Annotated in this window: 51 protein-coding genes, 2 tRNA genes, 1 other RNA gene, 2 pseudogenes and 1 riboswitch; of the genes and pseudogenes, 34 read left to right on the top strand and 22 right to left on the bottom strand. The window is 58.1% G+C overall.

The window, feature by feature from the left end; all coding sequences use genetic code 11:
* Positions 1-140 (top strand): annotated as a pseudogene (locus Q0C28_RS16955) (IS5/IS1182 family transposase); the annotation flags it as partial.
* Positions 141-685: 545 nt separating this feature from the next.
* Here the strand turns inward: Q0C28_RS16955 and rpsU are convergent.
* Positions 686-892, bottom strand: a complete 207-nt coding sequence (gene rpsU / locus Q0C28_RS16960; RefSeq protein WP_005614280.1) for a 30S ribosomal protein S21 — start codon at positions 890-892, stop codon at positions 686-688.
* Between the two features lie 174 nt (positions 893-1,066).
* On the opposite strand from rpsU, the gene Q0C28_RS16965 reads away from it, so the two are divergent.
* Together Q0C28_RS16965 and Q0C28_RS16970 are read left to right on the top strand one after the other, a co-directional pair.
* Positions 1,067-1,768, top strand: a complete 702-nt coding sequence (locus Q0C28_RS16965; protein ID WP_293577601.1) for a COQ9 family protein — start codon at positions 1,067-1,069, stop codon at positions 1,766-1,768.
* Positions 1,769-1,880: 112 nt separating this feature from the next.
* Positions 1,881-2,873 carry an NAD(P)H-quinone oxidoreductase gene (locus Q0C28_RS16970; RefSeq protein WP_293577602.1) on the top strand — a complete coding sequence of 331 codons (993 nt, stop codon included), beginning with the start codon at positions 1,881-1,883 and terminating at the stop codon, positions 2,871-2,873.
* Between the two features lie 79 nt (positions 2,874-2,952).
* Here Q0C28_RS16970 and Q0C28_RS16975 read toward each other — a convergent pair whose 3' ends face one another.
* On the bottom strand, positions 2,953-3,810 hold the full coding sequence (locus Q0C28_RS16975; RefSeq protein WP_293577604.1) for a DUF2189 domain-containing protein: 858 nt from the start codon (positions 3,808-3,810) through the stop codon (positions 2,953-2,955).
* Positions 3,811-4,132: 322 nt separating this feature from the next.
* Positions 4,133-4,756, bottom strand: coding sequence for a ribonuclease T2 (locus tag Q0C28_RS16980; protein ID WP_293577657.1), 624 nt, complete (start codon positions 4,754-4,756; stop codon positions 4,133-4,135).
* Between the two features lie 202 nt (positions 4,757-4,958).
* Here Q0C28_RS16980 and Q0C28_RS16985 point away from each other — a divergent pair, with 202 nt between their 5' ends.
* Entirely contained in the window at positions 4,959-5,732 is a 774-nt protein-coding gene (locus tag Q0C28_RS16985; RefSeq protein ID WP_293577605.1) for a cell cycle transcriptional regulator TrcR, read from the top strand.
* Between the two features lie 239 nt (positions 5,733-5,971).
* Positions 5,972-6,048: transfer RNA gene (locus Q0C28_RS16990), tRNA-Met, on the top strand.
* 218 nt (positions 6,049-6,266) lie between these two features.
* Here Q0C28_RS16990 and recR read toward each other — a convergent pair.
* The 3 genes from recR to Q0C28_RS17005 all read right to left on the bottom strand — a co-directional run bounded on the left by recR (position 6,267) and on the right by Q0C28_RS17005 (position 9,321).
* Positions 6,267-6,866 carry a recombination mediator RecR gene (gene recR, locus Q0C28_RS16995; protein WP_293577607.1) on the bottom strand — a complete coding sequence of 200 codons (600 nt, stop codon included), beginning with the start codon at positions 6,864-6,866 and terminating at the stop codon, positions 6,267-6,269.
* A 169-nt stretch (positions 6,867-7,035) separates the two neighbouring features.
* Positions 7,036-7,380: a YbaB/EbfC family nucleoid-associated protein gene (locus Q0C28_RS17000; RefSeq protein ID WP_293577608.1), complete on the bottom strand. Its 345-nt coding sequence runs from the start codon at positions 7,378-7,380 to the stop codon at positions 7,036-7,038.
* A gap of 105 nt (positions 7,381-7,485) precedes the next feature.
* Positions 7,486-9,321, bottom strand: coding sequence for a DNA polymerase III subunit gamma/tau (locus tag Q0C28_RS17005; protein ID WP_293577610.1), 1,836 nt, complete (start codon positions 9,319-9,321; stop codon positions 7,486-7,488).
* Between the two features lie 307 nt (positions 9,322-9,628).
* Here Q0C28_RS17005 and Q0C28_RS17010 point away from each other — a divergent pair, with 307 nt between their 5' ends.
* On the top strand, positions 9,629-10,207 hold the full coding sequence (locus tag Q0C28_RS17010) for a protein-tyrosine phosphatase family protein (RefSeq protein ID WP_293577612.1): 579 nt from the start codon (positions 9,629-9,631) through the stop codon (positions 10,205-10,207).
* A 36-nt stretch (positions 10,208-10,243) separates the two neighbouring features.
* On the opposite strand, the gene Q0C28_RS17015 is transcribed toward Q0C28_RS17010, so the two are convergent.
* The 3 genes from Q0C28_RS17015 to Q0C28_RS17025 all read right to left on the bottom strand — a co-directional run bounded on the left by Q0C28_RS17015 (position 10,244) and on the right by Q0C28_RS17025 (position 13,183).
* Complete coding sequence (locus Q0C28_RS17015) at positions 10,244-10,669, bottom strand: hypothetical protein (protein WP_293577614.1); 426 nt, start codon at positions 10,667-10,669, stop codon at positions 10,244-10,246.
* A gap of 87 nt (positions 10,670-10,756) precedes the next feature.
* Positions 10,757-10,980, bottom strand: a riboswitch (cobalamin riboswitch).
* Between the two features lie 149 nt (positions 10,981-11,129).
* Positions 11,130-11,228, bottom strand: an RNA gene (ffs, locus tag Q0C28_RS17020) — signal recognition particle sRNA small type.
* A 92-nt stretch (positions 11,229-11,320) separates the two neighbouring features.
* Positions 11,321-13,183: a 5'-nucleotidase C-terminal domain-containing protein gene (locus Q0C28_RS17025; protein WP_293577615.1), complete on the bottom strand. Its 1,863-nt coding sequence runs from the start codon at positions 13,181-13,183 to the stop codon at positions 11,321-11,323.
* A gap of 314 nt (positions 13,184-13,497) precedes the next feature.
* Between Q0C28_RS17025 and nudC the strand changes: the two genes are divergently transcribed.
* Together nudC and Q0C28_RS17035 are read left to right on the top strand one after the other, a co-directional pair.
* On the top strand, positions 13,498-14,490 hold the full coding sequence (gene nudC / locus Q0C28_RS17030; protein WP_293577616.1) for an NAD(+) diphosphatase: 993 nt from the start codon (positions 13,498-13,500) through the stop codon (positions 14,488-14,490).
* A 56-nt stretch (positions 14,491-14,546) separates the two neighbouring features.
* Positions 14,547-15,014, top strand: a complete 468-nt coding sequence (locus Q0C28_RS17035) for an SRPBCC family protein (protein WP_293577618.1) — start codon at positions 14,547-14,549, stop codon at positions 15,012-15,014.
* A gap of 21 nt (positions 15,015-15,035) precedes the next feature.
* Here the strand turns inward: Q0C28_RS17035 and Q0C28_RS17040 are convergent, their stop codons facing one another.
* Positions 15,036-15,869 carry a prephenate dehydratase gene (locus Q0C28_RS17040; protein ID WP_293577620.1) on the bottom strand — a complete coding sequence of 278 codons (834 nt, stop codon included), beginning with the start codon at positions 15,867-15,869 and terminating at the stop codon, positions 15,036-15,038.
* 119 nt (positions 15,870-15,988) lie between these two features.
* On the opposite strand from Q0C28_RS17040, the gene Q0C28_RS17045 reads away from it, so the two are divergent.
* The 6 genes from Q0C28_RS17045 (at position 15,989) to fnrL (ending at position 23,683) form a co-directional block, all read left to right on the top strand.
* A complete protein-coding gene (locus Q0C28_RS17045) occupies positions 15,989-16,492 on the top strand; it encodes a cytochrome c family protein (protein WP_293577622.1) in 504 nt (167 codons plus the stop codon).
* Positions 16,493-16,763: 271 nt separating this feature from the next.
* On the top strand, positions 16,764-18,686 hold the full coding sequence (locus Q0C28_RS17050) for an extracellular solute-binding protein (protein ID WP_293577623.1): 1,923 nt from the start codon (positions 16,764-16,766) through the stop codon (positions 18,684-18,686).
* Between the two features lie 9 nt (positions 18,687-18,695).
* The gene (locus tag Q0C28_RS17055) at positions 18,696-19,781 is read left to right on the top strand and encodes a microcin C ABC transporter permease YejB (RefSeq protein WP_293577624.1); all 1,086 of its coding nucleotides are present in this window, start codon (positions 18,696-18,698) and stop codon (positions 19,779-19,781) included.
* 3 nt (positions 19,782-19,784) lie between these two features.
* Positions 19,785-20,891 carry an ABC transporter permease gene (locus tag Q0C28_RS17060; protein ID WP_293577625.1) on the top strand — a complete coding sequence of 369 codons (1,107 nt, stop codon included), beginning with the start codon at positions 19,785-19,787 and terminating at the stop codon, positions 20,889-20,891.
* Positions 20,892-20,958: 67 nt separating this feature from the next.
* Complete coding sequence (locus Q0C28_RS17065) at positions 20,959-22,545, top strand: ABC transporter ATP-binding protein (RefSeq protein ID WP_293577626.1); 1,587 nt, start codon at positions 20,959-20,961, stop codon at positions 22,543-22,545.
* A 397-nt stretch (positions 22,546-22,942) separates the two neighbouring features.
* Positions 22,943-23,683, top strand: a complete 741-nt coding sequence (fnrL, locus tag Q0C28_RS17070) for a transcriptional regulator FnrL (protein WP_293577627.1) — start codon at positions 22,943-22,945, stop codon at positions 23,681-23,683.
* A 137-nt stretch (positions 23,684-23,820) separates the two neighbouring features.
* On the opposite strand, the gene Q0C28_RS17075 is transcribed toward fnrL, so the two are convergent.
* Positions 23,821-24,660, bottom strand: coding sequence for a universal stress protein (locus Q0C28_RS17075; RefSeq protein ID WP_293577628.1), 840 nt, complete (start codon positions 24,658-24,660; stop codon positions 23,821-23,823).
* A gap of 204 nt (positions 24,661-24,864) precedes the next feature.
* Between Q0C28_RS17075 and ccoN the strand changes: the two genes are divergently transcribed.
* The 9 genes from ccoN to ccoS all read left to right on the top strand — a co-directional run bounded on the left by ccoN (position 24,865) and on the right by ccoS (position 34,340).
* Complete coding sequence (ccoN, locus tag Q0C28_RS17080; protein WP_293577629.1) at positions 24,865-26,475, top strand: cytochrome-c oxidase, cbb3-type subunit I; 1,611 nt, start codon at positions 24,865-24,867, stop codon at positions 26,473-26,475.
* Between the two features lie 13 nt (positions 26,476-26,488).
* A complete protein-coding gene (ccoO, locus tag Q0C28_RS17085; protein ID WP_293577630.1) occupies positions 26,489-27,217 on the top strand; it encodes a cytochrome-c oxidase, cbb3-type subunit II in 729 nt (242 codons plus the stop codon).
* A 12-nt stretch (positions 27,218-27,229) separates the two neighbouring features.
* Positions 27,230-27,427: a cbb3-type cytochrome c oxidase subunit 3 gene (locus tag Q0C28_RS17090; protein WP_293577631.1), complete on the top strand. Its 198-nt coding sequence runs from the start codon at positions 27,230-27,232 to the stop codon at positions 27,425-27,427.
* Positions 27,424-28,293 (top strand): cytochrome-c oxidase, cbb3-type subunit III, encoded by an 870-nt coding sequence (gene ccoP, locus Q0C28_RS17095; RefSeq protein ID WP_293577632.1) that lies wholly within the window; start codon positions 27,424-27,426, stop codon positions 28,291-28,293. The genes Q0C28_RS17090 and ccoP overlap by 4 nt, the downstream gene beginning before the upstream one ends.
* A gap of 514 nt (positions 28,294-28,807) precedes the next feature.
* Positions 28,808-29,677: a LysR family transcriptional regulator gene (locus Q0C28_RS17100; protein WP_293577633.1), complete on the top strand. Its 870-nt coding sequence runs from the start codon at positions 28,808-28,810 to the stop codon at positions 29,675-29,677.
* Between the two features lie 360 nt (positions 29,678-30,037).
* Entirely contained in the window at positions 30,038-31,477 is a 1,440-nt protein-coding gene (gene ccoG / locus Q0C28_RS17105; RefSeq protein ID WP_293577634.1) for a cytochrome c oxidase accessory protein CcoG, read from the top strand.
* Positions 31,474-31,944 (top strand): FixH family protein, encoded by a 471-nt coding sequence (locus tag Q0C28_RS17110; protein ID WP_293577635.1) that lies wholly within the window; start codon positions 31,474-31,476, stop codon positions 31,942-31,944. The genes ccoG and Q0C28_RS17110 overlap by 4 nt, the downstream gene beginning before the upstream one ends.
* 6 nt (positions 31,945-31,950) lie before the next feature.
* A complete protein-coding gene (locus Q0C28_RS17115; protein ID WP_293577636.1) occupies positions 31,951-34,131 on the top strand; it encodes a heavy metal translocating P-type ATPase in 2,181 nt (726 codons plus the stop codon).
* A gap of 50 nt (positions 34,132-34,181) precedes the next feature.
* On the top strand, positions 34,182-34,340 hold the full coding sequence (gene ccoS / locus Q0C28_RS17120; protein ID WP_293577637.1) for a cbb3-type cytochrome oxidase assembly protein CcoS: 159 nt from the start codon (positions 34,182-34,184) through the stop codon (positions 34,338-34,340).
* Between the two features lie 87 nt (positions 34,341-34,427).
* On the opposite strand, the gene Q0C28_RS17125 is transcribed toward ccoS, so the two are convergent.
* The 3 genes from Q0C28_RS17125 to Q0C28_RS17135 form a co-directional block, all read right to left on the bottom strand.
* Positions 34,428-36,011 (bottom strand): D-alanyl-D-alanine carboxypeptidase family protein, encoded by a 1,584-nt coding sequence (locus Q0C28_RS17125; protein ID WP_293577638.1) that lies wholly within the window; start codon positions 36,009-36,011, stop codon positions 34,428-34,430.
* Positions 36,012-36,318: 307 nt separating this feature from the next.
* Complete coding sequence (locus Q0C28_RS17130) at positions 36,319-36,645, bottom strand: hypothetical protein (protein WP_293577639.1); 327 nt, start codon at positions 36,643-36,645, stop codon at positions 36,319-36,321.
* A 52-nt stretch (positions 36,646-36,697) separates the two neighbouring features.
* On the bottom strand, positions 36,698-37,411 hold the full coding sequence (locus Q0C28_RS17135) for an HAD family hydrolase (RefSeq protein WP_293577640.1): 714 nt from the start codon (positions 37,409-37,411) through the stop codon (positions 36,698-36,700).
* Between the two features lie 88 nt (positions 37,412-37,499).
* Here Q0C28_RS17135 and clpS point away from each other — a divergent pair, with 88 nt between their 5' ends.
* The 5 genes from clpS to Q0C28_RS17160 all read left to right on the top strand — a co-directional run bounded on the left by clpS (position 37,500) and on the right by Q0C28_RS17160 (position 41,657).
* A complete protein-coding gene (gene clpS / locus Q0C28_RS17140) occupies positions 37,500-37,841 on the top strand; it encodes an ATP-dependent Clp protease adapter ClpS (protein ID WP_293577641.1) in 342 nt (113 codons plus the stop codon).
* A gap of 10 nt (positions 37,842-37,851) precedes the next feature.
* Positions 37,852-38,844 (top strand): class I SAM-dependent methyltransferase, encoded by a 993-nt coding sequence (locus tag Q0C28_RS17145; RefSeq protein WP_293577642.1) that lies wholly within the window; start codon positions 37,852-37,854, stop codon positions 38,842-38,844.
* A gap of 104 nt (positions 38,845-38,948) precedes the next feature.
* Positions 38,949-39,752 (top strand): SDR family oxidoreductase, encoded by an 804-nt coding sequence (locus Q0C28_RS17150; RefSeq protein ID WP_293577643.1) that lies wholly within the window; start codon positions 38,949-38,951, stop codon positions 39,750-39,752.
* Positions 39,753-39,816: 64 nt separating this feature from the next.
* The gene (gene hemF, locus Q0C28_RS17155; protein WP_293577658.1) at positions 39,817-40,710 is read left to right on the top strand and encodes an oxygen-dependent coproporphyrinogen oxidase; all 894 of its coding nucleotides are present in this window, start codon (positions 39,817-39,819) and stop codon (positions 40,708-40,710) included.
* Between the two features lie 74 nt (positions 40,711-40,784).
* Complete coding sequence (locus Q0C28_RS17160; RefSeq protein WP_293577644.1) at positions 40,785-41,657, top strand: GH25 family lysozyme; 873 nt, start codon at positions 40,785-40,787, stop codon at positions 41,655-41,657.
* Positions 41,658-41,674: 17 nt separating this feature from the next.
* Here the strand turns inward: Q0C28_RS17160 and hemC are convergent, their stop codons facing one another.
* The gene (gene hemC, locus Q0C28_RS17165; protein WP_293577645.1) at positions 41,675-42,637 is read right to left on the bottom strand and encodes a hydroxymethylbilane synthase; all 963 of its coding nucleotides are present in this window, start codon (positions 42,635-42,637) and stop codon (positions 41,675-41,677) included.
* 111 nt (positions 42,638-42,748) lie between these two features.
* Between hemC and hemE the strand changes: the two genes are divergently transcribed.
* Positions 42,749-43,783 (top strand): uroporphyrinogen decarboxylase, encoded by a 1,035-nt coding sequence (hemE, locus tag Q0C28_RS17170; RefSeq protein ID WP_293577646.1) that lies wholly within the window; start codon positions 42,749-42,751, stop codon positions 43,781-43,783.
* Between the two features lie 63 nt (positions 43,784-43,846).
* The gene (locus Q0C28_RS17175; protein ID WP_293577647.1) at positions 43,847-44,020 is read left to right on the top strand and encodes a hypothetical protein; all 174 of its coding nucleotides are present in this window, start codon (positions 43,847-43,849) and stop codon (positions 44,018-44,020) included.
* On the opposite strand, the gene Q0C28_RS17180 is transcribed toward Q0C28_RS17175, so the two are convergent.
* Both Q0C28_RS17180 and Q0C28_RS17185 read right to left on the bottom strand, forming a co-directional pair.
* On the bottom strand, positions 44,010-45,119 hold the full coding sequence (locus Q0C28_RS17180) for a CaiB/BaiF CoA-transferase family protein (protein WP_293577648.1): 1,110 nt from the start codon (positions 45,117-45,119) through the stop codon (positions 44,010-44,012). The genes Q0C28_RS17175 and Q0C28_RS17180 overlap by 11 nt on opposite strands.
* 113 nt (positions 45,120-45,232) lie before the next feature.
* Positions 45,233-45,427 (bottom strand): SlyX family protein, encoded by a 195-nt coding sequence (locus Q0C28_RS17185; protein ID WP_293577649.1) that lies wholly within the window; start codon positions 45,425-45,427, stop codon positions 45,233-45,235.
* Positions 45,428-45,640: 213 nt separating this feature from the next.
* On the opposite strand from Q0C28_RS17185, the gene hisS reads away from it, so the two are divergent.
* From hisS to hisG, 3 genes are read left to right on the top strand one after another with little or no spacing between them, the layout of a single operon-like run.
* Positions 45,641-47,128, top strand: coding sequence for a histidine--tRNA ligase (gene hisS / locus Q0C28_RS17190; protein WP_293577650.1), 1,488 nt, complete (start codon positions 45,641-45,643; stop codon positions 47,126-47,128).
* 4 nt (positions 47,129-47,132) lie between these two features.
* Complete coding sequence (locus tag Q0C28_RS17195) at positions 47,133-48,221, top strand: ATP phosphoribosyltransferase regulatory subunit (RefSeq protein WP_293577651.1); 1,089 nt, start codon at positions 47,133-47,135, stop codon at positions 48,219-48,221.
* A complete protein-coding gene (gene hisG / locus Q0C28_RS17200; protein WP_293577652.1) occupies positions 48,218-48,910 on the top strand; it encodes an ATP phosphoribosyltransferase in 693 nt (230 codons plus the stop codon). Before Q0C28_RS17195 ends, hisG begins: the two co-directional genes overlap by 4 nt.
* 85 nt (positions 48,911-48,995) lie before the next feature.
* Here the strand turns inward: hisG and Q0C28_RS17205 are convergent, their stop codons facing one another.
* Genes Q0C28_RS17205 through Q0C28_RS17215 form a run of 3 tightly spaced genes read right to left on the bottom strand, consistent with a single transcriptional unit; the run spans position 48,996 to position 51,251 of the window.
* Positions 48,996-49,445: a flavodoxin domain-containing protein gene (locus Q0C28_RS17205; RefSeq protein WP_293577653.1), complete on the bottom strand. Its 450-nt coding sequence runs from the start codon at positions 49,443-49,445 to the stop codon at positions 48,996-48,998.
* A 21-nt stretch (positions 49,446-49,466) separates the two neighbouring features.
* Complete coding sequence (locus Q0C28_RS17210; RefSeq protein WP_293577654.1) at positions 49,467-50,495, bottom strand: fatty acid desaturase; 1,029 nt, start codon at positions 50,493-50,495, stop codon at positions 49,467-49,469.
* A gap of 3 nt (positions 50,496-50,498) precedes the next feature.
* Positions 50,499-51,251, bottom strand: coding sequence for a class II aldolase and adducin N-terminal domain-containing protein (locus Q0C28_RS17215; protein ID WP_293577660.1), 753 nt, complete (start codon positions 51,249-51,251; stop codon positions 50,499-50,501).
* A 112-nt stretch (positions 51,252-51,363) separates the two neighbouring features.
* Between Q0C28_RS17215 and Q0C28_RS17220 the strand changes: the two genes are divergently transcribed.
* Positions 51,364-52,290, top strand: coding sequence for a LysR family transcriptional regulator (locus tag Q0C28_RS17220; protein WP_293577655.1), 927 nt, complete (start codon positions 51,364-51,366; stop codon positions 52,288-52,290).
* 46 nt (positions 52,291-52,336) lie between these two features.
* Here the strand turns inward: Q0C28_RS17220 and Q0C28_RS17225 are convergent.
* A tRNA-Pro gene (locus Q0C28_RS17225) sits at positions 52,337-52,413 on the bottom strand.
* Positions 52,414-52,457: 44 nt separating this feature from the next.
* Positions 52,458-52,695, bottom strand: a pseudogene (locus tag Q0C28_RS17230) (EamA/RhaT family transporter); the annotation flags it as partial.

Genomic DNA, 52,695 nt, shown 5'->3' on the forward strand with positions numbered 1-52,695 from the left:
TCGAGCGGTTCTTTGGCAGGCTGAAAGCCTCGTTCCGTCGCATCGCAACCCGATACGAAAAGACGTCACGCAATTTCCTGTCGATGATCAAACTGGCATCCGTCAGACTGTGGATCGAGTTTTATGAGTCGGCTGCCTAGACGCGCTTCGTCAGCGCCCAGATCTCTCTGTGGCGATGCCGCGTGCTGTTTGGTTTCTGCATTGCCTGTGACCTGAGTGGGTTCTTCGTGAAATACACGTGGCTGAACCTGGCATGCCGAATGATTTGGCGAGCAACTTTGCAAGGATTGCGGATCAGGCCGATGGGCCATTGATTAAATCAGTGGGTATACGAGCGAACCAAAAGTGAAAAAACCCGGAGTGGCGAATGTCTTGGTCAAAAGGGGGTAAGACAAGCGCCTGATGGGGGGGAGACGCTGCCGACTCCGGGTTAGGCCGTCGGGTGTTCCAAGTCCGACGGAGTGGGCAGCTTCTGGGGAAACGCGTCAGCCTGCCCACACTTCTGAGTTTAGCGCAAATCAAACCGAAGAGACATGAGGTTCAGATATAATTTTTGGTAAAATTCTGCGTTCCACCGGAATTTCGCCAGGTGCCTCGCCATTTTCGGTTACCCCAAAAACGACAAACCCCCGCGGCAGGGCCTCGGGGGTCATCTATTGCGTTCAGAAAAGCAATGCAGAAGGGCTTAGAGCAGACCTTCGCGCTGGGCTTTCTTCCGTGCCAGTTTGCGGGCACGACGAATCGCTTCAGCTTTCTCGCGCGCTTTTTTCTCGGACGGCTTCTCGAAATGTTGCTTGAGCTTCATTTCACGGAAGACGCCTTCACGCTGCAGCTTTTTCTTCAGGGCACGAAGCGCCTGATCGACGTTGTTGTCACGAACACTAACCTGCATGTGGTTTTCACCACCTTTCTAAGTTGAGTTGCAAGAGGTTGCATGAAGTGGCCGTATAGCAAGCCCGCACTAGATTGTCCAGCACCGGTAAGATAGGAGCATCTGCGGCCAATTGCGGTGCTGCGCAAGGGCGCGCCATCAGATATGACGCAACCATCGACAGGGGAGGATGTCATGACAGACTCGAACACGACGACAACAGGGAACGATCCTTTGGATCAGCTGTTGGAAGCGGCGTTGATGCATGTGCCTTTTGATGGTTGGAGCAGCACGACGTTTTCTGCCGCCGTGGCAGATTCTGGGGTGAACCCGGTTGTTGCCGATGCGTTGTGCCCCCGTGGCGCTGTGGATCTGGCTGTGGCCTATCACAAACGCGGTGATGCGCTGATGTTGCAGCGTCTGGCGCATGAGGACATGACTGGCCTACGGTTTCGCGACAAGATCACCCGCGCGGTTCAGCTCCGGCTTGAGGTGATCGACGACAAAGAAGCGGTGCGCCGCGGTGCGACCCTCTTTGCCCTGCCGCAATACGCCGGAGATGGTGCAAAGCTGGTCTGGGGCACCGTAGATGCCATTTGGCGCAGCCTCGGGGACGTGTCTGAAGATATCAACTGGTACACCAAACGCGGCACGCTGTCCGGCGTGTACTCCGCAACGGTGCTGTACTGGCTGGGTGATGACAGTCTGGAGCATCAGGCGACCTGGGATTTTCTGGACCGCAGGATCGAAAACGTTATGCAGTTCGAAAAGCTGAAATCGAAAGTGCATGCCAACCCTTTGCTGAAACCGTTGCTGGCGGGCCCAAACTGGCTGGCGCAGCAAGTGCGCGCGCCGAACGCACAGGACGATCTGCCCGGCTGGACCAAAAGCGGATAGGATCTGTCGCAGCACATCAAACCCAAAGTTGGCGCCCGGTATGGGCGCCTTTTTTGTTTGCGGCTCATGGGGTGCCTGTTAGGCATGTAGCAGCACGAGGAGGAGGCACACCATGGTTGAGATGATGCAAGCGGTTGAGATCGCAGAGCCGGGCGGACCTGAGGTGTTGCGCCTGTGCGAGCGGCCCATTCCGGTGCCCTCTTACGGTCAGGTGGTGCTGAAGGTGGCTTTTGCCGGGGTGAATCGCCCGGACGCCTTGCAGCGGGCTGGTTCCTATGCGCCCCCGCCGGGTGCCAGCGACTTGCCCGGTCTGGAGGCCGCGGGGGAGGTGGTTGCCATCGGCCAAGGTGTGCAGGGCATTGCCCTTGGAGATCAGCTCTGTGCCCTACTGCCAGGAGGTGGCTATGCGGAATATGTGGCGACACCGGCGGCACATTGTTTGCCCATTCCCAAAGGGTTGAGCCTGAAACAGGCAGCCTGTCTGCCCGAGACGTTTTTTACCGTGTGGTCGAATGTTTTTGGGCGGGGTGGACTGCAGGCTGGCGAGCGTTTTCTGGTGCATGGAGGCTCTTCCGGTATCGGGACGACGGCCATTCAGTTGGCTGCAGCGCTTGGGGCGCGGGTGTTCACCACCGCCGGATCAGCGGAGAAATGTGCCGCCTGCCTGTCGCTTGGTGCGGAACGGGCCATCAACTACCGCGAAGAAGATTTTGTCCCGGTGCTGAAAAACGAAGGGGGCGCTGATCTCATTCTGGATATGGTGGGGGGCGACTATATTCCACGGAACCTAAGGGCGCTGGCCGATGATGGGCGTTTGGTCCAGATCGCCTTTTTGTCCGGTCCAAAGGTAGAATTGAATTTTGCCCAGATCATGATGCGCCGGTTGACGGTGACGGGGTCGACGCTGCGGCCGCAGAGCGATGTTGCCAAAGCGGCGATTGCGCGGGATTTGCAGCAGACTGTCTGGCCGCTGATCGAAGCAGGCAAGGTCCGTCCGGTTATGGATCAGACCTTTGCCTTGTCAGAAGCCGCAGCGGCGCATGAGCGGATGGAACGATCCCGCCACATCGGCAAGATCGTGTTGCAGGTTGCGGGCGCGGCGTAGTCCGCGCCTAACCCAGCCCAGCCTAAGCCATCCGGGCCTAGTAAGGTCCAGCCTAGCCCGGCTCTAGCTGTGGTTCAGCTTAGCCTACGGCGCGGCGATAAAGATGCCAGGTGGCGTGCCCCAGGAGCGGGATGACAACAATCAGCCCCGCAAACATCGGCACAGCGCCGAGGAACAACAGCGTGCCAACCATCGCACCCCAGGTGAGGCAAACAACCGGGTTCTTACGCACGACTTTCAGTGAGGTTGCGACGGCGACAGGCAGCCCTGTGTGGCGATCAAGCAGCAGCGGAAAAGACACAAGGCTGACGGCCAGAGCCACAACTGCAAATGCTGCCCCCACGGTCGAGCCGACGACAATCATGATCCATCCGGGCGTGGTTGTCAGCGCCGCTGTGGCAAAGGCCATCAGGCTCGCCGGGGCTTCGGGGCCCAAGGTTCGATTGAAGATCCCGATGGCAAATACCATCCACAGGACAAACAGGCCCGCAAGATAGAGACCAAGCATCAGAACCGACAGGAATGCCGGAGACCGCAAGACTGCAAACGCATCCGCCCATCGTGGTTTGAAGCCCGCTTCTCTGCGCGCTGACATTTCATAGAGGCCGACCGCGGCAACTGGGCCGATCAGGGCAAAGCCCATCACCACCGGAAAGATCAGTGGAAACAAATCGGCCGAGAACCCAAAGACAACGAGGGCCAGTCCGATCAGCGGGTAGAGAAAGACAATTGCCATTGCATCACTGCGGCAGGCGATGAAATCCTGCCACCCGGCCGAAAGCGCAGCGGTGATATCAGACATATCCAGGACCAGCGCTTCGGGAGCGCTGCGCTCTGTGTCGCTGCCAAGCTGATCCACAGAGGCCGACAAATGCGCGCCCGTCAGTCCGAGTGCTTTGGTGAGCCAACTAATTGGGTTTCCAATGGTGCGTTCCATATTCCCTCCTTCTGGCAAAACGAGTTCGCCCGCCCGAGGGATCGCAATCATGGACACCACAGGCGGTGCGTTCTGTATCTTAGCACAGTTTTGCGGCCCCAGATTTCACAGGTCTGTCACAGGCCTGTCAGGACTGCGTTAGGGGCCCGCCAAGAGGCTGCCGGGGCGCTGGTGCAGCGCTATTCGGTCAGCGAGGTTCTTGGGTTGGATAGGCGGCGATTGTGGCAGGGGTAGCGCCGCTTCCGGCGGGAGTATTTGGGGAAAGATGACAAGCGGGTCCCGCAAGAGGCCTTTGTCGCTTCGGAATTGTGCTGTCAGCGCGTTAGCGGATTGGCGGAAAGACGGCCTGATCTAGCTTGCAGTCGCGAACCACATCGCGGCCACAGGGCACCGGTTGCAGGGCCTTTGACAGGCAGATACGTGCTTCCTGAATATATCCGCTGCGGCAGGTGACGGTGAGCATATCAGGCTCCAGGTCCTGATTGTCCTGCAGGAAAGCCTGCTCAATCAATCGCGCGGGTAATGTCACTTCTTGCGTCAGGCGCCGCAGGGCAACCGGCCGGACGAGTTGGGAATAGGCCTGGCGAGACAGGGCAAAGTAATCCGTTGCAGACAGGCCAGAACAGGTCCCGTGTTTTTTCCATTGGTGCCAGGCGAGCCCCGGCGTGCCCATGATGTCTGCCATTTCGCGGGTCTGGCGCCTGCTGGGCGGTGCTTTGGCGCTTTGGCAGTAGCTGGGCCAGCCCTGATGGTATTGCGGCCAAAGCCCATGCAAGATCCAGCCGTGATCGCGATTGGCGTCACATTGCTCCGAGCCTTTGGCATCCCCCTCGAGGGCGCACCAACTGGGCGACCAGCTGAGCGCCAGGACGTAGTAGTCAAACTGGCCTGCCTGGTTTTTTGTGCCCTGGTCCGCAGCCTGTGTGATTGCAGGGGTCAGCAGCATATGGCCGAGCAACGCCAAAGTGAGCCAAAGGTGTGACCGGAGCCGGTGGATGCCGTGCATTCGCCTCTTTCCTTATAGAATGAACCTGACTATATAGAAACGAAGTTCCCCGACAACGGAAACCGCCCCAGACTGGGGAAGCCTCTGACAGGCGACGGGAAAGATGTATCCGGGGTCCAGTGATTTTTAAGGAGATGAGCACATGGCAAAACCGTTGATGGCCAAGGCAACCGCCGTGTGGCTGGTGGACAATACCACGATCAGCTTCAAGCAGATTGCCGATTTTGTTGGCATGCACGAGCTGGAGATCCAGGGCATTGCGGATGGCGATGTGGCTGCTGGCGTGAAGGGCTTTGACCCGGTTGCAAACAACCAGCTGACGCAAGACGAGGTGGATGCAGCCGAGAAGAACCCGCTGCACAAGCTGAAACTGAAGTTCAATCCTGCCGCTGCTGGTGAGGAAAAACGCCGTGGGCCGCGCTACACGCCGCTGTCCAAGCGTCAGGACCGTCCGGCCTCCATCTATTGGTTGGTGAAATTCCACCCGGAACTGTCGGATGGTCAGATTTCCAAATTGGTTGGCACCACCAAACCCACCATTCAGGCGATCCGTGAGCGGACCCATTGGAATATCGCCAACATTCAGCCCATCGATCCGGTCGCATTGGGACTGTGTAAACAGTCCGAGCTGGACGCAGCGGTGCAGAAGGCAGCGGCGAAGAAAGCGGCTGAAGGCGGCGTCATGAGTGACGATGAACGTCGCAAGCTGGTGTCCACTGAGCAGTCCCTTGAAATGGATGCTGAGCCTCGGATGCCGACCGCTATCGAAGGTCTGGAAACCTTCACTCTGGGTGGCGGCGACACGTCTGAACGGACTGAAGACGAAGCGGTGCCGGATGCAGATAGCTTCTTCAATCTACCTGCTGGTGGCGGTGACGACGAAGATGACGAAGATGGGACCGATCCCCGCTTCTGATTGACGGCATCATCAATCGTGCAAAGAAAACCACAGTCTGTCTGGCAGGCTGTGGTTTTTTTCTTTTCATTCCTCAGGTTACCGTAGCGCCAGACTGTGATGTCACCGCTGGAAAACGTTATGTGGCAGCGCGATTAGGGCGCGATTGCAGAAAACTTGCCTGATCACGCCGCTTGCAGCGATTTTATGACATTTCTGCCTTGACGCTGACCGCTGGCTGGCTTAATTCCGCGTCCATCGGCGCGGTAGCTCAGTTGGTTAGAGCGAACGACTCATAATCGTTAGGTCGGGAGTTCGAGTCTCCCCCACGCCACCAAATCCTCCCTTTAGATATGACAGCCCATCTGCTGATGGTCTTGTACGATTTGCATCGCATTAGTGCTGTATCCCTCGCGCGCTGTATCCAGTCCAAGTTATGTTCGGATTTGATGTGCGGTTGGGCAGATCGCTGTTGAGTAGATCCGTGTGGCGCAGATCTCTGGGGCGCAGATCCCTGGGTCGCAGATTCCTGGGTCGCAGATTCCTGGGGCTATGTCAGATCTCTTTGCGCGCGCGCAACGCGGCACTGATGGTACCCTCGTCGAGGTAGTCCAGTTCGCCGCCGATGGGCACGCCTTGTGCCAATGAGGTCAGGCGCACCTGGCCTGTCAGTTGATCTGCGATGTAGTGAGCGGTCGTCTGGCCGTCGATTGTGGCGTTGAGCGCCAGAATGACCTCATTGACGCTTTCTGCGGCCACACGGTCCACCAAACGGGGAATGCGCAGATCCTCGGGCCCAACCGCATCCAGAGCAGACAGGGTGCCGCCGAGCACGTGGTAGCGACCTTTGAAAACGGCCGCCCGTTCCATCGCCCAGAGATCAGAGACATCCTCGACCACACAAAGTTCGCCATTGGCGCGGTCTTCGTCATTGCAGATGGGGCAGATATCATCGGTTCCGACGTTGCCGCAGTTCAGGCACTCGCGCGCTGTGGCGGCGACATCAGACATCGATTCCGCAAGGGGCGTCAGCAACAGGGCACGTTTGCGGATCAGATGCAGCACCGCACGACGAGCAGAGCGCGGTCCGAGACCGGGCAGTTTCGCCATAAGTGCAATCAGGTTCTCGATTTCGCTGGTAGAGGTGTCGCGCATCGCCATGGCCCTTTCGTCTGTGCCATATAGGCCAGCCCATGCGGCAAAGTTCAAGGGCGGCGAGACCCTGTGTTCAGGTTTTGTTTTGTAACCGCCAGCGCGGGCGCCGGTGGGGTCCACGGGGGCAATGATGACGAAAGCAGCCGTTGCCCCCCGGATCAAGCCGCGTTTAGAACGGCAGCTTGATATCTTTGGGCAGGCCCATGCTTTCGGTCAGTTTGCCCATTTCTTCCTGGGCTTTGTCCGCAGCTTTCGCCTGAGCATCCTTGATCGCAGCGAGGATCAGGTCTTCGACCACTTCCTTGTCGTCGCCATTGAAGATCGACGGATCAATATCCAGTGCCTTCAGGTCGCCCTTGGCCGAGGCAGTGGCTTTCACCAGGCCTGCGCCTGCTTCGCCGGTGACCAGAACGTTGTGCAGCTCGTCCTGCATCTGTGTCATTTTGGTCTGCAGTTCCTGAGCCGATTTCATCATCTTGGCCATATCGCCAAGTCCGCCGAGGCCTTTGAGCATCTGTTTTCTCCGTGGGTTCCATCTGCAGGCAGAAATACGGTCGCCTGAGAGACGAAACAAGGGGGAAGCCGAGCGAACCGCCCGTTGGCGCTGCTTTAGGGACGCCTATTCTTCCTCAAAAGGATCCCATTCGTCTTCAACCTCGGGCAGGGCATCGGCCTGCACTTCTGCAGCGAGATCCTCAGCGGTGCGGATATTGGTGATTTTGGCTTTTGGGAAGCTCTCCAAAACGGCCTGTACAATGGGATGTTTGCTGGCTTCGGCGCGCAGGGCATTTTCTGCGGCGTTCTCGCGTTCGGTGATGGTTTCCCCGCCGCCGTCATTTGAAAGCGAGACGACCCAACGGGCATGGGTCCAGGTCTGCAACTGCTGGCCCAAACGCGCGGCGAGGTCTTTGGGTGCGTCATCCGTGGGCTGGATGGTGATCCGACCGGGTTGGTAGGACACCAGACGCAGGTAGGTTTTCACGTACTCCAGCAGCAGGCCATCGCGTTTCACGCGAATCAATTCAACGACATGTTCAAAACTGGGATAGCGGGCGAGGGCGAGATCTGCCTGTGGGGCGAGCGCGGTTGCCTGTCCGTTGCCTGCCGACATCGTCGGTCCGCCCTGGGGGCCACTTGGCGTGCTGCCCTGCGATCCGGGTTGCTGGGGGACGTATCCGCCTGCGCCTTGGGGGGCGCCAGATGGTCCGCCAGAGCTTCCCATTGGTGCGTTCATATGCCCGCTGGATGGCGGGGGCGGCGGCGTATCCTGCAGGGTGCGCATCAGCTGTTCAGGTGTTGGCAGATCGGCCACATGGGTTAGACGGATCACCGCCATTTCGGCCGCCATCATCGCATTGGGGGCTGCCGCGACCTCTTCCAGTGCTTTCAGTAGCATTTGCCACATGCGGGTCAACACGCGCATCGGCAAGGCGTCTGCCATCTGGCTGCCACGGGCGCGCTCATCTGGGCTGACGGTGGGATCTTCCGCTGCGTCTGGAGTGATCTTAACCACCGACACCCAATGGGTGATTTCGGCCAGATCGCGCAGGACGGCCAGCGGATCGGCGCCTTCTGCGTATTGCCCGCTGAGTTCGGTCAGCGCCGAAGCCGCGTCGCCTCGCAGAATCATGTCCATCAGATCCAGCACCCGGCCGCGGTCTGCCAGGCCAAGCATGGCGCGCACCTGATCCGCAGTGGTTTCTCCGGCGCCATGTGAAATGGCCTGATCCAAGAGAGAGGTGGCGTCACGGGCCGATCCCTCAGCCGCCCGCGTGATCAGCGCCAGCGCGTCCTGCGCGATCTCTGCGCCTTCGGATGTTGCGATGCGCTGCAGCAGATCGATCATCACCTCAGGTTCAATGCGCCGCAGGTCAAACCGTTGGCAACGGGACAGAACCGTAACAGGAACCTTGCGAATTTCAGTTGTCGCAAAGATAAATTTCACATGTGCGGGCGGCTCTTCCAGCGTTTTCAAAAGCGCATTGAAGGCGCTGGTCGACAGCATGTGGACTTCGTCGATGATGTAAATCTTGTAGCGCGCAGAGGCCGCTCGGTACTGGACGGAATCGATGATCTCACGAATATCCCCGACACCTGTGCGAGATGCGGCGTCCATTTCCATTACATCGACATGGCGGCCTTCCATGATGGCGGTGCAATGTTCGCATTTGCCACAAGGATCGGTGGTGGGGCCGCTGGTCCCGTCCTCGCCGATGCAGTTCATGCCTTTTGCAATGATCCGGGCGGTGGTGGTTTTCCCGGTCCCGCGAATCCCGGTCATGATGAAGGCCTGCGCGATCCGATCCGCGGCAAATGCGTTTTTCAGTGTGCGCACCATGGCGTCCTGGCCGACCAGATCGCTGAAGGTTTCGGGGCGGTATTTCCGCGCCAGCACCTGATATTGCCCGGAGCTGTCCTGGTTTTCGTGGCTGGTGTCGCCTGTTTGGTCGTTCATAGTGCCCCGTGCCGGAATCGATGTCGCCAGTGTTGAGACAACAAACTAGGCAAGGTCACCAGTATCGTCCACTGTTGATCCTGTCTCTCGCGGATCGCAGAGCGATTCTTCTGCGGGCAAGATGGCTGCGCAATGCGGATGAGCATCTCTGCAGAGCAGGCGTGCGGATGCGTGGATAGCCATGGGGTCGGTTCAGCGAAGGTCTGCTTTGGAAGGTTTGCTTTGGAAGGTCTGCTTTGACTGGGCGCTCGGTGACATCGACACCTGCGGTCAAGGGGCGCCGGTCCAAACTAACCCAAGAAGGGCGATGATGAAGAAGGGCGATGATACAGTGCAGAACGATACCGAAGGCTCGTTTGTGACGGCATCGGGCGCAGCGACGCAAACGCACGCGCTGGTGATCCATGCTTTGTCGGCAGCCGACGGTATCCTTGCGCTTTGCCCCCTGCCTGGGGCGGGTGGGGATTATGCGGGGGACATGGCTCATATCCACGATTGGCAACCAGGGTTTGTCATCTCCATGACCACGACGGCCGAGCATGAACGTTTTGGGGCGGCATCCTTAGGGGCAGACCTGCAGGGTATGGGGTGCCGTTGGGTCCATTTGCCTGTGCCGGACTACAGCCCGCCACCGCCAGATGTTTTGATGCGCTGGCCGGAAGTCAGCCACATCGCGCGCAAGACATTGGTGGGGGGCGGCCGGGTTTTGGTGCATTGCCGGGGCGGCTGTGGTCGCTCTGGCATGGTCGTATTGCGATTGATGATCGAATTGGGTGAGCGCCCGGCCAGCGCTTTGGAGCGGCTCAGAAGCCTCAGACCCTGCGCCGTTGAAACCGACGAGCAAATGGCCTGGGCCTACGGGCCGCGGCGCATACCGGACCCATAGGCCTTTATATCGCCGCGGTTATTACTGCAGCTGACGTCAGGCCAGTTGCAGGGCGCGCTCGGTCTGCCGTGCCGATGGCTTTGGTGGGAGCGGCACCGCCTGCGCAAGGCTGCAGGGGAGGGACATGGTATCGGTGGACACCATTGGCGCTGCCTCTGGATCAAACAGTGCGTCCGCGAACCGGTTCAACTCGGTTTGATCATCCGTTTGCGCGACGCCGCCAAACACGCGGATCCGATCATGACTGGCCACAAAAATGGCTGGGCACGAGGCCGGGCATTTGGCGTCACGGGTGTCCAGCTGGCAGGTCCCGGTGATTTCAAAATCATCTTGCGTGCTGCTGCGGGCCTGCATCATGGCGCTGCTCAGCCGTGCGATCATCCGTTCGGCAGCCGGGCAGGGACGGCCCAAATGCATGCAAGTGCTCAGCGAATAGCTGTGTGTTGTGTCTGTCCAGTTCATTGCGCCCTCCGCGCGAAGGCAGGGCAATGTGACGGATCCTATGAACCTGACGAGGTTCTGCAGACCTGCCAAGACACCCCGCCCGGTTGTGGTTTATAACGAGATGGCAGGTCTCCTGACTTGCGGGTCAACGCTCTCCCGGGCCTTCCCGACGGTTGCCTTGCGGCTGTCGTCAGTGGCGTAATCCGGGGGGCTCACCGCTTACAGTTGCGGGGGCAGTCGCGGACTTGACACCCATTGGGCATCGCACCGTGTTCCCTTTTCATCCTGGCCACCAAAGCGACACAAGAACCATCACCTCAATGGCTAGCGGGCTGCGCCCCGAGTCGTCAAGGCAAGGTTCTACATTTGGTAGAGTTTCTGACCAATGCCTGCATATCTGCCTGACCATTGCTGCACAGAGGGCGTCATCCACGCGCAGGCTCGGCTGTGATTAGGGAGCAAGGGATAGAGGAGAGAAAGGTGAGAGGTTGGACATCGACCCAAGCGGGGCTCGTTGTGGCTGCTTCCTTCCGGACCTGACCAGGTTGGCGAGGCGCCTGCCCGCGCCAACCTCTCACCCGCTACATATGTGCCTGTGACGCAGATGGCAAGAGCGTGAATGCCGCAACCCAGCGCAGTTCTGGAAGCAATCGTTCAGCGCTGCATGGCTCAGAGCGTAAGTTGGAGGCGCAGAAACCCATCATGCGACAGTCCAATGGGTCTGACCGTATCGGTCTGCAGGTCAGGGAGATGTTTCCGCGCGTCTGGGCCCGTCAGAAATTCGACCGTTGTCCCGCCCAAATCGCTGAAGCGCCACGGATAGGCGCCATGTGTCAGGGGATCTGGCGGGCGCTTGCCTCCGACATAGTCACAGATCGCATCGCGGGTACGCACGGTTGGCAGAGGCAATGGCGTGGCAGTTTCGAGGGCAGAAAAATTTCCACCGCCGTTGATGCGGAAACTGCTGGAAACAACAGCGAAATACTGCGAATCCGTTACCGCAACTCCATTCCATGTCAGATTACGGATCCGCGATGCGGCCGCGTCAGACAGGCCTCCGCCGCTGTCGAACCTGTTTGGGGCGGAGACGTCAATCTCGTACTCGACTCCAAAAATCACATCGAAGTTGTGGCCTGCGCGGTCTGGATCAATCAGCATCTGCCCGGCTTGGCCCGGCGTGATGTGATTGAACACGCCCGCCGACATCTCCAGCCAGTCGCGCAGTTCGCGGCCAGTGACAATCACAGCGCGCAGTTCATTGGGAAAGGGCTGGATATCGGCGACATGGCGCAGGTGCATCGCCCCGGCCGGGACGTCGCTGTATCGGGTTGGACCTGCGCGACCGCCAAATTTGCCAGGGGCACTCGCGGACAAGAGGGGGATATTGGCGGCAGCGGTCTCCCGGAGCAACGGTCGTATCGCGGCCGCTTGCGCATATGCGGTCAAAGCCAGGGCTTTGTCTTCGTGGATAAGCGAGAAGAAAGAGTGGAGCCTGTGTTCGGTGCGACCGACGGGCTGGGCCATTTGTTCTCTGGTCTCTTGGTGCAGCGACGCAAGAGCCTCGACCATGCGTTTGTCTTCGTCGACTTGCGGCACCAATTCGCCATCATCTGTCCGCACTGCGATGGGTTGCAGGCTGGCATGACCCGACACAAGCGACCAACGTCCGCGACTGAGTTCCAGATCCAGATCAATCAGGCCAAGGTGGGAGCCATAGGCACCGGGCATAACGACCGGGATGTCGAACTGATGGTCGCTATCCGGCAATGTCAGATGCGTGTGGCCTGCGACGATGGCATCCAGGCCATCCAGGTCCGCCAGTGGCGAAAGCGCGTTTTCCAGGATCTGCGAGTTGTCATGGTCTGCAAGCCCAGTGTGGGCGAGACAAATCACCAGATCGCAGTTTTCGTTCTCTTTCAGGTGCTGTGATATCACGGCAGCGCTGTCGACCATCTGGTCGAATTCCAGAGCGCCAGTGAGCTGATAGGCTCCCCATTTCATTGTATGGGGCGGGAGCACGGATAGCAGCCCAATCCGCAGCGATGGGGCTGCGGGGCTGGCAGAAACGGAACGTTCCAGCACGGCATATGGCGCAAACGGCAGGTCCATATCGGGGTTGAGCGCACGGATGTTGGAGCAGATCACAGGGCAGGTGATCTGGGCCGCGGTCAGGCGCAATGCTTCCAACCCGAAATCGAATTCATGATTGCCTAGTCCAACAGCATCATAGCCCAGCAATGAAAACGCTTTTGGGACGGCGGCTGAACTCGGTTCACCGACGCGGATTTTCTGCTCGGCGATTGGCGTGCCGAATAGGCTGTCGCCATTGTCCACGAGGAGGGTCGCGCCATCGATTGCGTCAGCTTCTCGTCGCGCGGCGTCGACCAGCATCGAAACCCGAGACAGTCCAACGCCAGGGTTTGGGCGGTCGGAATAATAGTCATAACTCAACAGGTTGGCGTGCAGATCTGTTGTCGCCAAAACGCGCAGCTTGCCAAAGATCTTTTCCGCGGACGGCTCCGTCCCTGTCATGTTGCGCAACTTGAAGATCTCACTGTCGATCCCGTTTTGAGTTCGTTGAGAATTTATTAACAGCAGTCTTGTGCGGTTTGAAACACCGAAAAGCGCAGCAGTGGCCGCGTGAAATGCGGGCAATTCGATTTAAACCTACGCTTTATACTTGAGATAAGTGGGATTTGATTGTTTCAAGCCTACAGTCGAGAAAAGTAATTTATCGCGACTGTGGCCAGCAGGGTACATTATCGCATCCTATGGTGGAAATTAGTTCGTGAATTCAAGCCGCTGCGCAGTGCTGCGGAGCAGGTTGACACAAATCGGGGGCAGCAATGCAACGAGCAGAAGAGGTTACCTTTGCAGCGGGCGGCGTAGACCGTGCGGCATATCTGCGAGATGACGCAGAAAAGATTGCGGACCTCTGGCAGGCGCAGGAGACGCGGGTCGTTGTGCTGTGGCGAGGGAAATTGCTGTGCCAGATCGTTTCGGGCGACGACGACACGGAAGAGCCGGTTTGCCTATCCCTGATCACCCCACAGGAGCAGTTGGCCCAAGATCACGCCGGTTCGGCCATTTTTCTGGGGAAAGGCGCAGATCAGGCGGCCGTGTTTGCGGTGGATGTCAGCGCTTGGGAGCCTGAAGATCTGGATGCGACAACGCTGGGTGGCTTTTTGGATCCCAGCCTGCAGCGTCATCCGGAGCTGCCAGCGGATACGGCTTTTGCAGAACTGCGGCGTATCATGACGGTGCTCACGCGGGAGGAGGCGGAATTTGCGGCCACGGCGCGCGCCTTGTGTGGCTGGCACCACAGTCATCGCTTTTGTGCCAACTGCGGTGAAAAAAGCGAAATCGTCCAAGCGGGATGGCAGCGGCGTTGCCCGTCATGCAACACTGGCCATTTCCCACGGACCGATCCGGTGGTCATCATGCTGATCACATTTGGCGATTCTGTGTTGGTTGGGCGTTCGCCGGGCTGGCCGGAGGGCATGTATTCGCTGCTTGCAGGGTTTGTTGAACCTGGCGAAACGCTTGAGGCTGCGGTGCGGCGCGAAACCTTCGAAGAAACCGGCGTGCGCGTTGGGGATGTCAGCTACTTGTCCAGCCAACCCTGGCCCTTTCCGATGTCGTTGATGTTTGGCTGTGCGGGGGTGGCCCTGAGCCGTGATATCAATATCGATCCAAACGAAATTGAAGATGCGCTGTGGGTGTCTCGGCAGGATATGATGACAGTCTTCGCGGGTGAGCATGACAGGATCAAACAGCCCCGAGAGGGCGCAATTGCGCATTTTTTGCTGCAGAACTGGCTTGCAGATACGCTTGATTAGACTGACTATTGCTGTGGGTGCACACCCTTTGATGTCACTGTAAAGGTCTGGCCATAATGCAGTTTTCGGGGAAAGAGGACATAAACGCACCGATTGCAGATGTGTTTCGCACCCTCTGTGATTTCGAATTGCTGGAGCGGCTGGCCTTGCGTCGTGGTGTTGATCTGCAGCGCATGGGCGATGTTCGTCATCCCGAATCGGGCTTGGCCTGGGAGGTTGGGTTTTCCTATCGCGGCAAACAGCGCAAACTCCACATGTCCATTGCGGAGCACCAACCCGTGACAAATCTCCTGGTGAAGGTGATTGGCAGCGGGATGGATGGCGATATGGCGGTCGAGTTGCTGGCGCTTGCACCGCAGAGAACACGGATGCAGGTGGTGTTGGATGTGCGCGCGAAAACACTGACAGGACGCTTGATGCTGCAATCGTTCAAGCTGGCCAAAGTGAAGCTGAACGAAGGGTTTGATCGTCGCCTTGGCGAGTTCGCACGTTTTGCCGAAGAGCGTTTCACTGATAACGCGTAGCCGGTGGACGGACCGTTTCTGTCAGAAACGATCAGAATTTGCCGGATAGACCCCAAGAATTTCGATATTGGTGGTGAAATACGCCAGTTCATCCAGGGCCAGCTGGACATTGGGATCATCCGGGTGGCCGTCGATGTCGGCGTAGAATTGCGTCGCCGTGAACGAGCTGCCGATCATGTAGCTTTCCAGCTTGGTCATGTTGACGCCGTTGGTGGCGAATCCACCCATCGCTTTGTACAGCGCTGCCGGGATGTTGCGGACCTGAAAGACAAAGCTGGTGATCATGCCGTTTTCGCCGCGTCTGCTGTTGTCTGGCGTGCGCGACATGGTCAAAAAACGCGTGGTGTTGTCACCTTCATCTTCGATATGGCGGGCCAGCACATTGAGCCCATAGATCTCGCCAGCCAATTCACTGGCCAAGGCAGCATGGGTTTTGTCGCCTTGATCTGCGACGTCGCGGGCCGCGCGGGCATTGTCTGGGCTGACGCGCCCACGGATCCCGTGTGTGTTGAGAAACCCTGCGCATTGCGGCAGCAAGACCAAATGTGAATGCGCTTCTTTGATATCGGCAAGCGTAGCGCCGGGAACGCCCAGCAAATTGATGTGAACGCGCACAAAAGCTTCGTCAATGATATGCAGGCCACTGTGCGGCAACAGTCGGTGAATATCAGCCACCCGACCATAGGTGGAGTTTTCAACCGGAAGCATTGCCAGCTCGGCGTCGCCGTTGCGAACGGCGTCAATTGCGTCTTCAAAGCTGCGGCAGGGCAACACATCCATACCCGGGCGTTCCTTGCGGCAGGCTTCGTGGCTGTAAGAGCCCAGCTCGCCCTGAATAGCAATTGTCTGCGTCATCGGTGCTACATCCGTGCAAATCTTCAAAAAACGGTCGTTTCGTCGCGCTGTCTATACCTTGCCACTTGAGAGGGGAAGCCTTAGACAGCTTTTCAGACAGCTGAAATGGACTCGCGATCATGTTTGACACGATGACCCTTACCAAAGCGACCGCAGGTCTTTGCGGCGCGCTCCTCGTGTTCCTCCTTGGCAAATGGGCCGCTGAGGGACTCTATCACACAGAAGCCCATGGTCAGGCTTCTTATGTGATCGAAGTGGAAGAGGCAGGTGCGGAAGAAGTTGCCGAAGTTGTAGACTTTGGTGAACTGATGGCCGCCGCAGACATTGGCAAAGGCGCCAAGGTCTTCAAGAAATGCTCTGCTTGCCACAAACTCGAAGCCGGTGCGAACGGCACTGGTCCTTATCTCTATGGCGTTGTGGGCCGTGATTTTGCTGCGGCAGATGGCTTTGGCTACTCCGGCGCGCTGGCAGGCACCGCAGGTGTGTGGACCGCCGAAGAACTGGACGGTTTCCTTGCCAAGCCTTCCAGCTACCTGCCGGGCACAACCATGAGTTTCTCCGGTCTGAAGAAACAGAAAGACCGTGTGAACCTCATCGCTTATCTCGACAGCCTGGACGATTGATCCGCGCTGATCGCCTGAGATTGCGATACTAGAGAATACATTAGCCGCGCCTCTCATGGGCGCGGCTTTTTCAATTTTAACAGGCAGTTGTTGGTTGCTGTATATCCTCGGCTGCATGTGAAACGCCCGATCCTGCCGGGCGCGTCGGCGGTGCCCCGCCTTGACACACGGGAAATTCAGCCAATCTGAACTTGAAAGTCTCAGGTCCAGCCGCTTAGCTTTGACACAAGAGTATTCGGCAGCAAATGCCGGACAAAGGAGGTTTAGGCAGATGAAAACCCGCCCTGCAGCCCGATCCGTCGCCAAGGCGCGTGCAAGTGATCCAAATCGTATTGTTCAGGCTCTCGCCGCCAGTTTGATCCCTTTGCTCGTGACGGTTTGGACCGCCACAGTTGTGTTGGCCGAGGAACGGATCATCAAGAGCCATGGGTTCACCGAGTTTGGTGAGCTGAAATATCCGGAGGGGTTTGCGCATTTCGATTATGTCAATCCGAACGCGCCCAAGGGTGGGGAGTTGTCGCTGTCCGCTGTTGGCACGTTTGACAGTATGAACCCCTACACCCGCAAAGGGCGGGGCGGGGCGTTGTCTTCGAACCATTATGAAACGCTGCTGATCGAATCCTATGATGAACCAGGCAGCTACTATGGGCTGTTGGCTGAAAGCCTGGAGTATCCCGAATCACAGGATTGGGTGATCTTCAACATCCGAGAAGAGGCGCGTTTCTCCGATGGTACGCCTCTCATGGCAGAGGATGTCGTCTTTTCACATAACTTGTTGCTGGAGCAAGGGCTGCAGTCCTACGCCGAAGCGGTCAAAAAACGCATTCCCAAGGCTGAAGTTGTCGGCCCGCGGCGTGTGAAATTCTATTTCTCTCCGGACTTTCCGCGTCGGGCCATGATCACGCAGGTTGGGGGCACGTCTGTATTTTCCAAAGCCTGGTTCGAAGCGGATCCAGAAAACCGCCGTTTGGACGAGCCTCGCCTTGATCCGGGGATCGGATCTGGCCCCTATGTCCTCGAAGAGTTGGATGTGAATCAGAGCATCACCTATCGGCGCAATCCCCACTATTGGGGCAATGATGTGAATGTGAACATCGGTCGTCACAACTTTGACAGCATCCGGATTGAATACTTCGGCGATGCCGTCGCCGCGATGGAGGGTTTCAAGGCCGGCGTCTACACGATGCGCCCGGAAAACAGCTCCAAAAGCTGGGCAACAGCCTATGAGTTTGACGCGGTTGCTGACGGCAACGTCATCAAAGACGAACTGCCAAATGGCAATGTCCCCTCCGCCAACGGATTTGTGATGAATTTGCTGCGTCCCAAATTCCAGGATCCGCGTGTTCGCGAGGCGCTGCAATTGGCGTATAATTTCGAATGGACCAACGAGAGCCTGCAATACGGTCTGTTCCGTCACCGCAGTTCGTTCTGGCAGGACACGCCATTGCAAGCACGGGGTGTACCCGAGGGGCTGGAGCGTGAGGTTCTTGAGCAGTTGGGTGATTTGATTGATCCATCGCTTCTGACCGACGAACCCGTGATGGCACATGAGTCGAAGGCAGGGCGTCCTGCGGATCGGCGTAATTTGCGCCGCGCGATGAAGTTGCTGGATGATGCAGGTTGGACCGTCGGTGACGATGGCTTGCGCCGTGACGCCAATGGCGAGTTGTTGAAGGTGGAATTCCTGCTCGACTCCCCGACGATCGAACGGATCGTGCAGCCTTATGTGGCCAACCTGCGCCAGATGGGGGTTGATGCTGTCGCCAACCGCGTGGATTTCGCGCAATACACCAGTCGGCGCCGCGAAAAAGACTTCGACATGATCACCTTTGCCTATCCGATGTCGTTGCTGCCCTCTACCGGGTTGTATCAGCTGTTTGGATCGGACACGCATGAGTTCTCCGTTTTCAACCCCGCAGGATTGGCGGATCCGGCAGTGGATGGTCTGATCGCGGGCATCGTCGGAGCGACCACCGAGGAAACGCTTCATTCCAATGCGCGCGCCCTTGACCGGGTGCTCCGCGCCAAACGGTTCATGGTGCCAACCCGGTATCTGGATGTGAATTGGGTGGCTTACTGGAATTTCTATGAGCATCCAGAAAACCTGCCGCCCTTTGATCTGGGATTGCAGGATCTGTGGTGGGTCAACGCAGAGAAGGAAGCTGCATTGAAGTCCTCTGGTGCTTTGCGGTAAGCAGTTGATATGGCTGCTTATATCCTACGACGTCTCTTGCTTGTCATCCCAACGCTGTTCGGGATCCTGGTGATCAACTTTGCGCTTGTTCAGTTTGTCCCCGGCGGACCGGTTGAACAGGTTATTGCCCAGCTGGAAGGCGGCGGAGATGTCTTTGAAGGGTTCGCTGGTGGCGGTGGCGATGCTGGCGAAGAGGTGATCTCAGCAAATGAAAACTACGCCGGACGTCAAGGTCTGCCGCCTGAATTGATCGCGGAACTGGAAGAGCAGTTTGGATTGGACAAGCCGCCGGTCGAGCGTTTTTTCATCATGCTTGGCAATTACGTGCGGTTTGATTTTGGCGAGAGCTATTTCCGCAAGATCAACGTGCTGGATCTGGTGCTGGAAAAGATGCCGGTCTCCATATCTCTGGGCCTTTGGTCGACCTTGATTGCCTACCTGGTGTCTATCCCATTGGGCATCCGCAAGGCGCTGAATGACGGGTCACGCTTTGACACCTGGACCAGTGGCGTGATCATTGCGGCCTACGCCATTCCCGGTTTCCTGTTTGCGATCTTGCTGCTGGTGCTGTTTGCGGGTGGATCGTACCTGCAGATTTTCCCGCTGCGTGGTTTGACCTCCGACAACTGGGAAACGCTGAGCCTGTTTGGCAAAATCACTGATTATTTCTGGCACATCGCTTTGCCGGTGATCGCATCCACCATTTCGGCTTTTGCAACTTTGACACTGCTGACCAAAAACTCCTTTTTGGACGAGATCAAAAAGCAATACGTGATGACGGCGCGTGCCAAGGGTCTGAGCGAGGGTCGCGTGCTGTATGGTCACATCTTCCGCAATGCGATGTTGATCGTGATTGCCGGCTTCCCAGCCGTCTTCATCGGCGTGTTCTTTTCAGGCAGCTTGATCATCGAAACGATCTTCTCTCTGGATGGCCTCGGCCGACTTGGGTTCGAAGCAGCGGTGGCGCGCGATTACCCGGTGATCTTTGGCACGTTGTTTATTTTCGGACTGATGAGCCTCGTGGTCGGCATCATTTCGGACATCATGTATGTCATCGTCGATCCACGGATCGATTTCGAAAAGAGAGAGGGTTGATCGATGGCTTTGTCTCCTCTCAACCAGCGGCGCTGGAACAACTTTCGTCGCAACAAGCGGGCTTATTGGTCTCTCTGGATCTTTAGCGTGTTGTTTGGCGTGTCGCTGTTTGCCGAGTTTGTGGCGAACGACAAACCCATTCTGGTGAACTACCGCGGTGAATTGTTCACGCCTGTGTTTAACTTTTATCCCGAAACGACGTTTGGCGGTGATTTCCAAACCGAGGCAGTTTACCGCGACCCAGAGGTCAAATGCTTGATCGCATCCGGTGGCATCGAAGACTGCTTCGATGATCCGGAAGGCATCATCGCCGATATCGAGGCAGGCAGCTTTGATGCAGAGGGTTTTGAACAGGGCTGGGCCATCTGGCCGCTGATCCCATACAGCTACAACACGACAGTGGATCGCCCTGGTGCGGCCCCTCTGCCACCGAATGGGCAAAACCTGCTGGGCACTGACGATACAAAACGCGATGTTCTGGCACGCGTCATCCATGGGTTTCGCCTGTCGATCCTGTTCACCCTGATGGTGACGGGCGCTGCGACGGTGATCGGTATTCTGGCTGGTGCGGTGCAGGGGTTCTTTGGCGGCTGGCTGGATCTTGTGTTTCAGCGGATCATCGAAATCTGGGGTTCGATCCCACAACTTTACGTCATCATCATCATGTTCGCGATCTTGGGCCGCAGCTTCTGGCTCCTGGTGATCTTGATGATCCTGTTCAGCTGGACTGCTTTGGTCAGCGTGGTTCGAGCCGAATTCCTGCGTGCGCGGAACCTAGAATACGTGCGCGCTGCCAAAGCGCTTGGGGTGGGGAACCTCACGATTATGTTCCGCCATATGCTGCCCAACGCCATGGTGGCCACGCTCACCTTTATGCCCTTCATCGTGACGGGCACGATTGGCACATTGGCTGGCTTGGATTTCTTGGGCTTCGGGTTGCCGTCATCAGCGCCGTCTCTTGGTGAATTGACATTGCAGGCCAAACAAAACCTCGAGGCGCCCTGGCTGGCCTTCACCGCATTTTTCACGTTTGCGATCATGTTGTCGCTGCTGGTGTTCATCTTCGAAGGTGTGCGCGATGCGTTTGATCCGCGGAAAACCTTCTCATGATTATGCGACTTGATTTCAGCGAAACGCGTTGGCCCGCCGTGAGACAACTTCGGATCGGAGATCGATAATGCGACCCTCACCTTTGTTGCGCGTTTCCAATCTGACCGTGTCTTTCCGTCAGGACGGGAAGACAACACATGCGGTACGTGGTGTGTCGTTCACGGTTGGCCGTGGTGAAACTGTTGCGCTGGTTGGCGAATCTGGCTCGGGTAAATCGGTCACGGCTTTGTCGACGGTGTCACTGTTGGGGGACAGTGCCACTGTCGATGGGTCCGTGACCTATGATGGACAGGAGATGGTCAACGCATCCCAGCGCGAGCTGCGCCGGGTGCGCGGCAATGACATCAGCTTCATCTTTCAGGAGCCGATGACCTCTCTGAATCCGTTACATACGATCGAAAAACAGCTCGCAGAGTCGCTTGCGCTGCATCAGGGGTTGGATGGGGCCGCTGCCCGCGACCGTATTCTTGATCTGTTGAACAAGGTTGGAATCAGAGACGCAGAAAGCCGACTTGACGCCTATCCGCACCAATTGTCCGGCGGGCAGCGCCAGCGGGTGATGATCGCGATGGCCCTGGCGAATAAACCCGATATCCTAATCGCGGATGAGCCGACGACGGCCCTTGATGTGACAATCCAACAGCAGATCATTGATCTTCTGGCAGAACTGAAAACCAGCGAGGGGATGGGTCTGCTTTTCATCACCCATGATCTGAGCATTGTGCGGCGCATCGCCGACCGGGTCTGTGTGATGAAAGACGGCGAAATCGTCGAGGAGGGGTCAACCGCAGACCTGTTTGCCAATCCTCAGCATCCTTACACTCAAAAACTGCTGGACGCGGAGCCAACGGGTCACCCAGCGCCGGTCAAAGAAGGTGCAAAAGAGCTAATCCGCACTGATGGGCTGAAAGTGTGGTTTCCGATCCAGACAGGATTGCTGAAACGCACCGTCGGACATGTGAAGGCGGTGAACCCGACGTCCATTTCGGTCCATGCTGGAGAGACCTTGGGCATTGTCGGGGAAAGTGGAAGCGGTAAAACCACTTTGGCTTTGGCGATCATGCGGCTGATCCAATCGGAGGGGCGGGTGGAGTTTCAGGGGCAGGATCTGCGCCAATGGTCCACCCGTGATCTGCGCCGCCTGCGTGCGGATATGCAGATCGTGTTTCAGGATCCGTTTGGCGCGCTCAGCCCACGCATGACCTGCGCGCAGATCATCGCCGAAGGATTGGCCATCCACAAGATTGATCAGGACCGTAATCCACGGGATCTTGTGGCGGAGGTGCTGACCGAAGTGGGCTTGGATCCCGCGTTTATGGATCGGTATCCGCATGAATTTTCGGGCGGGCAGCGACAGCGCATTGCCATCGCGCGTGCTATGGTTCTGCGCCCCAAACTGGTTGTGCTGGACGAGCCTACATCGGCCCTTGATATGACGGTGCAAGTGCAGATTGTCGATCTGCTGAGAGACCTGCAAGCCAGATACGGGCTTGCTTATCTGTTCATCTCACATGATCTGAACGTTGTGCGGGCCATGTCGCATAAGGTGGTTGTGATGCAGCAGGGCGACGTGGTCGAAGCCGGGGATGCTGAGCAGCTGTTTCGCAACCCATCCCATCCCTATACTCGGACCCTCTTGGCCGCCGCGGGGTAAGGGGTCTTTCCTCTGGTGCCGCGACTGGTTCACTTCGCCTAAATCGACTTTGTCTCATTTGCTCGGGCAGCGTGCAGGTCCGATTTTCGGACGGTTTGGCGCCTGCTTGGTGCGGCATTTTTACCGGCGGTTGAGCGCAAACACCGTAAAATCAGGGCGTTTGTGAGCCGCTGAAAATTTGCGACAGAATGGCACATTTTGATGGGCGGGGAGGGTGGTATGGGCGAGACAGCTAAACCATTGGCATTCCAAAGAGGAGCAGGGGCCAATCTGGCCCAGCCGATCCGAGGCGCCGCATCTGAAACAGTCCGTTTATGATTGAGTAACGGTGCAGGTGTCGCTACGGTACAACTTGCCGATGTGTAGTAGCTTTGACGCAAATCAAATTGGGTGAGTGATGTCTCTTGCTGCGATCAAAAATATAGAATGTGGCGATTGTCCAATTCGCCATCGTGCGGTGTGTTCCCGGTGTGATACCGATGAATTGCAAGAACTGGATGCCATCAAATACTACCGCACCTATGAGGCCGGACAGCCCATAACCTGGTCAGGTGACCGGATGGATTTTGTGGGGTCTGTGGTCACCGGTATCGCGACCCTGACCCAGACCATGGAAGATGGGCGGACCCAGATGGTGGGATTGTTGTTGCCCAGTGATTTTGTGGGCAGACCCGGACGTGACAACGCCGCCTACAATGTGGTGGCGACATCCACTGTGGTGATGTGTTGTTTCCGCCGGAAACCATTTGAAGAACTGATGTCCCGCACGCCGCATATTGCGCATCGCCTGCTGGAGATGACCCTCGACGAGTTGGACGCAGCGCGGGAGTGGATGCTGGTTCTGGGCCGCAAAACAGCACGCGAGAAAATTGCCAGCTTGCTGTCTATTCTGGCGCGACGGGACGCTTCGTTGCAGGCATCAAAGGCGGATGGGGCCATCGTGTTCGATCTGCCCCTCACCCGCGAGGCAATGGCAGATTACCTCGGTTTGACGCTGGAAACAGTCAGCCGTCAGATGTCTGCCCTGAAACGCGATGGGGTGATCCAGTTGGAAGGCAAACGGCGTGTCACCGTGCCGGAGATGGAGCGTCTCATCGCCGAAGCCGGTGATGACAGCGATGGTGCTTGCCTCAGCTGACCTTGCCTTAGCTGACCCGCTGCAGCTGATAGAGGCGACCGACGCAGTCGACTTAACTGCCCCCTATGACAGTGCCCAACACCCTAGGTCGTTGACCCCGGGATGTTGGGCACCGCCGCCTTTGCCAGCCATGCGCGTCAGTGCGCCATCAACACCGGGATATTTGCGTTTTCCAGCATGTTTCGGGTCGCGCCACCTAGGATTGCCTCGCGGAACCGCGAATGGCCGTATGCGCCCATCACCAACAGGTCGGCATTGGTGTCCACGATATGACGGTTGAGCACATCGGACACGCGGGTCATGGTCTTGCTCAGAATATCGATTTCGCATTTGATACCGTGCCGCGACAGCATCTGACAGAGCCGACCACCGGGATCGGATCTTTCTGGGCCATGCCGCGGAGGATCAATCATCACCACACGTACCAGATCGGCGGTCATCAACATGGGCAGCGCCTTGCGGATGGCGACCATCGCTTCGACGCTTTCATTCCACGCGACCATGACGGTGCGCGGCGGTTGTTTGAGCTGCCCGTCTTTGGGCAGGATCAGCACGGGCGCACGTCCTTCGAATAGTGCGCTTTCGACGATCACCTCTGCCTCAGCGGGGCTGTTTTTGCCGTAGGGCTGTTCCAGCACAACCAGATCTGAGAAGCGTGCCAACTGGGCAATATGGCGACTGATGTCGGCCATTTGCACCACACCCGTCTCTACTGCGAAACTGATACCGGAAAGCGCGAGCCGTTTGGTCACCTGTTGTTCGATCTGGTTCACGTCTTCCTGCGCGCGCGCCAGAGTTTCCTGCAGGATCATCGCGTTTGCGCCAGCATAGTAATAGCCGGTCTGGGTCCGGTCGACGCCAAGGCAAAGAGCGTCGGCATGGCCGTTCTGAGAGGCCGCAAGCGCGATAACCTGTTCAAGCTGTGTCTTGCCCGTATCCGGGGCCGTGAGAACCGTCAGCAGCGTTTTGTAAGACATGTTTTCCTCGCCAATCTCTACTCCGGCGGCACAGGCGCGTTCCACGCTGGGAGGCGCTGCCGTCGCAGATGTTTTGTCACAGCCTGATCGAAACTGTCTTGATGCAGATCAAGGCGCCGAGGCGGGAGTTTTAGCATCAAAGACCCATAAAAATGGCTCTGACACGAGACCGAGAATCGTGCCGGACGAGGAAAGGGACGCAAGATGTCTAACTATATCAAGCTCATCGCGCTTGGTTTGATCACGCTCTTTGCGATGATTGCGACCAACTATGCACGCGATTTGGCCTATCAGGTCCACGCGATAATTATCATGCTCGTGGCAGGTGGCCTGTTTTTGTACACGCTCCGCCGCACCGATGAACCGGTTGTCGCCGCGGGCCCAATTCAACAAGAATATTTCGACAGCGTGGTCAGATACGGTGTGATCGCGACCGCCTTTTGGGGCGTTGTCGGGTTTCTTGTTGGTGTTTACATCGCCTTCCAGCTGGCGTTTCCGGTGCTCAATTTCGACTGGGCCCAGGGGTTTGCCAACTTTGGGCGACTGCGGCCGCTGCATACTTCTGCAGTGATTTTTGCGTTTGGCGGCAATGCGCTGCTGGCAACCTCCTTCTATGTTGTGCAACGCACCTCTGCGGCGCGTTTGTGGGGTGGCAACTTGGCGTGGTTTGTATTTTGGGGCTACCAGCTGTTCATCGTTCTGGCAGCGACCGGCTACTTGCTGGGTGGCACACAATCGAAGGAATACGCAGAGCCCGAATGGTATGTGGATCTGTGGCTGACCATCGTCTGGGTGGCCCATCTGGCGGTGTTTCTCGGCACCATCATCCGCCGCAAAGAGCCGCATATCTATGTCGCCAACTGGTTCTATCTGGCTTTCATCGTCACCGTTGCGATGCTGCACGTGGTCAACAACCTGACCATCCCAGTGTCGATCTGGGGGTCCAAATCCGTGATCGTCTGGGCCGGTGTGCAGGATGCCATGGTGCAATGGTGGTATGGCCACAACGCCGTTGGATTTTTCCTGACCGCGGGCTTCCTTGGCATGATGTATTACTTCGTGCCCAAGCAGGCTGAACGTCCGGTGTTTTCGTATAAACTGTCGATCATCCACTTCTGGGCTTTGATCTTCCTGTATATCTGGGCGGGTCCACACCACCTGCACTACACCGCGCTGCCGGATTGGGCTTCGACCCTTGGTATGGTGTTCTCGATCGTGCTGTGGATGCCCAGCTGGGGCGGTATGATCAACGGGCTGATGACCCTGTCTGGTGCATGGGACAAGCTGCGCACCGACCCTGTGATCCGCATGATGGTGATCTCGATCGGCTTCTACGGTATGTCCACCTTCGAAGGTCCGATGATGTCGATCCGGGCTGTGAACTCCCTGTCGCACTACACCGACTGGACCATTGGTCACGTGCATTCTGGCGCGCTGGGTTGGAATGGTATGATCACCTTTGGTGCGCTCTACTTCCTGGTGCCGGTTCTGTGGAAACGCGAGCGTCTCTACTCTCTGAGCCTGGTGTCCTGGCACTTCTGGCTGGCCACAATCGGCATCATTCTCTACGCCGCCTCCATGTGGGTGACCGGCATCATGGAAGGCCTGATGTGGCGCGAAGTCGATGCGAACGGCTTCTTGGTGAACTCCTTTGCAGACACCGTGGCAGCCAAATTCCCCATGTATGTGGTGCGGGCTCTGGGCGGGGTCATGTTCCTCGCAGGCTCTGTGATCATGTGCTTCAATCTTTGGATGACCGTGCGACGGGCCCCGGCAAAAGAAGCCAGCCTGACCGTTGCGGTTCCGGCTGAATAAGGAGGGCCGGACGATGGCAATTCTCGACAAACATAAAATCCTCGAGACCAATGCAACGCTTCTGTTGGTGTGTAGTTTCCTTGTGGTCACCATCGGTGGTCTGGTCCAGATCGCCCCGCTGTTCTGGCTGGAAAACACTATCGAAGAGGTTGAAGGCATGCGGCCTTACACCCCGCTGGAGTTGGCGGGCCGCGACATCTACATCCGGGAAGGCTGCTACGTCTGTCACAGCCAGATGATCCGCCCGATGCGCGACGAAGTCGAACGCTACGGTCCTTATTCACTGGCGGCGGAGTCGATGTACGACCATCCGTTCCAGTGGGGGTCCAAGCGGACAGGGCCGGATCTGGCCCGTGTTGGCGGCCGCTATTCGGATGAATGGCACGTTGACCACCTGCGCGATCCGCAATCTGTCGTGCCGGAATCTGTCATGCCGAAGTATGCGTTCCTGGAGGACAAGAGGATTGATGGCCAATACATCGGTGACGTGATGGCCGCCAATGCGATTGTCGGTGTGCCCTACACAGACGAGATGGTCGAAAATGCGCAGATGGACTTCCGCGTGCAGGCCAATCCCGACGCTGACTATGACGGGCTGCTCGAGCGCTACGGCGAGGACATCAACGTGCGGAACTTCGACGGGCAACCTGGTGTTTCGGAAGCTGATGCACTGATCGCCTATCTGCAGATGCTGGGCACATTGGTTGATTTCACAACCTTCACCCCTGTCGCCAACCGCTGATCGGAGCCTTGGATGGAACTCTATACATTTCTCCGCCAATTCGCTGACAGCTGGATGCTGTTGTTCCTGTTCTCGTTCTTCATGGTCGTCGTGATCTGGGCCTTCCGCCCCGGCTCGACCAAGGCCTACCAGGATACGGCCAACATTCCGTTCCGCCACGAAGACAAACCCGCCCCAGACAGGGCTGACGCCGCGGAGGTGCGGTCATGAGCAAAAAAGTCAAAAAATACGATGATGATCCGAACACCACTGGTCACAGCTGGGATGGGATCGAAGAATTCGACAACCCGATGCCGCGTTGGTGGCTTTGGACCTTCTATGCGACCATCATCTGGGGCATTGGCTATACCATTGCCTATCCCGCTTGGCCGGGGATCCAGTCCGCAACGGCCGGTGTTCTGGCTTGGAACTCCCGCGCGGATGTGGTGGCAGATATCGCCGCAGTCGACGAGGCCAATGCGCCGATCAATGCCCGGCTGATCGAAACAGATCTGACCGAAATTGCGGCAGATGCCAATCTGAACAGCTATGCGGTGTCTTCTGGCGCTGCTGTGTTCAAGACCTGGTGTGCCCAATGCCACGGTGCGGGTGCTGCTGGGGCCAAGGGCTATCCTAACCTTCTTGACGATGATTGGCTCTGGGGGGGCACTATGGAGGACATCCATGTGACCGTGTCCCATGGCATCCGAAACGAAGAAAGCGACGACGCGCGCTATTCGGAAATGCCGGCCTTTGGGCGTGATGAACTGCTGGGCAAAACAGAGATCGCGCAGGTCGCGAACTATGTGATGTCGCTGTCAGGTGTCCCGCAGGACGCAAGCCAAGTTGAGGCAGGTGCGGCGGTTTACGCTGAGAATTGTTCATCATGTCATATGGATGACGGCACCGGTGACATCTATCAGGGTGCGCCGAACCTGGCCGATGCGATTTGGCTCTATGGCGGTGATTATGCCACCGTTTACGAGACAATCTACAACTCGCGCTATGGCGTCATGCCACCCTGGAACACCCGGTTGAGCGAAGCGCAGATCCGCGCGGTTTCCGCCTATGTTCACCAGTTGGGTGGCGGTGAATAAGCGCCAAGCGTCTCTATCACAGCAAAGCCCCGCTCTGAGAGCGGGGCTTTGTCGTTTTGCACCGGGTTGATCGAGGTCAAATCGCGGCTTTGTCAATCTCGCTATACCTTGGTTAGAAGAAACAAGATCGCGCGCTCGGACCTTTGATGGATCGCTGTCGCGTGGGGCTGTTTCCTCGGTTCAACCCTTGTGGCCATCATGTGTCACAGGCAGCTGATACACTCTGGTGCCAGTTTTCCGACTTGTTCGCGCGTTTCCCGAAAAGCTGGCACGAGATACCATTCTTAACTGTTTCGGCAGGTTTTGGTTGTGCCGGTAGCGGCGTCGTAGCGGATGTTTCGGCGGGGGCGTTCGTGGACCCAACTGGGGTTTGGCGGGTCGCAATACGCATTGAGTTGGCATAAATCATCAGCATTTGGATCTCTCCACGTGTGTCACGGTATGGATGATCCTTGCGTGATGGCGGCCAATATGCGACTCAATTACAAAACCTAAATGTAAGCTGGGCTTTCAGATGAATTGGATGAAGATGCCTCCGCTGGCAGCTTTGCGCGCGTTCTCTGCCTTTGCGGACAGCCGGAACCTTGTTGACGCTGGCGCAGCCCTCAACGTGAGCCATGCGGCTGTGAGCCAGCAATTGCGCCTGCTGGAAAAGCATATGGGGTTGAAACTGTTGGACCGCCGCGGACGCGCCATGCAGCTGACCGCAGAGGGGGAGGAGCTGGCCCGTGCCTTGCAAACCGGGTTTGCACGGATCAGTCAGGCGGTCGAGGACCTGACCTCCGCCCGGGAGGCCAGACCGCTGCATGTGACCTGCACACCCACGTTTGCGGCCAATTGGCTGATGCCGCGACTGGCGCAATTCCGCACGGCGCAACCGGATATCGATTTGGTGATTGATCCCACCGGTGGGTTGGTTGACCCGACGCCGGGTGGCGTGGATCTGGGGCTGCGGTTCGGCACCGGGGGCTGGCCAGGCGTCGAGTCAGAAATGCTTGTGCGATCAGGTTTGGTGATTCTTGCTGCGCCGGATCTGGTGCCGGGAAACCGGGTGACCGCGCCCGAAGATTTGCTGTCCTACCCCTGGATCGAAGAGCTGGGCACAACCGAGGCCACCCAATGGCTGCGCAAGCGTGGGATTGATGACGCCAAGATCCGCACCCGTATCGCCCTGCCGGGAAACCTGCTCTTGGATGGTGCGCGTGACGGGCAGGGCATCGCAGTAACTGTTCGGGTCTTTGCAGAGCCTGATTTGCAGGCGGGTCGCCTCGTGGAACTGTTCTGCGAGGAAGAGGGCACGGGCTACCACATCGTGACGCATCCTAGTCCGCTGCGACGTCCAGCTCGCGCCTTTATTCGCTGGTTGAAACAGCAGGATATATAGCCTGCGACCTGCGCATCGTTGTGGCGTCTTGGACTTGATGATCCTGCAATGACGTCCCGGATCGCGCGTTTGATTTGCGCGCTGAACAGCTGCGCGGCAGGGCCACCTGCGATGTGTGGGTTGTGGGCCTGCGCCCAGGTGTCACATCTGCGGCAGGGCGCCGCGTGGCAAACTGGCGAATATCCAAAGATCTGATTTGATTATAGTTTTTGCGCATTTGATGGCCGCTCCCAGTCTTTTGGGATGTGGCGGAATATATGGAAAAGATGCCTCCAGTATGTCCGTTTTGATCCACGTCAAAGAGTGACGATCTGACATTTGTGACAACGGAGACATCGACGCAAGATTTGGAGTGAGTCCGTGAGTGATTCCAATCCCGCCCCGAAACTATATGCCCCCAGAGAGCCGATTTTCCCGCGTCGGGTGTCCGGTGCCTTTCGCAACCTGAAATGGTACATCATGGCTGTAACGCTTGGGATCTACTATCTGACCCCGTGGATCCGTTGGGACCGGGGGCCCGCTCTGCCGGATCAGGCGGTCCTGCTGGATCTTGCCAATCGTCGGTTTTATTTCTTCTGGATCGAGATCTGGCCGCACGAATTCTATTTCGTTGCGGGTCTTTTGATCATGGCCGGGTTGGGACTATTCCTGTTCACATCGGCCCTGGGCCGTGTCTGGTGCGGCTATGCGTGTCCGCAGACGGTTTGGACCGATCTGTTCATTCTTGTCGAACGCTGGATCGAAGGGGATCGCAACGCGCGCTTGCGTTTGCATCACCAGAAAAAGCTGGATCTGCGCAAAATTCGCCTGCGGATTACAAAATGGGTGGTATGGCTGCTGATCGGCCTGGCGACTGGCGGCGCATGGGTTTTCTATTTTGCTGATGCGCCGACATTGATGAAAGATCTGGTGACCGGCAACGCCCATCCCGTGGCCTATTCGACTGTGGCCATTTTGACTGGCACGACGTTTTTGTTTGGCGGTTTCGCCCGCGAGCAGATCTGTATCTACGCCTGCCCATGGCCGCGAATCCAGGCGGCAATGATGGACGAAGACACGCTCACCGTTGGCTACCGCGAGTGGCGCGGCGAGCCGCGGGGCAAAACACGGAAAACGGATGCACCCGATATGCAGCACGGCGATTGCATCGATTGCATGGCCTGCGTGAATGTTTGCCCCATGGGCATTGATATCCGCGACGGGCAGCAGATGGAGTGTATCACCTGCGCGCTCTGCATCGACGCTTGTGATGATGTCATGGACCGAATTGGCAAGCCGCGCGGTCTGATCGACTACATGGCGCTGAGTGATGAAACGGCGGAACGGGCAGGGCAGCCGCCGAAAAACATCTGGTCGCATATCCTGCGCCCGCGGACGATTATGTATACGGCGCTGTGGAGCGGTGTGGGTATTGCCCTTCTGTTTGCACTGTTTATCCGGTCTGACATTGAATTGACCGTCGCGCCGGTCCGCAATCCAACATTTGTCACTCTGTCTGATGGGTCCATCCGCAACACCTACGACGTGCGTCTGCGCAACAAAACCGGTGAGCCGAGACCCTTCACCATGTCGCTGAAAGGCGAACCCGCGCTGACATTGTCTATCGAAGGGCAGTCAGGGCTTGTGGTTGAGGTTCCAGCCGATACCAGCCTGTTGCAGCGCGTTTATGTTGTTGCACCCGCTGGATCAGACCCGGCAATGGCGCGCAGCACGCCGCTGCGGATATGGGTGACCGACGCACAAAACGATGAACGCGCCTACCGGGACAGCAGCTTCAATGGCAAAGGAGACGCCAGATGAAAGACCAATCAACACCCCGTCAGCTTACCGGATGGCATGTCTTGATGATTTTCGCGGGCGCTTTTGGTGTGATCATCACGGTGAACATCGCGCTGGCCGTCAACGCCGTGAGCACCTTTCCCGGTCTCGAAGTCAAAAACAGTTACGTGGCTAGTCAGAGTTTTGACAAACGTCGCGATGCCCAACAGGCGCTGGGATGGTCCGTCTACGCCTCGGCTGCCGATGGGGTGGTGAAATTGGAAATCACCGATACGGCGGGCAAACCGGTACAGGTGGAACAGCTGGCCGCCACACTGGGGCGCGCCACCCATGTCAAAGATGATCAGGTTCTCGCGTTCCAGTTCGACGGTCAGGCTTATGTTGCGCCTGCTGTGCTGAGCGCGGGCAATTGGAACATCCGCATGAAAGCGCGTGCCTTCAACGGGACCGAGTTTGAACAGCGCGTTATTCTTCATGTGGCGCGGTGACGTGAGATGACGACTGTAGCGCGCCCCCAAATGGCCGTCTGCCCTGGCTGCATTGCAGCGCCAGATGGCCAGAACGTCGAGGCTCCGGCCAATGCGCGCTTGGCGCTATCGTTGCCAACGATTCATTGTCAGGCCTGTATTTCGACCATTGAACGCGCCCTGAATGACCATCCGGAGGTGGAAACGGCGCGGGTCAACCTGACATTGAAGCGTGCGCTGATCGAGGCAGGACCCGATCTGAAAGCCGCAGATCTGATCCCACTGTTGGAAGATCTGGGGTTTGAGGCGCATGAATTGGATCTGTCTGCGCTCACCGCCACCGATCAGGACAAGGCAGGGCGGGATCTGTTGATGCGCCTGGCTGTGGCCGGGTTTGCTTCTATGAATGTGATGCTGCTTTCCGTGTCCGTATGGTCCGGTGCCAGCGACGCGACGAGAGATCTGTTTCATTGGATTTCGGCGGCTATCACGTTTCCCGCAATTTTGTTCTCCGGGCAGCCGTTCTTTCGCAACGCATGGCAGGCCCTGCGGGTGAAGCGGCTGAATATGGACGTTCCGATTGTGCTGGCCTTGGTGTTGGCGCTGGTCACCTCGCTGTGGGAGACGTCTTTGTCGGGTGAACACGCCTATTTTGATGCGGCCCTGACGCTGACGTTTTTTCTGTTGGCGGGACGATATCTGGACCACCGGACCCGCGCCGTTGCCCGATCCGCCGCCGAGGAGTTGGCCGCGCTGGAGGTGCCTCGCGCGCTGCGGCTGGATGACACTGGTGCCACAGCGGAGGTTGCGCTTGGCGATCTTGTCGTCGGGGATCATCTGCTTGTGCGTCCGGGCGGCAGAATGCCAGTCGATGGTCAGGTGATCAGCGGTCAGTCGGAACTGGACCGCTCTCTGCTGACGGGTGAAACACTGCCGGTCTTTGTTGAAACTGGCTCGTCCGTGTCCGCAGGAGAGGTCAATCTCACCGGTCCCCTGACGGTTCGGGTCACCGCCGTTGGCGCGGACAGCTCACTGCATCAGTTGACCGAGTTGGTCGCCATCGCGGAATCGGGGCGGTCCCGCTATACCTCTTTGGCGGATCAGGCGGCGAAACTCTATGCGCCGGGTGTGCATATTCTTTCGGCGCTGGCCTTTCTGGGGTGGTATCTGTTCACTTTCGATATGCGCGTCGCGCTGAACATTGCCGCGGCTGTTTTGATCATCACCTGTCCTTGTGCGCTTGGCCTTGCGGTGCCGGCTGTGACCACCGCCGCCTCGGGCCGGTTGTTCAAAAAAGGCATGTTGATCAAACATGCCACTGCGCTGGAGCGTCTGGCTGAAATCGACACCGTTGTGTTTGACAAGACGGGCACGCTGACGAATGGCACGCCGCAAGTTGACGATTTTGCGGCACTCTCGGCGCAGGGCCAGCAGGTTGCTTATGCACTGGCTCGCGGTTCGGACCATCCGCTGTCTGCCGCGATCTGCAAAGCGGCAGAGGCGATCGGTGTGGTTCCTGCCCCAGTCGATGATCTGCGGGAGGTTCCGGGCTTTGGCACCGAAGCCCACCTCGAGGGGCGGCAGGTGCGTCTGGGACGCGCCGCTTGGGTCGGGGCTGAGCCCGCTGCGCAAACCGCAGCCTATCTCGACCTGGGCCTGGGTGACGTCCAGGCTATCACGTTTTCCGACAGCCTGCGCCCGGGTGCAGAAGCGGTGGTTCAGGATCTGATCCGTTCGGGCAAAGAGATTTGGCTGATTTCGGGCGACGCTGAAAACGTGGTGCGCGATATGGCAGCCCGGCTTGGCATCACCAAGTGGGTCGCAAACGCGCTGCCACAGGAGAAATCCGAACGCATCAACACCTTGGTCGAGCAAGGGCACAAGGTGTTGATGGTGGGCGATGGCCTGAATGATACGGCAGCTCTGACAGCAGCGCATGTGGCCATCTCTCCGGCGTCGGCGCTGGATGCGGCCCGTGTTGCTTCGGACATCGTGTTGTTGGGCCGGGATTTGCGCCCGATTGCGGAAGCCTGCGCGCTGTCGCAACAGGCACGCCGTCGCATTCAAGAGAACTTCCGCATTGCGACGCTCTACAATATTGTGGCGGTACCCTTGGCGATTGCTGGTTTGGCAACGCCGCTGGTTGCAGCGCTTGCCATGTCGACCTCGTCAATCACGGTGTCGCTGAACGCGCTGCGGCTGCGCTGATTGCAGATGTGAACTGAGCAGACGCGTGCAGAACAAGGAAAGGACCCGAGTTGAGCGTATTGTCTTATCTTATCCCGATCTCGCTCCTGCTTGGCGGTCTGGGGCTGGCTGGGTTTCTCTACACCGTGCGGTCCAATCAGTATGACGATCCCCAGGGCGATGCCCGCCGTATCCTGAGCGATGAATGGGACGAACGCCCCAAGCCCTGATGGGCATTTGCAGACGCCAAAACAAATCAAGGCACCCGATTATGGTGCCTTGATCTGGATCTTTGGATTTCAATTGATCGCGAGGGGTCACGAGGGGCCGACTGTTTCGCAGCTGATGTTGCGCGCGGTCAGCCTGCGGCAGGCCAGTGCTGCACTTTCCTTGGTCATCCCCAGAAAATTAGCGTCGAAGCCGCGGGGCGTGCGCACAACCTTGCGTAGGCTCCCATCCAGCGTCGCCATTTCTGCAAGCGCGGTCCGCAGCAACACTTTTTCAGCCTGATACCTGCTGCCGTAGCGTCCGACGTTGATGCCCCAATACCGGCCGCCAGATGTCGACAGGCGTGTGACGACCACAGGTTCCGGTGCGGCGGCAGTCTGGCTTTCGGCCAGTTGCGCCGGGCGGCGTTGCGGGCGCAGACCAATGAAGGGACGGGGCCGCGCCAGAGTTTCGATGATGGGCTTTGACGGCTCTTCTGCAATCGCTGACACGATGTCCGCTTCCTGAATAGCGGCGGTGATGCTTGCGCGCAGAACGGCCCGGTCTGTGGCGGATGTGCCTGTGTCTGATTGCGCAGCTGCGACCTCTGCTGCGATGGCCTCTGCCGTTGTTGCAGTCTCGGCCTCAGCCAGCAGCGTGTCCTGTGCGACATTAGTCTGGGGGCGCAGTTTGGGGCGCAGGCTGGTTTTCACCAATCCGTTCACGCGAACGGTTTTGCCAGCTGTTCCATGAGCTTCGGCAACCTGCACGGAAAGACCTTGGTTGCCCTGATACTGCGGAGGGGTGGGGCGGCGCAACTTGGCCTGAGAGGGCGCACGCCGGAACCCGAGATCAAGGAGCTCCGCAACTTTGGCATTGCGCGAGGTCGATGACTTTCCGCCAAAGACTGTCGCGATCACCCGTTCATTGCCACGTTCCGCCGAAGCGACCAGGTTAAAGCCCGCCGCACGGGTGTAGCCGGTTTTGATACCATCCGCACCGCGGTAGGCCGCAAGCAGACGACGGTTGGTGTTTGGGACTGTCCTAATGCCAGCGTCTGCCGTGCGCCGCGAGAACAGATTGTAATACTCGGGATAATCATAGAGCAGATGGCGGCCCAGCGTTGTCATGTCGCGGGCGGTGGACATATGCCCCTTTTCGGTCAGGCCATGGGCGTTTTTGAATGTTGTGCGGGACATACCGAGCGCTTTGGCCGTGCGGGTCATGCGCCGGGCAAAGGCTGCTTCCGATCCTGACAGTGCTTCGCCGATTGCGGTTGCGGCGTCATTGGCGGATTTGATCGCGGCAGCGCGGATCAAATGGCGTAGCGAGATCCGTTGACCTGACTTCAGGCCCAGTTTTGATGGCGGCTCGGCAGCTGCATTGCGGCTGATCTTGACCTTTGTGTCCAGGGTGATTTCGCCATTCCGCACCGCTTCGAACGCGATGTAGAGGGTCATCATTTTGGTCAATGATGCGGGGTGTAGCCGTGTGTCTGCGTTGCGCGAATGCAGCACTTCGCCCGTGCGCGCGTCGATCACCATGGCCGCATAGGGTGCCGCAACCACCGATGGGGGCGACAGCAAGGTCACAAAAAGAAAAACACTAAGTCCCAAGACCCAACGCAACAACGGGGGGATGCCCTGCTGCGCGCGGATCAGCGGAGTCCGCCTGATCTGCACGTTGTCTGCCATCTATGCCTCTGGTGCCACCGATTTTTCGGCTGGCTTATTTGCCTGCTTGGAGAAAGCCTAGCACAGGGGCAAAATCGAATAAACCTTCTGGTTTCTATGATGTTTTCGGACGAAAGAGAGCGCCTCGACATCTTGTGGGCGGCCATTTCACCCACCACAAGATGCGCTCTTGGTTAATGAAGCGTTACCTAAAAAACTTGATTTCGGAGGCTGATCCGGGGCTCTGCCCGCCAGAGTTGAGGACTCTGGGCAACAACAATAACGAAGGTATCGTGCACGCTGCTGTTCCCCGGACGCAGAATCGTCCTCACTCCACCAGTTCTTCGGTGATGTAGAACGGCCCCGAATAGGTCACTTCCAGCGAGAAGAAGCTGGGTTTCGGAATCAGTGGCAGAAGACTGGCCCGCAGATCCGCCAAAAGCGCCTGCGAAAATGCAGCGTCTCGGTGAGGTTTCACCAGCAGGGCAACTTTGATGTCGATGTGGCGATGATGAAAGTCCTCAATCTTGATCGCCCGACCTTTGCAGGCACCAGCGCCGTCGTCATGCGCCAGGATCCGCGATTCGATCTGGGCCAGCAGCGCCTGTGGATCGATTGACAGGCCGTCGGTGTATTTGATTTCCGCGTGGGGCATTGTGTCGTCTCTTTCGGCTCGGGCAGGCAGAGGCCCATGTGAGTTGAGGGTGTCAGGGCAGGTTGGAAACTAAAGCAGGCAGTGCGCTGAGATCAGCGATTTCGTTGTACCTTGGGCTACTGCTCGGGGCAGGGGCGTATTCCACTTCCCAGACCAGACCATGAGGCACATAGGTGCCCCAACCACCGGCCTCGATCATCGGCACCACGTCAGAGCGCATGGAATTGCCGACCATCATGGCATGCTCGGCACCGTTGCCGTGGCGAGCAAAGATCTCGGTATAAACCTCTGGTGTTTTTTCCGAAACGATTTCGACCCCGTCGAACAGATCCCCGAGACCGGATTGCGCCAGTTTGCGCTCCTGATCCAGCAGATCGCCTTTGGTAATAAGGACAACGCGGTGGTTTTCGGCCATCGTCTCAACGGCCATTTTCGCCGCAGGCAGCAACTCGATCGGGTAGGTGAGCATCATCTGCCCTGCGACGATCAGCTCTTGAATAACCGAAGCCGGGACGCGCGCATCGGTAACTTCAATCGCCGTTTCAATCATGGACAAGGTGAAGCCCTTCACACCATACCCATAGCGGCCGAGATTGCGTTTTTCAGAGGCAAGCAGCCGCGCGGCGAGTGCCTGTTGGTCCAGGTCGTCCGCAATATGGTCCATCAGCAGTTCGGCAAATCGGTCCTGCGTGATGCGGAAAAATCGTTCGTTGTGCCAGAGCGTGTCATCTGCATCGAAGCCAATAGTCGTTAACTTTCTGGTCAATTCGTCACGCTCAATCCCTTTTCCTATTTGCCAGATAGACTATATAACGGTGCCAACAAACGCCATCCATGAACGGAATCCAGTGCCCATGTTGCCTACACCAGTAATGATGTCGGACCATTCAGATGACGACACCGACCTCGGTGTTCTGACGAAGACGCGGCCAAAAACCCAGCGTCCGCCCCGGTACAAGGTGTTGCTGTTGAACGACGACTACACCCCGATGGAATTTGTGGTGATGGTTCTGGAACGGTTTTTCAACATGACTCACGCGGAGGCGTTCGAAGTCATGCTGACGGTCCACAAAAAAGGTGTGGCGGTTGTTGGTGTGTTCAGCCATGAGATCGCTGAAACCAAAGTGGGGCAGGTGATGGATTTTGCCCATCGCCACCAGCACCCACTGCAGTGCACCATGGAAAAAGAAGACTAACGAGGATCCCATGTCTGCCCGTCTGTCCCTGGCCATTGAGACAGGCGCATTTGTTGTGCCTGAACATGGCACTATCGCTGTCTTCCAACCCCCTGCCGACGCTGATCTATCCGCGCTCCCAAAGGAGAGGGTTGTCGTGATCCAGCCCTTTGCGCCTGACCATACTGTCTGGTCTCAGCGGGGCTACAACTGTGGTGCCGTATCCGTGGCGCAGCAACGCTACGCCGCGGCGATTGTGTTTCTGCCGCGCGCAAAGGCACTGGCGCGTACGCTCATTGCGCAGGCCGCTGCGGCGACCGATGGTCAGGTTGTCGTTGATGGCAGTAAAACCAACGGGGTGGATTCGATCCTCAAGGCGTTGAAACGTAGCGTGGATTTGTCGGCCCCACTGGCCAAATCTCATGGTAAGATTGCCTGGTTCAACGCACAGGGTGCGGATCTTGCATCCTGGGAAGAACGCCCATCGCGCAGCCCGCAAGGATATATGACAGCGCCAGGCGTGTTTTCGGCGGATGGCGTCGATCCTGCATCCGATCTGTTGATTGGGGCATTGCCTGCCAAATTGGGCAAAACAGTTGTCGATCTCGGTGCAGGGTGGGGGTTCCTGTCTGCGATGATGTTGCGGGACACCACGATAAAAACACTGCATCTGGTCGAAGCGGATCACGCGGCCCTTGCCTGCGCCAAAGAGAACATCACCGATGAGCGCGCGCAGTTCCACTGGGCTGATGCGCGCGGTTGGAAACTCGCTCAACGGGTCGATGCCGTGGTGTCGAATCCACCGTTCCACACCGGTCGCGCAGCGGAGCCATCTTTGGGGCAGGAGTTTATCCGCACGTCAGCGGCGTTGTTGGCGCCTGCGGGTTCTTTGTGGATGGTGGCAAACCGGCACCTGCCGTACGAAAACACCCTGGCAGAGGCATTCGCCACGGTCGAAGAAGTGGCCGGAGACAATCGTTTCAAAGTGTTGCACGCCAGCCGCCCGCGCAAGAGCAAGCGCTGACAGATCCGATCTTTGCCAAGAGATGGTTTTCTCCGAACACCGTGGCGGTTAGGTTGCTCTGACCAAGGATGCACGACTCGCATCACCGACGACGGAGATCTCTCATGTCCTTTTCCATTTCGGGCAAGACGGCCATTGTGACTGGCTCGTCCAGCGGTATCGGCCTTGCAATTGGAAAGCAGTTTGCCGCGGCTGGAGCGAACGTCATGTTCGCCGATACTGACGAGGCCGCGCTGTTGGCAGAACTCGGGGCTGAGGTGGATGAAAGCAACATCCGCTATTTTGCGGGAGACTTGCGGGAGCGGTTGACGATCGCAAACCTCCTGTCAGCAACAATCGATGCGTTTGACGAAGTCGACATTCTCGTCAACGGCGCCCGCCAGGTTGTGCCGACCGAGCCGCTTGACCCGGAGGATCAATCGCTTGAACTGCTGTTGAACCAGACTTTGCTGCCTACCATGCGGCTGTCACAGCAGGTGGCCCGCCGCATGATCAAACAAGGGGAAGAACGGGACAATGGAGCGCCAAACGGTGCCATCATCAACCTGTCTTCGATTGCAGCGCGCCGCTCCCATCCCGAGTTGATGGCCTATTGTGTTGCGTCCGCAGCGCTGGATCAATTGACCCGCTCTTTGTCGGTGTCTTTGGCGCCGCATCGCATTCGGGTGAATTCAATCGCCTTTGGATCGGTGATGAGCGCGTCGATGCAGGCCACGCTGAAGGACAACCGCGCGTTTCGACAGGACATTGAACGCCACACACCCCTCGGACGGATTGCAGCGCCAACGGAATTGACCGAAGCGGCGCAATTTCTGGCGTCGGATGCCTCGGCCTTTATGACCGGGCAGATCGTGACCTTGGATGGTGGGCGCACGCTTTTGGATACGGTGGAGGTTCCGGTCCACTAATGTCCCGGCCTTCGCTAGCGGAGGTATCAGGGCACGGTTTGGTTTCAGATATAGAGGTCGGATGATGAAGAGTGACATGATTGAGGAAAAGGCCCAGGCAGCGGCTTGGTTCAAATCCCTTCGAGATTCTATTGTGGCGGCGTTTGAAGAGCTGGAAGACAGCCACAATGAGGGTCCATTCAGCGACCAGCCTGCCGGGCGATTTGACGTCACAGAAACCACACGTACAGCCGATGATGGATCCGACGCTGGTGGCGGCCTGATGAGTGTCATGCGCGGCGGCCGTGTGTTTGAAAAGGTCGGCGTCAATATTTCCGAAGTCTATGGCACCCTGGGTGAGCGCGCGCAAAACGCCATGGCCGCACGCAAGGGCCTGCCTGGCATGAAAGAGGACCCGCGCTTTTGGGCGTCCGGTATTTCATTGGTTGCTCATATGCAGAACCCCCATGTGCCCGCGGTTCACATGAACACACGTATGTTTTGGACCCCGCATGCCTGGTGGTTCGGGGGAGGTTCGGATCTGAACCCGTGTTTGGAATACGACGAAGACACCCGGCATTTCCACCAAACGCAGGAAACCCATTTGGCGCCGCATGGCGATGGGCTCTATCAGGAGCTGAAAGAGTGGGCGGATGAGTATTTCTTTGTGCCGCACCGCAAGCGCGCCCGTGGGGTCGGCGGTATTTTTATGGATGACCGCAACACCGGAAACTGGGAGGCGGATTTTGCGCTGACCAAGGATATCGGTCGGGCCTTCTTGCCGGCCTACGTGCCCTTGGTGGAACGTCGCCGCACATCCGGGTTCGGCGACGCAGAAAAAGACGCGCAACTGGTGCATCGCGGCCTCTATGCTGAATACAATCTGGTCTATGACCGGGGCACAAAATTCGGACTTGAAACCGGGCATGATGCCAATGCGGTTTTGATGAGCCTGCCACCGCTGGCCAAATGGGTGTAATCGCCTCCGTAGTATAAGCGTGTTTCAGCGGGTTTTGATTTCTCGCTGGCCACGTGATTGCGGCGATCTCCAAAATGCGGTCTGTTCAACCTATGGGTAAGCGGTTGGTTGTGAAAGGCTGGAACATGTGGATGCGGCTCTGGGCGGCCATGGTTGTGTTGTGTGCTGTGACGGCCTGTGCTGCCCCGTCGGTGCAACCAAACGCAAAAGATGCCGCCGAGACGGAGGCCATCGCGCTGGCCGAGGCCAAAGCGCAGCTGGTCACATACCCCAAATATGGTGACAGCGATCCGCATCCCTGGTCGGGACGCAAGCCGTGGAGCTATCCCGTCCATGGCATTGATGTGTCGCGCTGGCAGGGCGATATCGACTGGACGCGCGCGGCAGCCTCGGGTGTGAGTTTTGCTTACATAAAAGCGACCGAAGGGGGCGATCTGCTGGATCCCAGGTTTCGCGCCCATTGGAAAGATGCACGCCGGGCAGGGGTTCGGCGCGGGGCCTATCACTATTTCTACTTCTGCCGCCCGGCAGCGGAGCAGGCGCGTTGGTTCATCCGTCATGTGCCCCGCGATCCGCAGGCCCTTCCCCATGTTCTGGATATGGAATGGACGCCGCACTCTCGCACCTGCACGCGGCGGCCGTCTGGTGCCAGGGTGCGTGCCGAGGCAGATCGCTTCCTTGATATCCTAGAGGCCCACTATGGGCGTCACCCTGTTTTATACACAACCGTCGATTTCTACCGCGACACAGGGATTGGTCGCCTTGCTGGAACCGAGTTCTGGCTTCGCTCTGTCGCCGATCACCCGCGTGTCACCTACCCTGGCGCGCAGTGGCAGTTTTGGCAGTACACAGGCACCGGGCGGGTGCCGGGGATCGAGGGCGATGTGGATCTCAACGTTTTTGGTGGCAGCGCAGAGCGGTGGTTGCGCTGGTCGGGGCAGATTTAGAGGCTGTGCTTGCGGCGTTATTGCCGCCAGTCAAAGAACCCTGGACCGGCCTTTTGCAACAGGGCGCGGGCCATACTGCGGCCCAGTTCGGGGCCATCTTCGATCGCACAGGTTTGCTTATCCGCAAGGGATTCCGACCCATCCGGGCGCAAAACCTCTCCGCGCAGCCGTAGCGTGGCGCCATCCAATTCTGCCAGACCCCCAATCGGTGTCTCGCATGATCCGTCCAGCGCGGCGAGGAAGGCGCGTTCTGCTGCCAGACGCTGTCCGGTCGCACGGTCATGGATCGCCTCCAGCATCGCGCCTGCACGATGATCCGCGCTACGCCGTTCGATGCCGATGGCGCCCTGGGCCACGGCGGGCAGCATGTCGTCGGTTTCAATCGCATGTGCGGGTACGTCATCCATGGCCAGACGGTTCAGACCCGCCATAGCCAGGAAGGTGCATTCGGCAACACCATCGGTCAATTTGCGCAGCCGCGTTTGCACATTGCCGCGAAACTCAACAACCTGCAGATCGGGGCGTCGGTTCAACAATTGGGCGCGCCGCCGCAATGAAGAGGTGCCCACCACGGCTCCCTCCGCCAGATCGTGAATCGACCCCAAAGCGGGAGAGATAAAGGCGTCGCGCACGTCCTCCCGCGGCAGGTAAGTCTCTAGCAGCAATCCGTCGGGCTGCTGCACCGGCATGTCCTTCATCGAATGGACAGCGATATCGATTGCACCAGAAAGCAGGTCTTCTTCGATTTCCTTGGTGAACAACCCTTTGCCGCCCAGCTCCTTCAGGGGTTTGTCCGCCGCGATCAATGCCTGATTGTCACCGGTTGTTTTAATGACAACAATTTCAAACGCATCCTGCGGAAGATCAAAAGCCGCCGCCAGCCGCGCCCGGGTTTCATAGGCCTGTGCAAGCGCAAGCGGTGATCCACGGGTGCCTATTTTCAGGGGCGAAGCGGGGGAGGGCAGATCAATCTGTGTCATACATTGACCCTTACTCGTGACAATATGCCCTGACAAGCATTGTGACGGCTCCTCTTGACAATTTGCCGCTGAGTCTAGACCTCGGTAGGGGGAACACGAGCGAGGAAGATCATGGCCGAACAGAAAAAACTGCTGCGAGCACTGGCTGGGGAAACGCAGGATGTGCCCCCAATCTGGATGATGCGACAGGCTGGACGATATCTGCCAGAGTATCGCGCCACCCGCGCCGAAGCTGGGGATTTTCTGTCGCTTTGCTATAATTCGGACCTTGCCGCAGAGGTCACATTGCAGCCGATCCGCCGGTACGGGTTTGATGCAGCGATCTTGTTTGCGGATATTTTGTTGGTGCCACAAGCGCTGGGTGCCGATCTGTGGTTCGTGACCGGCGAAGGCCCGCGGCTTTCGACCATCACCACAGAAGCGGATTTTGCGAAACTGGGTCCTGCCAGCGATATCCACGAAACGCTCAATCCGATTTATGAAACCGTGAAGATCCTCTCGCGGGAGCTGCCGTCTGAAACCACACTGATCGGTTTCGCTGGCGCGCCTTGGACCGTGGCCACATACATGATCGCAGGCCGTGGCACTCCGGATCAGGGGCCGGCCCACGCGTTGCGCGAGGAAAACAACGCGCTGTTCGAAGCGCTCTTGGCCCGCATTACAGAAGCCACAATCGACTACCTGTCAAAACAGATCGAAGTCGGGGCCGAAGTGGTGAAGATCTTCGACAGTTGGGCGGGATCGTTGAAAGGTGAGGCGTTCCACAAATATGCGCTGACGCCGTGTTTGCAGATCACCCAGGCTCTGAAAGAGCGTCACCCCCACATCCCCGTCATTGGTTTCCCGCGTGAGGCCGGTGATCAATACGTCGGCTTTGCCAAGGCAACGGGCGTGGACTGCGTGGCATTGGACAATTCAGTCGATCCGGAATGGGCGGCTGCCAACATCCAGCGTGATGGCTGTATTCAGGGCAATCTGGCCTCTCGTCATATGGTCTCGGGTGGTCAGGAGTTGGTTGATGAAACCCGCCGCATCGTCAATGCGTTCAAGAAAGGTCCGCATATCTTCAATCTGGGCCATGGGATTACGCCAGATGCAAATCCCGACAATGTGCAATTGATGATCGATACAGTCCGCAATGGCTGATCTTGCGCCCGCTGGTGTTGTGTTGCATCAGCCAGGGCGCCACAAATTCGCGGAGGACCTGTGATGGATTACAGTCGTATGGGCGGCGTAAAGCCGGGCCGGAACAAACCACGCCATGCCGAGCATAACGCCAAAGGCACGGCCAATAACCCTTATGACAAGACAACAGACAAAGCGGCGTTGCTCGCGCGGATGAAAGCGGCCGCCGAGAAGGGCAAGAAAGACGTCAGCGTCTAAGCTTCCGCAATTCGTCCAGGATCGCCGCCGTGTGTTCCCCGCGTTTGGGGCTCTTCGGTGGCGTCCAGCCTTCGGGCTCTGCCTCGCCCACTTTGGTAAACCGGGGGGCGGGTGCCGCCTGCAGACCAACCTCACTGGTGATCCAGGTCCTTCGGTCGTTCATCGGGTGCTGCGCTGCGGCCTCTGGTGATAGAACTGGCGCGACGCAGGCGTCGGTGCCCTGAAACAACGTCGCCCAGTGATCTTGCGTGTGGCTGGCGAACAGCCCTGCTAGCCGCGCGGTCAGGCGTGGCCAAAGTGTTTTGTCGTATTGATGTGCAAACTCCGGATCGTCCGCCAGTCCGAGCCTATCAAGAAAGGTGGCATAGAACGGCGGTTCCAGGCATTGCACGCTGATATAGGCACCATCAGAACAGACATAGGTGCGGCTCCAATGGGGGCCGTCCAGCAGGTTTGCGCCGCGCGCGTGTCCAAAATGACCAGCCTGCTGCAGCGTCATCAGCAGGTTCATCATATGCGCGGATCCATCGTAGATCGCCGCGTCCACAACACAGCCGCCGTGTGATTTGTCCGGTCGCGCCAGCAGCGCCGCCAACAGACCTGCAACGAGGTACAGCGCCCCGCCGCCGATATCTCCGATCAGGGTAGGGGTGGCAAACGGGGGCACATCGGCGGGAGAGCTGTGCCACAGCGCGCCGGACATCGCGATGTAGTTCAGATCATGTCCAGCCATGTGGGCAAATGCGCTGTTCTGCCCCCAACCCGTCATCCGTCCATAAATCAAGCCGCCATTGCGGGCGTGACAGATCTCTGGTCCCAGACCTAGGCGTTCCATCACGCCGGGGCGAAACCCTTCGATCAACCCATCTGCAGTTTCGATGAGCTGCAAAAGAATGGCGACATCGTCGGGGTCTTTTAGGTCCAGTGCAATGGATCGTTTGCCGCGATCAAGAATGGCATCCGGCGGCGCCATACCGCCGGCCTTTTTGCCCTTGCGATGCACACAGATGACATTGGCGCCAAGGTCTGCCAGCATCATGGCCGCAAAAGGACCCGGCCCCAGGCCTTCAATTTCGATGATCCGAATACCTTGCAGCATGTTTCGCTCCCGCCTGTCTTGCAGCGCGAGCCTAGCTGCTTTGAGATCAAATCCAAGCGCGCCGTTGCGGCATTTTTCACGCGCGCTGGGGCCGTAAACGGGCGCTGGTTGTATCAGTAGTGTGGTGGGCGCTCATCGCCAAAAACAACGCCGCCGCCACCATCTTGTTCACGGTTTCTCTCGCGTTCCATCAGCATGGCAACCCGATGCGTCAGTTGGTCAATCTCGCTTTGCTGACGGTTGATCACATCACTCAACTCATCAACAGTTCGGATCAGATGGGCGATCTGCTCTTCGAGGTGCTGCATGATGCTCTCCTTGTTCTGGCCCGTGTCATACGGCGTGCGGCCCCCAAGGTCCATGGCAGCGCTGTGTTCAGCGCTGGGCGTTGGCAGTGATAGACAGGTTTGTCAGGACACAGACAGGCGTTGCAGAGGTTCTGCCACCTTGCTGTTGAGCCTGCCTTGGGCTAGACCGCCGAGCGAGTAATTGTCCCAATTCGACACCCCGAGGAGGCCAAGATGGCCAAAGTCAAGAAACAGCCCCGTCCCAAGGCGATCACGCCAAAGGGATTCCGTGACTATTTCGGCGAAGAGGTGAGCCAGCGCACAGAGATGCTGCAGGCCATCGCGGGTGTCTATCATCATTACGGGTTTGATGCGCTGGAATCTTCGGCCGTTGAAACCGTCGAAGCGCTGGGTAAATTCCTACCCGATGTGGACCGTCCGAATGCTGGCGTCTTTGCCTGGCAGGAGGCAGACGAAGACGGTGCAGGCGATTGGATGGCGCTGCGCTATGATCTCACAGCACCGCTGGCCCGTGTTTATGCCCAGCACCGCAATGACCTGCCGAACCCCTATCGGCGCTATGCGATGGGCCCTGTTTGGCGCAACGAAAAACCTGGCCCCGGTCGGTTCCGGCAGTTTTACCAATGTGATGCTGACACTGTTGGGACGGCCTCGATGGCGGCGGATGCTGAGATTTGCGCCATGCTGTCCGATACGCTTGAAACCGTTGGTATTCCGCGCGGCGACTATTTGGTGCGGGTCAACAACCGCAAAGTGCTCAATGGTGTTTTGGAGGCCATGGGCCTGGCACAGGACGATCCCAAACGCGATGACGTCCTGCGCACCATCGACAAATTCGACAAGGTCGGAGAAACCGGGGTTCGCGAACTGCTTGGCAAGGGCCGTTTGGATGCTTCCGGCGCCTATATTGATGGGGTTGGTCTCGGGGAGGCGCAGGCCGATCCTGTGATCGCATTCCTCACTTCCCGTGCTGATGACGTGGCTGGCACCATGTCCAACCTGCGTGCCGCAGTGGGCGACAGCAAGATCGGCTCTGACGGTATCGCAGAGTTGGAGCAGATCGGCGCATTGCTCGAAGCTGCGGGATATGGCGCAGATCGGGTGCTGATCGATCCATCGATCGTGCGCGGACTTGGCTATTACACCGGGCCCGTGTTCGAGGCTGAGCTGACCTTTGAAATCCTCGACGAAAAGGGCCGCAAGCGCCAGTTCGGTTCGGTATCAGGCGGCGGCCGCTATGACGGTCTGGTCAAACGCTTCATCGGACAGGACGTCCCTGCAGTGGGTGTGTCGATTGGTGTTGATCGCCTGTTGGCGGCGCTGCGCGCGAAAGGGCGCCTGTCTGCGGAACCCAAAGGCCCCGTTGTCGTCACTGTCATGGATAAGGCCCGTATGGCCGACTACCAGGCGATGGTGGCCGAGTTGCGCAATGCGGGGGTTCGCGCCGAGGTCTATCTCGGCAACCCCAAGAACTTCGGTAACCAGCTGAAATACGCTGATAAACGCAACTCCCCCATCGCGGTCATCGAAGGGGGCGAAGAAAAGGACAGAGGGGTCGTTCAGATCAAGGACCTGATCCTGGGTGCAAAGATCGCAGAGAGCGCGACCCTGGAAGAGTGGAAAGAACGGCCCAGCCAATTCGAGGTGCCACGCGGTGATTTGGTCGCCAAAGTGCGTGAAATCCTTGCAGGGCAAGGGTGATCCGATGGGCCAACGCATGACCGCCCGCACCCTTGCTGCAAGGCTGCGGATGAATTTTGAAGCGGCCGGTGCGCGGGTTGTGGAGCCTCCGTATCTGCAACCGGCTGAAACCCTGCTGGATCTTTACGGCGAAGACATCCGCGCCCGGGCCTATGTGACCATCGACGCGCTGCGCGGAGAGCAGATGCTGCGCCCTGATTTCACAGTGCCTGTGGTGCAGATGCACATGAGTGATGGGGCCGAACCCGCGCGATATACCTACGCAGGCGAGGTTTTCCGCCGCCAGGAACAGGATGAAGATCGGGCCAACGAATATCTGCAGGTCGGCTATGAGGTGTTTGATCGCGCCGATCCGGCCAGCGCAGATGCCGAAGTTTTTGCACTGATCGCGCTGCAACTGCGGGACATGCCGGTGCGCGCGGCCACCGGTGACATCGGGATCTTGATGGCAGCGGTGCAGGGTCTGAACACCACGGACCTGCGCAAATCCGCCTTGATGCGCCACATCTGGCGGCCACGGCGGTTCCGTGCGCTTCTGGATCAGTTTTCGGGCCGCAGTGTCATGCCGGAAAGCCGCAAGAAGCTCCTGTCGACCGAGGGTGTGTTGACCGGCCAGATGCCAGCCATCGGCAAACGCCGTCCCGGCGAGGTGGATGCGCGGGTGGACGCGCTGCGGCAGGATGCGGCACAGCCTCCGATTGCCGAAAACGAGTTGTTGGCGCTTGAGGCGTTGATGGCGGTGCGAGAAACCATTCCCTACGCGTCTGAGCAGATGCGCGACATCGCCGTTGACCTGCCTGCTATCACGCCAGCCCTGGATCGCCTGGAGGCCCGCACGGCGGCGATGAAAGCGCGCGGTATCAACGTTGATGCGCTTGATTTCGAGGCATCTTATGGGCGGACATCGATGGAATACTATGACGGGTTCGTGTTTGGGTTCTATGCAGATGCCCGTCCCGACCTGCCCGTTATTGCCAGCGGTGGCCGCTATGACGCGCTGACCCGGCACTTGGGAAGCGGCGCGGAAATTCCGGCAGTTGGCGGCGTGTTGCGGCCCGATTTGATGGTGCGACTGGAAGGGACGACATCATGACCCTCAAACTTGGTGTGCCGTCCAAAGGGCGATTGATGGAGAAGACCTTTGAATGGTTTTCCAAACGCGACATCACGCTGACACGAACCGGATCGGACCGGGAATACGCTGGTGCCGTACATGGCGCGGAGGGCGTTGATCTGGTGCTGTTGTCCGCTGGTGAAATCCCGCGCGAACTGGCGGCCGGGCGGCTTCATCTTGGGGTGACAGGGACAGATCTGGTTCAGGAAAAACTGCCGCTTTGGGAGCAGCAGGTCGAACAGATTGCGCCGCTTGGGTTTGGCCATGCTGATCTGATCCTCGCTGTTCCGCAGCTGTGGATTGATGTGGACACATTGGATGATCTGGATGCCGTTGCCGCAGCGTTTCGGGCCCAGCACGGGCATCGACTGCGTATTGCGACCAAATACCACCGTCTGGTGCGTGAATTCCTGACAGATGTCGGCGTCGCGGATTATCAGTTGGTGGACAGCCAGGGCGCGACCGAAGGCACGGTGAAAAACGAAACCGCGGAAATGGTTGCGGATATCACATCCACCGGTGAAACCTTGCGCGCCAATCACCTGAAGTTGCTGGCAGATGGTCTGGTCCTGCGCTCGCAAGCGACCCTCTGGCGCAGCCGGATAGCCAAATGTGACAGTGCTGAGCGTGCAAATCTGACCGATCTCCTCGAGCGTTTGCACGGCTGATCCCCTGCTGCGACACAATAGAGAAAGCCGCAAACCCTGGGTCTGCGGCTTTTTTTGTTGAGATGCCTTGAGTTTGCGACCGGTACTAGGTCGTCACGGGCAGTGGCAGGTTTTCAAACCAGGGAAAGGCGATGTCTTCTGGCATGTCGCCGTCGGAGGAATCAAACAAGCCCCGCTCGCCGATGCGTTTTGCACCGCAGGCCTCCATCGCGACCATCAGCTGTTCAGAACCCTGGTTGAACGTGTCCGCATAGGTTCGATCGCCCAGGCCGAAAATGGCAAACCGGATATGGGAGAGATCGGGTTTGTCCGTCTGTAAGGTCTTCCAGAAGCCTTCGGCATTGTCCGGCAGCTCGCCACTGCCCGTGGTCGAGCAAAGCAGCAGATGCAAATCCTCGCTCGACAATTGTTGCGGTGTCACCGTGTCCAAGGCCGCGACGCTACAGTCAAAGCGGCCCGCCAGTTCGGTCTGGAAATCTTCGGCGAGGATCTCGGCACTGCCAAATTGTGTGCCGTAAAGGATGTTGAGTTTCATGGTGTTATCCTGAGCAAGCCATCACATTGTGCGATGAGCGATCTTTTCATAAGGGCCGCCGTCGCTGATCATGTGACTGGCCTGACGGATACTGTGGGAACGGGTCGATAGACCGAGTGACCTGCGGATGACAACTCTGAGCACTTCCATATTGGTTTTGAAAAAACCGGGATCTGGCTCGGGGACTTGATCCTTAACGGCATCGGCCAATTGTGGCAGGGCATAGAATGGCACCTGCGGGTACAGGTGATGCTCTACATGGTGGTTCATATTCATGTAAAGGAACTTTGCCACAGCACCAGTGTGAAAGCTCCGGGTGCTTTCCAGGATCGAGGGTGAGTTCTCCTGCAGTTCCACATGCTGGGTCAGAGTGAACAACAGCATGATCGGCGCGCCGAGAAGGCGGGGCAGGACAAACAGCCAGATTGGCCACCAGATCCCATAGGCCGGTGCAATCGCGATCAGCGCATAAAGGGCAATCATGATCCGCGCATTGCGGGTCATCTTACCAAACACGCTTTCCGGGCAGGCCATCCGCATCGTGTCGGTGTAGCGACGCAGGGCCAGCTGAAAGAAGACATGCGTGTGGAACCGTGCAAGACCAATCCCTGTGATCTCTTGCAGCCAACCGCCAAATCCCATTGGGGTGTCGAACGGCATCTGGCTGTCTTTGCCCACATGCCAGGTAAAGCTGTGATGGTTCGTGTGGGTGTAGCGGCGGTGCAGCGGTTCCTCCATGTAGATGAAAGAGGTGATCCACAGGACGGTTTCGTTCAGCCATTTGCTTTTGAAGGCTGTGCCATGGGCCGTTTCATGGCTGGCTGAATAGGCCGGTACACAGAGGATCACGCCATGCACAAACATGAGCGGCCACATCAACCAGCTGCCCAGAGTGAGCCAGACCGCGCTGCCGGATAGCCCCAATAGGACCACCCATTTCGCCAGATAGATCAGGCCAGGACGATCCGATTTTGCCGAAAGCGCCTTGATCTGGCGACCATCGAGTTTGACGCCAGATGAGGCGGCGTTTGTCCGTATGGTTTTGCCCATGGGTCAGCTCGCGTAGTCTGAGGTTTCGCTGTCGAGAATGGCTTTCAATTCCGCCAGATGGCACTCAGCCTGACTGGGATAATCCTCCAGCTCGCGGGCGGTTTTTTCCGCCACCTCATCGGACAGAACCCGCAGCGGGACGCCACATTGCAGGGCTTTGATGTAGGTTTCGGCCGCGCGTTCGAAGTAATAGAGCCGGTTGAAGGTATCGGCGACACTGTCCCCCAGAATGAGCACGCCGTGGTTGCCCATGATCATGACTTTTTTCGCAGGATCGCTCAGCGCCGCTGCACAGCGTTCGCCCTCATCCTCAAAAGCCAGCCCGCCAAATTGTTCGTCGATCACGTAACGGTTGTAGAATGTGGCGGTGTTCTGATCGATCGGGGGCAGGGTGCTGTCCTGCAGACAGGCCAGAACCGTCGCGTAGATGGAGTGCACATGCATCACACAGCGCGCATGCGGGCAGCGGCGATGGATGGCCCCATGCAGGCCCCAGGCGGTTGGGTCCGGCGCATTCGGCTGGTTCAGCACATCGGGGTCATTGGCGTCCAACAACAGCAGATCAGAGGCTTTGATCCGGCTGAAATGGCGTTGGTTCGGATTGATCAGAAATTGTGTGCCATCATCGTTCAGCGCGAGGGAAAAGTGGTTTGCCACGGCTTCGTGCATGTTCAGCCTGGCGGTCCAGCGAAATGTTGCGGCCAGATCCACGCGCTCGTCCCAATGGGTCAGATTCTTCAGGTTTTGCTCATCCAGCATCATGTGTCCTCCCAAAATGCGGTTGTTGTTTTGATGCGCCTTGACGGAGGCGCTGACAAACGATGATTTTGACGCCATGACATAAGTATAATTAATGGATAGCTTGCGCATGAACGAGACGGACCCGCCCGCACAGTCGCCTGACACCGCAGCTCCCTCACAGGCTTTGCCGCCGCTGACCTGGCTGCGGGCTTTTGAGGCCACCACCCGTCACTTGTCGTTTACCCGTGCGGCGCAGGAGTTGAACCTGACCCAATCCGCGGTCAGCCAGCATGTGCGCAGCCTTGAGGCCTTCTTGGGTCGGGACCTGTTCATTCGCAAAACGCGGATGCTGGAGCTGACGGAAGATGGCGGAAACTACGTGCCTGTGGTGCGCGAAGCCTTCAACCTTTTGGCCAGCGGCACCCAGGCGTTTACCGGCAATGATCGGGGGCGCAGCATGGTGTTGCAGTGCAATCTGGCGTTTTCTGTGTTCTGGCTCGCGCCGCGGCTAAAACGGCTTTATGCCCAGCACCCGTGGCTGACGCTCAACATTGTGACGCCGATCTGGGATCCGGAGCGGCATGCGTCCAACGCAGCCATGGAAATCCGGTTTGGGCGGCCCACTGACATGTCAGGCGCTGCGCGGCAGCTGACCCGGGATCAGTATTTTCCCGTCTGTGCTCCGTCCTATCGCCAACAGGCAGAGGATTTGTCTACGGCCACTTTGTTTGACTGTGCTGGTGTGACAGGGTCGTGGTCCACGTGGCTGCAATCCCATGTGCCGCCAAGGGCCGAAACACCTCCGGTCAATCTGACGTCGACCTATGTGATCGCGATGCAGGTCGCGCTGAGCGGAGGCGGCCTGGCGCTATCCCACGATACACTGGCCAAAGATCTGTTGCGGTCCGGCGACCTGATCGCGCCATACCCACATCGCGCGCCACTGAGCGAGAGCTATTTTCTGCACAGCCCGTCGGAGCATATGGCAACGCCGGCCACACGCGCTTTTGAAGCGTGGATCATGCAGGAATTCACGCAGTTCGAAGAGACGTAAGATACGCTCCCGCGTGTTCAGACATACCGTATGTTGCTGATTTTATTGGTCGGAGCGAGAGGATTCGAACCTCCGGCCCCTGCCTCCCGAAGACAGTGCTCTACCAGGCTGAGCTACGCTCCGACCGTGGGGCGGGAAGTACATGGCGATGGTATTGGATGCAAGCCCTATTCCCTTGGTTTTTCGCTGCGACGGCGTTTCAACAAGAGCGAAACTTGGGGGCTTGCAGCGGTGAAACTGCGGGTTCTGCTGCGCAGTACGGGCGTGTTTTCTGACCGGCCGCCAAAGGCTTCGCGCAGGACGATGAATATGCCGCTGGCGATGATGATCGCGGCACCCAACAGCGTTGTCATGTCGATGCTGTCACCAAAAAAGAGCACGCTGAACAGGGTGGCCCAGATGATC

It is taken from the genome of Phaeobacter sp. (genome assembly GCF_022825805.1).
Classification (GTDB): domain Bacteria; phylum Pseudomonadota; class Alphaproteobacteria; order Rhodobacterales; family Rhodobacteraceae; genus Phaeobacter.

Bases quoted from the DNA above. Each gene is read 5' to 3' on its own strand.
- Q0C28_RS17055 (WP_293577624.1), top strand. From the start codon at position 18,696: ATGGCTGCTTATATCCTACGACGTCTCTTGCTTGTCATCCCAACGCTG.
- ccoP (WP_293577632.1), top strand. From the start codon at position 27,424: ATGAGCAAAAAAGTCAAAAAATACGATGATGATCCGAACACCACTGGT.
- Q0C28_RS16965 (WP_293577601.1), top strand. From the start codon at position 1,067: ATGACAGACTCGAACACGACGACAACAGGGAACGATCCTTTGGATCAG.
- Q0C28_RS16985 (WP_293577605.1), top strand. From the start codon at position 4,959: ATGGCAAAACCGTTGATGGCCAAGGCAACCGCCGTGTGGCTGGTGGAC.
- Q0C28_RS17185 (WP_293577649.1), bottom strand. From the start codon at position 45,427: ATGCAGCACCTCGAAGAGCAGATCGCCCATCTGATCCGAACTGTTGAT.
- Q0C28_RS17195 (WP_293577651.1), top strand. From the start codon at position 47,133: ATGGGCCAACGCATGACCGCCCGCACCCTTGCTGCAAGGCTGCGGATG.
- Q0C28_RS17150 (WP_293577643.1), top strand. From the start codon at position 38,949: ATGTCCTTTTCCATTTCGGGCAAGACGGCCATTGTGACTGGCTCGTCC.
- Q0C28_RS17130 (WP_293577639.1), bottom strand. From the start codon at position 36,645: ATGCCCCACGCGGAAATCAAATACACCGACGGCCTGTCAATCGATCCA.
- Q0C28_RS17205 (WP_293577653.1), bottom strand. From the start codon at position 49,445: ATGAAACTCAACATCCTTTACGGCACACAATTTGGCAGTGCCGAGATC.
- hisG (WP_293577652.1), top strand. From the start codon at position 48,218: ATGACCCTCAAACTTGGTGTGCCGTCCAAAGGGCGATTGATGGAGAAG.
- hemF (WP_293577658.1), top strand. From the start codon at position 39,817: ATGAAGAGTGACATGATTGAGGAAAAGGCCCAGGCAGCGGCTTGGTTC.
- Q0C28_RS17090 (WP_293577631.1), top strand. From the start codon at position 27,230: ATGGAACTCTATACATTTCTCCGCCAATTCGCTGACAGCTGGATGCTG.
- Q0C28_RS17060 (WP_293577625.1), top strand. From the start codon at position 19,785: ATGGCTTTGTCTCCTCTCAACCAGCGGCGCTGGAACAACTTTCGTCGC.
- clpS (WP_293577641.1), top strand. From the start codon at position 37,500: ATGTTGCCTACACCAGTAATGATGTCGGACCATTCAGATGACGACACC.
- Q0C28_RS17145 (WP_293577642.1), top strand. From the start codon at position 37,852: ATGTCTGCCCGTCTGTCCCTGGCCATTGAGACAGGCGCATTTGTTGTG.
- Q0C28_RS17025 (WP_293577615.1), bottom strand. From the start codon at position 13,183: ATGACAGGGACGGAGCCGTCCGCGGAAAAGATCTTTGGCAAGCTGCGC.
- Q0C28_RS16970 (WP_293577602.1), top strand. From the start codon at position 1,881: ATGGTTGAGATGATGCAAGCGGTTGAGATCGCAGAGCCGGGCGGACCT.
- rpsU (WP_005614280.1), bottom strand. From the start codon at position 892: ATGCAGGTTAGTGTTCGTGACAACAACGTCGATCAGGCGCTTCGTGCC.
- Q0C28_RS17015 (WP_293577614.1), bottom strand. From the start codon at position 10,669: ATGAACTGGACAGACACAACACACAGCTATTCGCTGAGCACTTGCATG.
- Q0C28_RS17045 (WP_293577622.1), top strand. From the start codon at position 15,989: ATGTTTGACACGATGACCCTTACCAAAGCGACCGCAGGTCTTTGCGGC.
- Q0C28_RS17005 (WP_293577610.1), bottom strand. From the start codon at position 9,321: ATGAACGACCAAACAGGCGACACCAGCCACGAAAACCAGGACAGCTCC.
- Q0C28_RS17210 (WP_293577654.1), bottom strand. From the start codon at position 50,495: ATGGGCAAAACCATACGGACAAACGCCGCCTCATCTGGCGTCAAACTC.
- hemE (WP_293577646.1), top strand. From the start codon at position 42,749: ATGGCCGAACAGAAAAAACTGCTGCGAGCACTGGCTGGGGAAACGCAG.
- recR (WP_293577607.1), bottom strand. From the start codon at position 6,866: ATGCGCGACACCTCTACCAGCGAAATCGAGAACCTGATTGCACTTATG.
- Q0C28_RS17035 (WP_293577618.1), top strand. From the start codon at position 14,547: ATGCAGTTTTCGGGGAAAGAGGACATAAACGCACCGATTGCAGATGTG.
- Q0C28_RS17010 (WP_293577612.1), top strand. From the start codon at position 9,629: ATGATGAAGAAGGGCGATGATACAGTGCAGAACGATACCGAAGGCTCG.
- hemC (WP_293577645.1), bottom strand. From the start codon at position 42,637: ATGACACAGATTGATCTGCCCTCCCCCGCTTCGCCCCTGAAAATAGGC.
- Q0C28_RS17115 (WP_293577636.1), top strand. From the start codon at position 31,951: ATGACGACTGTAGCGCGCCCCCAAATGGCCGTCTGCCCTGGCTGCATT.
- ccoO (WP_293577630.1), top strand. From the start codon at position 26,489: ATGGCAATTCTCGACAAACATAAAATCCTCGAGACCAATGCAACGCTT.
- Q0C28_RS17175 (WP_293577647.1), top strand. From the start codon at position 43,847: ATGGATTACAGTCGTATGGGCGGCGTAAAGCCGGGCCGGAACAAACCA.
- Q0C28_RS17040 (WP_293577620.1), bottom strand. From the start codon at position 15,869: ATGACGCAGACAATTGCTATTCAGGGCGAGCTGGGCTCTTACAGCCAC.
- hisS (WP_293577650.1), top strand. From the start codon at position 45,641: ATGGCCAAAGTCAAGAAACAGCCCCGTCCCAAGGCGATCACGCCAAAG.
- Q0C28_RS17180 (WP_293577648.1), bottom strand. From the start codon at position 45,119: ATGCTGCAAGGTATTCGGATCATCGAAATTGAAGGCCTGGGGCCGGGT.
- nudC (WP_293577616.1), top strand. From the start codon at position 13,498: ATGCAACGAGCAGAAGAGGTTACCTTTGCAGCGGGCGGCGTAGACCGT.
- Q0C28_RS16980 (WP_293577657.1), bottom strand. From the start codon at position 4,756: ATGCTGCTGACCCCTGCAATCACACAGGCTGCGGACCAGGGCACAAAA.
- Q0C28_RS17065 (WP_293577626.1), top strand. From the start codon at position 20,959: ATGCGACCCTCACCTTTGTTGCGCGTTTCCAATCTGACCGTGTCTTTC.
- fnrL (WP_293577627.1), top strand. From the start codon at position 22,943: ATGTCTCTTGCTGCGATCAAAAATATAGAATGTGGCGATTGTCCAATT.
- ccoN (WP_293577629.1), top strand. From the start codon at position 24,865: ATGTCTAACTATATCAAGCTCATCGCGCTTGGTTTGATCACGCTCTTT.
- Q0C28_RS17050 (WP_293577623.1), top strand. From the start codon at position 16,764: ATGAAAACCCGCCCTGCAGCCCGATCCGTCGCCAAGGCGCGTGCAAGT.
- Q0C28_RS17110 (WP_293577635.1), top strand. From the start codon at position 31,474: ATGAAAGACCAATCAACACCCCGTCAGCTTACCGGATGGCATGTCTTG.
- Q0C28_RS17220 (WP_293577655.1), top strand. From the start codon at position 51,364: ATGAACGAGACGGACCCGCCCGCACAGTCGCCTGACACCGCAGCTCCC.
- Q0C28_RS17000 (WP_293577608.1), bottom strand. From the start codon at position 7,380: ATGCTCAAAGGCCTCGGCGGACTTGGCGATATGGCCAAGATGATGAAA.
- Q0C28_RS17100 (WP_293577633.1), top strand. From the start codon at position 28,808: ATGAATTGGATGAAGATGCCTCCGCTGGCAGCTTTGCGCGCGTTCTCT.
- Q0C28_RS17125 (WP_293577638.1), bottom strand. From the start codon at position 36,011: ATGGCAGACAACGTGCAGATCAGGCGGACTCCGCTGATCCGCGCGCAG.
- Q0C28_RS17160 (WP_293577644.1), top strand. From the start codon at position 40,785: ATGCGGTCTGTTCAACCTATGGGTAAGCGGTTGGTTGTGAAAGGCTGG.
- Q0C28_RS17075 (WP_293577628.1), bottom strand. From the start codon at position 24,660: ATGTCTTACAAAACGCTGCTGACGGTTCTCACGGCCCCGGATACGGGC.
- Q0C28_RS16975 (WP_293577604.1), bottom strand. From the start codon at position 3,810: ATGGAACGCACCATTGGAAACCCAATTAGTTGGCTCACCAAAGCACTC.